This window comes from Streptomyces sp. NA02950, from assembly GCF_013364155.1.
GTDB lineage: Bacteria > Actinomycetota > Actinomycetes > Streptomycetales > Streptomycetaceae > Streptomyces.
Genome location: NZ_CP054916.1, coordinates 5760013 through 5817683, shown reverse-complemented (window position 1 = coordinate 5817683; position 57671 = coordinate 5760013). Strand labels below are relative to the sequence as shown.

The 57671-nt window shown below is 72.3% G+C and carries 41 protein-coding genes, 1 other RNA gene and 3 pseudogenes (1 of these 45 running past the window's edge); 25 read left to right on the top strand and 20 right to left on the bottom strand.

The window, feature by feature from the left end; genetic code table 11:
* On the bottom strand, positions 1-556 hold the 5' end (the start) of the coding sequence (locus tag HUT19_RS25375; RefSeq protein WP_176182670.1) for an NAD-dependent malic enzyme. The gene continues 866 nt to the left of window position 1, outside the view; the window shows 556 of its 1422 coding nt (coding positions 1-556); its start codon is at positions 554-556; the stop codon falls past the left edge of the window.
* 261 nt (positions 557-817) lie between these two features.
* Here HUT19_RS25375 and HUT19_RS25370 point away from each other — a divergent pair, with 261 nt between their 5' ends.
* Positions 818-1021: a cold-shock protein gene (locus HUT19_RS25370; RefSeq protein ID WP_176182669.1), complete on the top strand. Its 204-nt coding sequence runs from the start codon at positions 818-820 to the stop codon at positions 1019-1021.
* Between the two features lie 209 nt (positions 1022-1230).
* Here the strand turns inward: HUT19_RS25370 and HUT19_RS25365 are convergent, their stop codons facing one another.
* The 6 genes from HUT19_RS25365 to HUT19_RS25340 all read right to left on the bottom strand — a co-directional run bounded on the left by HUT19_RS25365 (position 1231) and on the right by HUT19_RS25340 (position 9402).
* Positions 1231-3618, bottom strand: coding sequence for a UvrD-helicase domain-containing protein (locus HUT19_RS25365; protein ID WP_176182668.1), 2388 nt, complete (start codon positions 3616-3618; stop codon positions 1231-1233).
* Between the two features lie 175 nt (positions 3619-3793).
* The gene (locus HUT19_RS25360) at positions 3794-4558 is read right to left on the bottom strand and encodes an anti-sigma factor (RefSeq protein WP_176182667.1); all 765 of its coding nucleotides are present in this window, start codon (positions 4556-4558) and stop codon (positions 3794-3796) included.
* Positions 4555-5076: a sigma-70 family RNA polymerase sigma factor gene (locus HUT19_RS25355; RefSeq protein ID WP_176182666.1), complete on the bottom strand. Its 522-nt coding sequence runs from the start codon at positions 5074-5076 to the stop codon at positions 4555-4557. Before HUT19_RS25355 ends, HUT19_RS25360 begins: the two co-directional genes overlap by 4 nt.
* 300 nt (positions 5077-5376) lie before the next feature.
* The gene (locus HUT19_RS25350; protein ID WP_254885777.1) at positions 5377-6597 is read right to left on the bottom strand and encodes a uroporphyrinogen-III synthase; all 1221 of its coding nucleotides are present in this window, start codon (positions 6595-6597) and stop codon (positions 5377-5379) included.
* 166 nt (positions 6598-6763) lie between these two features.
* Positions 6764-8206 carry a NarK/NasA family nitrate transporter gene (locus HUT19_RS25345; RefSeq protein WP_176182665.1) on the bottom strand — a complete coding sequence of 481 codons (1443 nt, stop codon included), beginning with the start codon at positions 8204-8206 and terminating at the stop codon, positions 6764-6766.
* Positions 8207-8442: 236 nt separating this feature from the next.
* Positions 8443-9402, bottom strand: a complete 960-nt coding sequence (locus HUT19_RS25340) for a LysR family transcriptional regulator (RefSeq protein WP_176182664.1) — start codon at positions 9400-9402, stop codon at positions 8443-8445.
* 84 nt (positions 9403-9486) lie between these two features.
* Between HUT19_RS25340 and HUT19_RS25335 the strand changes: the two genes are divergently transcribed.
* The gene (locus HUT19_RS25335) at positions 9487-10788 is read left to right on the top strand and encodes an MFS transporter (RefSeq protein ID WP_254885776.1); all 1302 of its coding nucleotides are present in this window, start codon (positions 9487-9489) and stop codon (positions 10786-10788) included.
* Positions 10789-11687: 899 nt separating this feature from the next.
* Positions 11688-14651: a glycoside hydrolase family 3 protein gene (locus HUT19_RS25330; RefSeq protein WP_254885775.1), complete on the top strand. Its 2964-nt coding sequence runs from the start codon at positions 11688-11690 to the stop codon at positions 14649-14651.
* A 112-nt stretch (positions 14652-14763) separates the two neighbouring features.
* Here HUT19_RS25330 and dacB read toward each other — a convergent pair whose 3' ends face one another.
* Positions 14764-16359 carry a D-alanyl-D-alanine carboxypeptidase/D-alanyl-D-alanine-endopeptidase gene (gene dacB, locus HUT19_RS25325; RefSeq protein ID WP_176182659.1) on the bottom strand — a complete coding sequence of 532 codons (1596 nt, stop codon included), beginning with the start codon at positions 16357-16359 and terminating at the stop codon, positions 14764-14766.
* 45 nt (positions 16360-16404) lie between these two features.
* On the bottom strand, positions 16405-17010 hold the full coding sequence (locus HUT19_RS25320) for a TetR/AcrR family transcriptional regulator (protein ID WP_176182657.1): 606 nt from the start codon (positions 17008-17010) through the stop codon (positions 16405-16407).
* A gap of 51 nt (positions 17011-17061) precedes the next feature.
* Here HUT19_RS25320 and HUT19_RS25315 point away from each other — a divergent pair, with 51 nt between their 5' ends.
* Entirely contained in the window at positions 17062-17958 is an 897-nt protein-coding gene (locus HUT19_RS25315) for a DUF2867 domain-containing protein (RefSeq protein WP_176182656.1), read from the top strand.
* Positions 17959-18043: 85 nt separating this feature from the next.
* Here the strand turns inward: HUT19_RS25315 and ltrA are convergent, their stop codons facing one another.
* The 6 genes from ltrA to ftsE all read right to left on the bottom strand — a co-directional run bounded on the left by ltrA (position 18044) and on the right by ftsE (position 23803).
* A complete protein-coding gene (gene ltrA / locus HUT19_RS25310; protein ID WP_217712253.1) occupies positions 18044-19294 on the bottom strand; it encodes a group II intron reverse transcriptase/maturase in 1251 nt (416 codons plus the stop codon).
* Between the two features lie 641 nt (positions 19295-19935).
* Positions 19936-20305: a transfer-messenger RNA gene (gene ssrA, locus HUT19_RS25305) on the bottom strand.
* 118 nt (positions 20306-20423) lie between these two features.
* On the bottom strand, positions 20424-20903 hold the full coding sequence (smpB, locus tag HUT19_RS25300; protein ID WP_176182655.1) for an SsrA-binding protein SmpB: 480 nt from the start codon (positions 20901-20903) through the stop codon (positions 20424-20426).
* Between the two features lie 18 nt (positions 20904-20921).
* A complete protein-coding gene (locus HUT19_RS25295) occupies positions 20922-22124 on the bottom strand; it encodes a S41 family peptidase (RefSeq protein WP_176182654.1) in 1203 nt (400 codons plus the stop codon).
* Positions 22125-22192: 68 nt separating this feature from the next.
* The gene (gene ftsX / locus HUT19_RS25290) at positions 22193-23104 is read right to left on the bottom strand and encodes a permease-like cell division protein FtsX (RefSeq protein WP_176182653.1); all 912 of its coding nucleotides are present in this window, start codon (positions 23102-23104) and stop codon (positions 22193-22195) included.
* Positions 23105-23113: 9 nt separating this feature from the next.
* Complete coding sequence (gene ftsE, locus HUT19_RS25285) at positions 23114-23803, bottom strand: cell division ATP-binding protein FtsE (protein WP_176182652.1); 690 nt, start codon at positions 23801-23803, stop codon at positions 23114-23116.
* 329 nt (positions 23804-24132) lie between these two features.
* Here ftsE and HUT19_RS25280 point away from each other — a divergent pair, with 329 nt between their 5' ends.
* Complete coding sequence (locus HUT19_RS25280) at positions 24133-24336, top strand: hypothetical protein (RefSeq protein WP_176182651.1); 204 nt, start codon at positions 24133-24135, stop codon at positions 24334-24336.
* Between the two features lie 126 nt (positions 24337-24462).
* Here the strand turns inward: HUT19_RS25280 and HUT19_RS25275 are convergent, their stop codons facing one another.
* The 4 genes from HUT19_RS25275 to HUT19_RS25260 all read right to left on the bottom strand — a co-directional run bounded on the left by HUT19_RS25275 (position 24463) and on the right by HUT19_RS25260 (position 29791).
* Positions 24463-25143 (bottom strand): LPXTG cell wall anchor domain-containing protein, encoded by a 681-nt coding sequence (locus HUT19_RS25275; protein ID WP_176182650.1) that lies wholly within the window; start codon positions 25141-25143, stop codon positions 24463-24465.
* Between the two features lie 287 nt (positions 25144-25430).
* The gene (prfB, locus tag HUT19_RS25270; protein WP_176182649.1) at positions 25431-26537 is read right to left on the bottom strand and encodes a peptide chain release factor 2; all 1107 of its coding nucleotides are present in this window, start codon (positions 26535-26537) and stop codon (positions 25431-25433) included.
* Positions 26538-26577: 40 nt separating this feature from the next.
* Positions 26578-27894, bottom strand: coding sequence for a serine/threonine-protein kinase (locus tag HUT19_RS25265; RefSeq protein ID WP_176182648.1), 1317 nt, complete (start codon positions 27892-27894; stop codon positions 26578-26580).
* Positions 27895-28138: 244 nt separating this feature from the next.
* On the bottom strand, positions 28139-29791 hold the full coding sequence (locus HUT19_RS25260) for a serine/threonine-protein kinase (protein WP_176182646.1): 1653 nt from the start codon (positions 29789-29791) through the stop codon (positions 28139-28141).
* A gap of 601 nt (positions 29792-30392) precedes the next feature.
* On the opposite strand from HUT19_RS25260, the gene HUT19_RS25255 reads away from it, so the two are divergent.
* From HUT19_RS25255 to HUT19_RS25240, 4 genes are all read left to right on the top strand, one after another.
* On the top strand, positions 30393-34751 hold the full coding sequence (locus HUT19_RS25255) for an FHA domain-containing protein (RefSeq protein ID WP_176182645.1): 4359 nt from the start codon (positions 30393-30395) through the stop codon (positions 34749-34751).
* Positions 34752-35016: 265 nt separating this feature from the next.
* Positions 35017-36375: an ABC transporter substrate-binding protein gene (locus HUT19_RS25250; RefSeq protein ID WP_176182644.1), complete on the top strand. Its 1359-nt coding sequence runs from the start codon at positions 35017-35019 to the stop codon at positions 36373-36375.
* Between the two features lie 24 nt (positions 36376-36399).
* A complete protein-coding gene (locus HUT19_RS25245) occupies positions 36400-37767 on the top strand; it encodes a carbohydrate ABC transporter permease (RefSeq protein ID WP_176182643.1) in 1368 nt (455 codons plus the stop codon).
* Positions 37764-38645, top strand: coding sequence for a carbohydrate ABC transporter permease (locus HUT19_RS25240; RefSeq protein ID WP_176182642.1), 882 nt, complete (start codon positions 37764-37766; stop codon positions 38643-38645). The genes HUT19_RS25245 and HUT19_RS25240 overlap by 4 nt, the downstream gene beginning before the upstream one ends.
* A 69-nt stretch (positions 38646-38714) precedes the next feature.
* Here the strand turns inward: HUT19_RS25240 and HUT19_RS25235 are convergent, their stop codons facing one another.
* Positions 38715-39155: an ATP-binding protein gene (locus HUT19_RS25235; RefSeq protein WP_254886221.1), complete on the bottom strand. Its 441-nt coding sequence runs from the start codon at positions 39153-39155 to the stop codon at positions 38715-38717.
* Between the two features lie 183 nt (positions 39156-39338).
* Here HUT19_RS25235 and HUT19_RS25230 point away from each other — a divergent pair, with 183 nt between their 5' ends.
* The 16 genes and pseudogenes from HUT19_RS25230 (at position 39339) to HUT19_RS25160 (ending at position 57655) form a co-directional block, all read left to right on the top strand.
* Positions 39339-40253, top strand: a complete 915-nt coding sequence (locus HUT19_RS25230) for a helix-turn-helix transcriptional regulator (protein WP_176187284.1) — start codon at positions 39339-39341, stop codon at positions 40251-40253.
* Positions 40210-40344, top strand: coding sequence for a DUF397 domain-containing protein (locus tag HUT19_RS25225; protein ID WP_368661710.1), 135 nt, complete (start codon positions 40210-40212; stop codon positions 40342-40344). Before HUT19_RS25230 ends, HUT19_RS25225 begins: the two co-directional genes overlap by 44 nt.
* 275 nt (positions 40345-40619) lie before the next feature.
* Positions 40620-41508, top strand: a pseudogene (locus tag HUT19_RS25220) (hypothetical protein).
* A 262-nt stretch (positions 41509-41770) separates the two neighbouring features.
* Complete coding sequence (locus HUT19_RS25215; protein ID WP_176187282.1) at positions 41771-42034, top strand: hypothetical protein; 264 nt, start codon at positions 41771-41773, stop codon at positions 42032-42034.
* Positions 42003-42530, top strand: coding sequence for a DUF6879 family protein (locus tag HUT19_RS25210; protein WP_176182640.1), 528 nt, complete (start codon positions 42003-42005; stop codon positions 42528-42530). The genes HUT19_RS25215 and HUT19_RS25210 overlap by 32 nt, the downstream gene beginning before the upstream one ends.
* An 18-nt stretch (positions 42531-42548) precedes the next feature.
* Positions 42549-43397: a helix-turn-helix transcriptional regulator gene (locus HUT19_RS25205; protein WP_176182639.1), complete on the top strand. Its 849-nt coding sequence runs from the start codon at positions 42549-42551 to the stop codon at positions 43395-43397.
* A 131-nt stretch (positions 43398-43528) separates the two neighbouring features.
* Complete coding sequence (gene tgmA, locus HUT19_RS25200) at positions 43529-43789, top strand: putative ATP-grasp-modified RiPP (RefSeq protein ID WP_176182638.1); 261 nt, start codon at positions 43529-43531, stop codon at positions 43787-43789.
* A pseudogene (locus HUT19_RS43220) lies at positions 43789-44141 on the top strand (ATP-grasp ribosomal peptide maturase); the annotation flags it as partial. The gene tgmA and the pseudogene HUT19_RS43220, both read left to right, overlap by 1 nt.
* Positions 44142-44196: 55 nt before the next feature.
* Positions 44197-44352, top strand: a complete 156-nt coding sequence (locus HUT19_RS25195; RefSeq protein ID WP_176182637.1) for a hypothetical protein — start codon at positions 44197-44199, stop codon at positions 44350-44352.
* A 190-nt stretch (positions 44353-44542) separates the two neighbouring features.
* Positions 44543-46839 (top strand): annotated as a pseudogene (locus HUT19_RS25190) (CDP-glycerol glycerophosphotransferase family protein).
* Between the two features lie 35 nt (positions 46840-46874).
* Positions 46875-48725, top strand: coding sequence for a stealth family protein (locus tag HUT19_RS25185; protein ID WP_176182636.1), 1851 nt, complete (start codon positions 46875-46877; stop codon positions 48723-48725).
* Positions 48698-49795: an FkbM family methyltransferase gene (locus HUT19_RS25180; RefSeq protein WP_176187280.1), complete on the top strand. Its 1098-nt coding sequence runs from the start codon at positions 48698-48700 to the stop codon at positions 49793-49795. The genes HUT19_RS25185 and HUT19_RS25180 overlap by 28 nt, the downstream gene beginning before the upstream one ends.
* Before the next feature lie 216 nt (positions 49796-50011).
* Positions 50012-52126 (top strand): CDP-glycerol glycerophosphotransferase family protein, encoded by a 2115-nt coding sequence (locus HUT19_RS25175; protein WP_254885773.1) that lies wholly within the window; start codon positions 50012-50014, stop codon positions 52124-52126.
* Positions 52047-54020 (top strand): glycosyltransferase family 2 protein, encoded by a 1974-nt coding sequence (locus tag HUT19_RS25170; protein ID WP_176182634.1) that lies wholly within the window; start codon positions 52047-52049, stop codon positions 54018-54020. Before HUT19_RS25175 ends, HUT19_RS25170 begins: the two co-directional genes overlap by 80 nt.
* A gap of 156 nt (positions 54021-54176) precedes the next feature.
* Positions 54177-55625 (top strand): bifunctional cytidylyltransferase/SDR family oxidoreductase, encoded by a 1449-nt coding sequence (locus HUT19_RS25165; protein WP_176182633.1) that lies wholly within the window; start codon positions 54177-54179, stop codon positions 55623-55625.
* 29 nt (positions 55626-55654) lie between these two features.
* Positions 55655-57655, top strand: a complete 2001-nt coding sequence (locus HUT19_RS25160; RefSeq protein WP_176182632.1) for a glycosyltransferase family 2 protein — start codon at positions 55655-55657, stop codon at positions 57653-57655.
* Positions 57656-57671 lie beyond the last annotated feature (16 nt).

Below are 57671 nucleotides of genomic sequence, written 5' to 3'. Positions count from 1 at the left end.
GGCAGATCGGCCAGGCGTCGATGCCCGCGAACCGCTTGAACAGGGCCGCCTTGCCCTCCATGACCGGCAGCGCGGCCTTGGGGCCGATGTTGCCCAGGCCGAGCACCGCGGAACCGTCGGTGACGACCGCGACGCTGTTGCGCTTGATGGTCAGCCGCCGGGCGTCCTCGGGGTTGTCCGCGATCGCCTGGCAGACCCGGGCGACACCGGGCGTGTAGACCATGGAGAGGTCGTCACGGTTGCGGATCGGGTGTTTCGACGACATCTCGATCTTGCCGCCGAGGTGCATCAGGAACGTACGGTCGGAGACCTTGCCGAGGGTGACTCCGTCGATGCCCCGCAGCTTCTCGACGATCTCGTCTGCGTGGGCGGTGGAGGTCGCGGCGATGGTGACATCGATACGGAGCTTCTCGTGACCGGAGGCGGTCACGTCGAGGCCGGTGACGGAGCCGCCGGAGGACTCCACGGCCGTGGTCAGCTGGCTGACCGCGGTACCGCTCGCGGGCACCTCCAGCCGGACCGTCATCGAGTACGAGACGCTGGGCGCCGTTGCCATGGCCGTCTTCCTCTGCTTTCCCTTGATTCAGCTCTCCGGCCACGGGGTAGCGGCCGCATCCTCAGATGGTTACACCTACCTTCCGGTACCAGGTAACCCAGCCCGACTTTCGGACATATTGTTCTGACATACGAGAGTGGGGTCAGCGGAGTGGAAAGCCCCACTCCTTCGCGCGAACCCCCCGCGAGGCGGACCGTCCGCCGACCGTGCCGCCCTAGGCTCTGCCGCGCACAGCGTCGAGGGACAACGAGGAGCGCCGGCATGGCTCAGGGCACCGTCAAGTGGTTCAACGCCGAGAAGGGCTACGGATTCATCGCCCAGGAAGGCGGCGGGCCGGACGTCTTCGTCCACTACAGCTCGATCGACGGCAGCGGCTACCGCAGCCTCGCGGACGACCAGCGGGTGGAGTTCCAGATCGTCCAGGGCCGCAAGGGGCCGCAGGCCGAAGAGGTCCGCGTCCTCTAGGACGCGGACCTCTTCGGATGCGTAGGGTGGCACCGGCCCGCCATGCTCGCCTCGCGGCAAGTGGTCGCTCGAAGCGACGAAGGTTGGGCCCGGGGGCTTGGATCGAGCCGGTGCCACAGCAAGGCTAACAAACCATCCCCGGAAGCGATTCCCTCCTCAGGGGTTGATTTCCGGGGCCGTTCCCACGGCCGCCGGCCGGGCCGGACACATCAGTCCCGCAGCAGGTCCGGGACGCCCCGGACATCCGGTTCGTCGCGCGCCCCGGACACCACCGTCAGCCGCTGGGTGGCGCGGGTCAGCGCCACGTACAGCACCCGCAGCCCCGCCGGGGACTCATCGGCGATCTCCGCCGGGGAGACCACGACCGTCGCGTCGTACTCGAGCCCCTTGGCCTCCAGACTGCCCAGCACCACCACCCGGCCGCCGAGTCCGTCCAGCCATCCGCGCGCCTGCTCACGCCGGTTCATGGCGACGACGACACCGACCGTGCCGTCCACCTCCGCCAGCAGCCGGACCGCCTCCGCGCGCGCCGCCGCGCCGAGGTCGCCGTTCTCCCCGGGCGCGAACCGCGGTTCGACACCGGTGGAGCGGACCGCCTCGGGTGACGGGGTGCCCGGCATCGCGAGCGCCAGGACCCTGGCGGCCAGCTCCGCGATCTCCGCCGGATTGCGGTAGTTGACGGTCAGGGTGAAGCGGCGGCGCGGCCGGGTGCCCAGCGCCTCGTCGCGTGCCGCACCGGCCTCGTCCGGGTCGGACCAGGAGCTCTGCGCGGGGTCGCCGACCACCGTCCAGGTGGCGTGGCGGCCGCGCCGTCCCACCATCCGCCACTGCATGGGCGTCAGGTCCTGTGCCTCGTCCACGATGACGTGGGCGTAGTCGGCGCGCTCGCGTTCCAGACGGTCGGCGCGGGTACGGCGCCGGCCGGTCCGGTCGGCGTAGGTGGTCAGTTCGTCCAGACCGGTGAGGTGGTCCAGTGGATCGGCCTCGCGGGGCGCGGCGGGCCGGGCGGGGGCGCCCAGCACCGTCTGGAGCTCGTCCAGCAGCGCCACGTCGTGGACGGAGAGCGGGCCCTGTCCGTCGTCGCCCAGCCGGGTGAGGGAACGGGCCACCAGCCGGGTCTCGCGGGGGTTGAGCACCCGCCGGGACCAGCGTCCGAGCCGCTTCTCGTCGGCCATCGCGGCGAGCACCGAGCGCGGGGTCAGCTCGGGCCACCAGGCGTCCAGGAACTCCTGGAACACGTCCTCGGAGGAGATGTCCTCGTCGAAACCCTCCCGGGCCTCGGCGGCCAGCTCGGGGTCGGTGTAGCGACGTTGGGCGCCGGAGCGCGCCCACAGCGCGTCCAGCAGCAGCCGGCGGGCGCGCGGGCGCAGCAGATTGACCGGGGCGGTGCCGCCCAGCGCGTGCTGCCGGATCCGGCGCAGCTCGTCGGCCTCCAGCTCCACCCGGGCGCCGAAGGCGACCACCCGCAGCCGCTCGGGCGGGCCGTCGGGTCTCTCTCCGGGGCCCGCGCCGGGTCTGCCGCCGCGGGGCAGCTCCAGGGCGCCGCGGGCCGCCTTGCGCAGCACTTTCTGCATCCGCGAGGAGCCCTTGATCCGGGCCACGGCCGGATCGTCGTAGGTGGTGGCCTCGGCGCCGTCCACCAGGGACCCGACGGCGCGGATGGCGACCTGCCCCTCCTCGCCCAGCGAGGGCAGCACGCCCTCGGTGTAGGCGACCAGCAGCGGGGTGGGGCTGACGACCAGGATGCCGCCCGCGTACCGCCGCCGGTCCTGGTAGAGCAGATACGCGGCGCGGTGCAGCGCGACCGCGGTCTTGCCGGTGCCGGGACCGCCCTCGACCTCGGTGACGGAGGCGGCGGGCGCCCGGATCACCAGGTCCTGTTCGGCCTGGATGGAGGCGACGATGTCGCGCATGGTGTGGCCGCGGGCCTGGCCGAGCGCCGCCATCAGCGCCCCGTCCCCGACCACCGGCAGCGCGCCGCCGTCGAGGGTCGCGGTCAGCTCCGGGCGCAGCAGGTCGTCCTCGACGCCGAGCACCCGGCGGCCCTTGCTGCGGATGACCCGGCGGCGGACCACCCGGCCGGGGGCGACCGGGGTGGAGCGGTAGAACGGCGCGGCGGCGGGCGCCCGCCAGTCGATCACCAGCGGGGCGTAGTCGGCGTCCAGGACGCCGATGCGGCCGATGTGCAGGGTCTCGGCGATCTCGGCGCGGTCGCCGTCCTCCGCGGAGCGGATGGCGTCGTCGGCGGGCTCCACGGAGGTGTAGGCACCGTCCGGACCGCGTTCGCCGTCCTTGCCGAGCAGCAGATCGATCCGGCCGAAGAGGAAGTCCTCGAATTCGCTGTTCAGCCGGTTGAGGTGGACCCCGGCGCGGAACACCTGGGCGTCCCGCTCGGCGAGTGCGCCGGGCGTGCCGACCTGGCCGCGCCTGGCGGCGTCGTCCATGAGGAACTCCGCCTCGTGGATCTTCTCCTCGAGGCGGTGGTACACCCGGTCCAGGTGCGCCTGCTCGGTCCGGATCTCGCGGTCCCGGACCCCGTCCCCGCCGTCCCGCGGCGGAGCCGTGCGGCTGTCATGCGTGGCGTTCTGCGCGGCCACCCAAGCCCCCTTCTGTCTCCCTAGGGCAGCCGTCAACCGTACACCCCTTTTGCGCCGTCTCCAGTGTCTCCCGCACGGGTCTCGCGTCCGGTCTCCCGCGCAGGTCGGACAGGTCACCGCCGATCCCGGCGGTGACCTGTGGACAGTGCGGTGACCGATGGACGGCCCGGAGCCCCTAGAGCTCGACCTTGGCCAGCCGCTGGCCGTCGAGGGTGCGGATCTCGAACCGGGCGATGTCCTCCTGGTTCATGGCGGCGCCGCCCTGGGCGTACAGCGGCTCCTTGCTCCAGCGCGAGCCGTCGCCGTCCTTGACGCCGTAGCCCGAGGTGGGCACGGCCCAGGTGGTCACCGTCTCCTCGTGGCCGTCCTTGCCGACGGCGACCAGGTCGCAGGAGCGCGGCCCCTTCACATTGCCCAGCTTGAGGGCGACGGCGGTGCCCCAGCCCTTCTGTTCGAGGGCGACGGAGGCGTCCACCTTGGTGACCGGGTCGACCGCGGTGAACTTCTTCTGTCCCTGCTCGTAGACCTGCTTGGCCGCGGCGGCGACCGGCGGCTTCCCGCCGCCGTCGTCGGAGGCGGCGGTGAGGGCGGCACCCGCGAGCGGGCCGCCGACAATGAGGACGGCGGCCGCGGCGACGAGGTAGAGCCGCCGTCTGCCGGACGCCCGGCGACCGGCCGTGACCTCGGTCAGCAATCGGTCGAGCAGTTCCGGCCCGGGGCGGGCGGTGAGCCCGGCCGGATCCGGGAGCGGCCGTCCGTCGGGGGCGGTGGCGAAGTCGGCCAGCAGCGGCGGGATGCCCATCAGTTCGTCGAGCTCGGCGGCGCACCGGTCGCAGCCGATGAGGTGCTCCTCGAAACGCGCCGCGTCGGCGGGGTCGAGCACGCCGAGCGCGTAGGCGCCGACGGCCGTGTGCTGCTGGTCGTCCGCTGCCGGCATCATGCCGTCACCCCCCGTTCCTGGAGCGAGAGCTTCAGGGAGCGCAGCGCGTAGAAGACCCGGGACCGCACCGTCCCCGGCGGTACACGCAACACCTCGGCCGCCTCACTCACCGTCCGTCCCTTGAAGTATGTCTCCACGAGCGCCTGTCTGTGCGCATCGGTGAGATCGGCGAGGGCGTCGGAGATGGTCATCTGGCGCAGGGCGCGGTCGATGTCGTCCGCGGCGGGCATGACCTCGAGGGGTGAGGCGTCGACTTCGTGGGGGCGGGCTCGGCGCTGCCGGTGGCCGTCGATGACGATGCGGCGGGCCACGGTCACCAGCCAGGGGCGTACCGACCCTCCCGCGCGCTGGAGTTGGTCGGCGTTCCGCCAGGCCCGCAGCAGCGTCTCCTGGACCACGTCCTCGGCGCGGTGCCGGTCGCCGGCCACCAGGCGCAGGACGAAGGCGAGAAGCGGGCCCGCGTGCTCCGCGTAGAGCGCGCGCATCAGCGCGTCGTCCGGTGTCGTCCTCTCGGTCACGAGGGCATCTTTGCGTACGCAAGCCGCCGGGTCGAGGGGGTACGGATGGGAATGGCACGGCGTTCACCGGGATTCCTGTGACGTTTACCGCAATTGCGGACTGAACGCTTCCGGGTGTGCGGCACGTACTGGAGTCCGAGAAGCCGGCACCGGGCGGGTGCCGGTCACCAGGAAGGGCTCCCTCCCCATCTCCGCCCCGCAGGCCCCGGTCCCCCCATCCGGGGCCTGCGTCATGTCTTTTGAGGCCCGGTCTCTTCCCCCCAGCTACCGCTGGGGGGTGCCCCCGGCCGGTGGCTGTGGTCAACCCGCCGCGGTGTCGCCGTACTTGGTGTCCGCGGCCGGGTCCAGCGCCAGCCGGTAGCCGCGTTTGACCACGGTCTGGATGAGCTTCGGGGCGCCCAGCGCGCTGCGCAGCCGGGCCATCGCGGTCTCCACCGCGTGCTCGTCGCGCCCGGCTCCCGGCAGCGCGCGCAGCAGTTCGGCGCGGGAGACCACCCAGCCCGGACGGCGGGCCAGCGCGCGCAGCAGCGCCATGCCCGCGGGCGGCACGGTGCGCAGCTCGCCATCGACCACCGCGGCGTGGCCGCGGATCTCCAGCCGCCGCCCGGCCACCGGCAACGGCCGTACTCGGCCGGGAAGTTCATGGGCCAGCAGCTGTACGAGCGGGCCGAGCCGGAACCGTTCGGGCTGGCTGGTCGGAATGTCGTGGGCCTCCAGCGGCAGCGCGGTCACCGGACCGACGCACGCGGGCAGCACGTCGTGGCGCAGGGCGTCGATCAACTCCGCGCGTATCCCCCGCTGTTCGGCCCGGTCCAGCAGACTCGCGGCGGCGGGCGCGCTGGTGAAGGTGACGGCCTCCAGGGCACGGGCGACGGTGGCGTCCAGCAGCCGGTCGACGGGCGCGATGTCCTCCGGCGGCATCCACCGGTAGACCGGCACCCCGACCACCTCCGCTCCACCGGCGCGCAGCGCCTCCACGAAGCCGGGCAGCGGTTCGCCGTGCAGCTGGACGGCGACCCGACGGCCGTCGACGCCCTCCTCCAGCAGCCGGTCCAGCACCTCGGCCATCGACTCCGAGGCCGGTGACCACTCCTCGGTGAGCCCGGCGGCGCGGATCGCCCCGCGCACCTTGGGCCCGCGGGCCAGCAGCCGGACCCCGCGCAGCCGGTCGAGCAGCGCCTCGCCCAGCCCCCAGCCGTCGGCCGCCTCGACCCAGCCGCGGAAGCCGATGGCGGTGGTCGCCACGACCACGTCGGGGGTGTGGCCGAGCAGCCGCTTGGTGGCCGCGAGCAGCTCGGAGTCGTCGGCGAGCGGCACGATGCGCAGCGCGGGCGCGTGCATCACCTCGGCGCCGCGGCGCCGCAGCAGGGCGCCGAGCTCGTCCGCCCGGCGGGCCGCGGTGACACCCACGGTGAACCCGGCCAGCGGGCCCACGGGAGCGTCCTCGGCGGTCGCGCCGCGGAGCGGCGGACGGCGTACGCCGACCCCGCCCGCCGCCGCGGTGGTCTGGTCTCGGTGCATGGCTCTCGTCCCGATTCACTGTCGTATGGGCCCCTCCGGATTCCGCATCCTGCCCCCGTCCCGTGACGGTCGCGGTTCGCGGAGGTTACCCAGGTGTAACGGGGTGTACGGCCGACGGCTTCCCGCCGGCCGCACACCCCGCGCGCGGGCGGCGGGCCCGCGGCGCTCAGATGTCCGCGTAGACGGGTTGCCGCTGGTCCCGCGGTTCATGCGGCCCGGCCGTCCGCGCACCGTCCCCGGCGGCCGCGGGCGCTGCGCTCCCGCCCCCGGCCGCGGCGGGCACGGCCGCCGTGCGGGCCCTGCGCAGGTATACGGCCCAGGTGACCGCGGAGCAGAGGGCGTAGTAGGCGAGGAAGGAGACGAAGGCGGGGGTGCCCGAGTGGGTGGTCAGGAACGACTGCCGGAAGGCCAGGTTGATGCCGAGACCGCCGAGCGCGCCGACCGCCCCGATGAGCCCCATGGAGGCGCCCGACAGCCGCCGTCCGTAGGCCGCGGCCTGCTCCCCCGCCAGACCGCGGGCGACCGCCTTCGCCTGGAAGATGCCCGGGATCATCTTGTAGGTGGAGCCGTTGCCCAGGCCGCTGAGGACGAACAGGGCGATGAAGCCGGTGAGGAAGACGCCCAGCGACTTATGGGCGGAGGCGTAGACGACCAGAAGCGACGCGGCACCCATGGCGAGGAAGTTCCACAGCGTGATCTTCGCGCCGCCGTAGATGTCGGCGAGGCGGCCGCCGACGGGGCGGATCAGAGAGCCCAGCAGGGGGCCGATGAAGGTGAGCGAGGCGGCCTGGAGCGGAGTGCGGTCGAACTGGTTCTGGAGCACCAGACCGAAGGCGAAGCTGTAGCCGATGAACGAGCCGAAGGTGCCGATGTAGAGGAACGACATGATCCAGGTGTGGGCGTCCCTGGCCGCCTCCTTGGCCGCTCCGGTGTCGTTCCTCACCGGCGCCAGGTTGTCCATGAACACCGCCGCGAGGGCCGCCGCCACCACGACCAGCGGGATGTAGACGGCCAGCAGCAGCCGCGGGTGCCCGGCGCCCGCGGTGCCGATCACCAGCAGAGCGGCCAGCTGGATCACGGCCACGCCGACATTGCCGCCGCCCGCGTTGAGGCCGAGCGCCCAGCCCTTCTTGCGCAGCGGATAGAAGGAGTTGATGTTGGTCATGGAGGAGGCGAAGTTGCCGCCGCCCACTCCGGTGAGCGCCGCCACCACCATGAAGGTGGTGTACGAGGTGCCGGGCTTCATCACCACGGCGGCCGCGATGGTGGGCAGGAGCAGCATCCCGGCGCTGATGACCGTCCAGTTGCGGCCGCCGAAGCGCGCGACCGCGAAGGTGTACGGCACCCGCAGGATCCCGCCGATCAGCGTCGGCACGGCGACCAGGAAGAACTTGCCGGCCGGGTCCACCCCGTACTCGGGCCCCATGAACAGGACCATCACCGACCACAGGCTCCAGACGGAGAAGCCGATGTGTTCGGAGAGGATGGAGAAGACCAGGTTGCGGGTGGCGGTCCGGCGGCCGGTCTCCTTCCAGAAGGTCTCGTCCTCAGGGTCCCACTGCTCGATCCAGCGGCCCCCCTTGCGTGCGGTGGTGGTCGGGGCAGTCATCGCGGCGCCTCCACGGTGCTCGGTGTTGCTGACCGACGCTAGGGACGGCGCATTACCGGGCTGTGGCGGCAGGTGACACCGACGAAACCTTGCTCTCACCTGGCGGGGGGCGGGGCGGTGAGGGTGCGCACCACTTCGAACGTTCCGAGAGCGGCATGATCATGCATCTGGCCTACGACGATGTCACCACTCCGTGCCACGGCCCGGCGCCCTGAGAGGCGCCGTATCGCCGCTGATCAGCACATCTCGTCGGTTCCCCCAGGGAGCCAGGCGTTGTGCGGGCGGTCCAGCCAGCGGTGCCGGGCGCCGAGGTCGTGGGCGGCGGCGAGCAGGGCCGTCAGCCCGGGGTGGCGCAGGCCCTTGCGCCAGACGATGGAGACCGGTGAGAGCGGGACCGGGTCGATGAGCGGGCGCAGCACCATACCGGGCAGATCGATGAACACCTCGGTCGCCAGCACCGACCAGCGCCGCTTGGTCACCACGCGGATGAACTCCGCGTCGCCCTCGATCTCCGGGAACGGTTCGGCCATCGCGATGCCGCGTCCCGCGAACAGCTGCCGGGCCAGGTCCGTCCACTCGGCGGTGGCGGCGTTGCCCGCGGCGGCGTAGAGGGTCTCGCCCGCGAGGGCGGCCAGCGGGATCCGCTCCCGGCGGGCGAGGGGATGGTCCTCGCGCAGCACGACGGCGATCCGCTCGTAGCGCACCGGGCGGTGCTCGAGACCGGCCAGCACGGCCGGTTCCAGGCCCAGGGCGCGGCCGAAGGAGACGTCCAGGCGCCCGGTGAGCAGTTCGGCGGCGGCGCCGGTCAGCCCGCTGTGGTAGCGGGCCACCAGCTCGGTGTCGGCGGCGAGCCGCCGCCGCGCCTCGTCCAGCACCCGGGCGCCGGTGCTGACCGGCGCGCCCACGTCCACCAGCAGCGGACGGCCGGTGCCGCCGCCCACGGCGGCGGCCAGCTCGTCCTGCGCCGCGAGCACCCGTCGTGCGTACGGCAGCAGCCGCTCGCCCTCGGCGGTCAGCGCGACCTGTCGGGTGGTCCGGACGAACAGCTCCGCGCCCAGCTCCCGTTCCAGCCTGCGGATGTCGCGGCTCAGCGCCTGCTGGGCCACGTAGAGGCGGGCGGCGGCACGGGTGAAGTGCAGCTCGTCGGCGACGGCGGCGAAGGCCCGCAGCAGCCGCGGTTCGATGTCCCGGTTCACCCCACCATATTGACAACCCAGATGCGTCAATGGGGCCCGATCAGGTGTTGGACGGGACACGCGGGCGGCCGGGACCGTAAAGGAGTGATCCTTTTCCTTGCCTCCCGGCCCGTCGTCCGCCGTGTCCCGCCGCCCCGCCGCCGGGTGCGCCGCCCCGCCCGTCGCCCGGCCCGCCGCGGCGGGTTCCTCGCCCCGTACCGACGGCTTTTCGCCGCCCCCGGGGCGGCGGCCTTCACGCTGGCGGCGTTCGTCGGACGGCTGCCGGGGGCGATGCTCGGCGTCGCCAACGTGCTCATGATCGCCATCGCACGGGACTCCTACGCGCTGGCGGGTGCCGTCTCGGCGACCGGGGTGGCGGTCACGGCGGTGACCGGGCCGCTGCTCGGGCGGCTGGTGGACCGGCACGGCCAGGCGAGGGTCGCGGTGCCCGCCGTGGCGGTGTTCGCGCTGGGCTCCACCGCGATGGTGCTGTGCGTCCACCACGACGCCCCGGCGTGGGCGCTGTTCCTGTGCGCCGCGGGCTCCTCCGGTGTCCCCAGCCTCGGTTCGATGACCCGCGCCCGCTGGGCCGCGCTGCACCACGACAACGCGGCCGCCCGGCACACGGCCGCCTCGTTCGAGCAGGTCGTGGACGAGGTGTGCTTCATGGTGGGCCCGGCGCTGGCCATGGTGCTGTGCACGACGGTCTTCCCGGAGGCCGGGCTGCTCACGGCGGCGGCGCTGCTGGTGACCGGCACCCTGCTGTTCGCCGCCCAGCGCCGCACCGAGCCGCCGCCGCACCCGCGCCCCGCCGCCGGGGAGCGCGCCGTCCCGCTGACGCGCACCCCGGGGCTGTGGGCGCTGCTGCTCACCTTCCTGGCGACGGGCGCGGTGTTCGGCTCCATGGAGGTCGCGACGGTCGCCACCGTACGGTCCCTCGGCGGCGCCGAGGCGAGCAGCGCCGTCCTCGCCCTCCAGGCGGCCGGATCCTGCGTGGCGGGGCTGGCCTTCGGGGCGCTTCCGCTGCGCGGCGCCCTGCCCACCCGCTTCATGGCGGGGGTGGCCGCCATGGCCGTGGCGGTCCTGCCGCTGCTGGCGGCGGACAGCTTGGCGACGCTGGCCCCGCTGCTCTTCCTCGCGGGCATGGCCACGGCCCCCACGATGATCACCGGGATGTCCCTGGTCCACCGGCTGGTCCCGGCCGCCCGTCTCAACGAGGGGATGACGACGGTCTACACCGGCCTGCTCATCGGCATCTCCGCGGGCGCGGCGGCAGGCGGCTGGACCGCCGACCACCTGGGCCCCACCTCCGCCTACACCACCCCGGCGTCAGCCGCCGCCCTCGCCCTGGCGGCTGCCCTGTCGGGTCGGCGCGCCGCCCACCACCGGGCCCAGGCGGTGACCTGACACCGCATCGGACGGGCGGGACGGTACGCGTGCGGCCACCGGGCCGGAGGCTGAGGCGGTGACCCGCCCACGGGCCGGGGGACCGACACGCACGGCCCGCCCCCGGCCCGCATCACCCGGCCTCGACCGCCACCCTCGCCCTGGCAGGAGCCCTGTCGGGTCGGCGCGCCGCCCACCGCCGGGCCCAGGCGGTGACCTGACACCGCATCGGACGGGCGGGACGGTACGCGTGCGGCCACCGGGCCGGAGGCTGAGGCGGTGACCCGCCCACGGGCCGGGGGACCGACACGCACGGCCCGCCCCCGGCCCGCATCACCCGGCCTCGACCGCCACCCTCGCCCTGGCAGGAGCCCTGTCGGGTCGGCGCGCCGCCCACCACCGGGCCCAGGCGGTGACCTGACACCGCATCGGACGGGCGGGACGGTACGGGTGCGGCCACCGGGCCGGAGGCTGAGGCGGTGACCCGCCCACGGGCCGGGGGACCGACACGCACGGCCCGCCCCCGGCCCGGGACGTACGCCACGGCCCGGCGCATCGCGGGCGGCTCGTCGGCCGGGCCGTCGCGATGGGCTCGGCCATGAGCGGCGGAACCCACGCCATGACGAGGCCGACACACTGCCCACCCCGGTCAGCCCACGGGCATGGCCGACCGCCGGGCCGATCCGGTGTCACGACCGCACCGGCCCGGCCGGGCCAGGACAGGCGCCCCGGGCCGCCTGACGAGGACGCTCGTCCGGCGCCGGGTCTCGCGCCCTCGCCCCCGGCCGGGAGGCCCACCCGCTGGGCCGATGGGGGCAACTCCTGGGTGTGGGGGCGCGGGTGGCGGGCGCGGCGGCGCTACGGTGCGGTTTTCGCGCCCGGACGTCGAACCGCCGCTACCCGAGGGGACGTACGTATTCGTGACTGGCACCGCCGCCCGGCCCCACCGCCGCCGCGCGGCCCTCCGCGCACTCGCCGCATCCGCCCTGGCCGCCGCCCTGTTGACCGGTCTCACGCCGACGGGCCCGACCCCGGCCGGGGCGCACACCGGCCATCCGTTCCGCGATCCGCGGCTTCCGCCGCGCGAGCGCGTGGACGATCTGCTGCACCGGCTCACGCTGGACGAGAAGATCTCCCTGCTCCACCAGTACCAGCCCGCCATCCCCCGCCTCGGCATCCGGTCGTTCAAGACCGGCACCGAGGCCCTGCACGGAGTGGCCTGGCTGGGCGAGGCCACCGTCTTTCCGCAGGCGATCGGGCTCGCCTCGGCCTGGGACCCCGCGCTCGTCAGGCGGGTCGGCTCGGCCGTGGGCGACGAGACCCGCGGCTTCCAGCGGGAGCGTCCGCCCGGCTGGGGGCTCAACGTCTGGGCGCCGGTGGTCAATCTGCTGCGCGATCCGCGCTGGGGCCGCAACGAGGAGGGCTACTCCGAGGACCCGTTCCTCACCGGCGCCATCTCCACCGCCTACGGCAAGGGGCTGGAGGGCGACGACCCCTCCCACCTCAAGACCGCCCCCACCCTGAAGCACTACCTCGCCAACAACAACGAGGTGAACCGCACCACCACCTCCTCCGACCTCCGCCCCCGCGTGAAGCACGAGTACGACGAGGGCGCGTTCAGGCCCGCGATCGCCGCGGATGCCGCGACCGGGGTGATGTCGGCGTACAACCTGGTCAACGGACGCCCCAACACGGTCAATCCGGACCTCGACAACACCGTGCGCCGCTGGACCAAGCGCGATCTGTTCCATGTCACCGACGCCCAGGCGCCGGGCAATCTGCTGCCCGGGGTGCAGAACTACTACGCCACCCCCGCCGAGGCGGACGCCGCCGCGCTGAAGGCGGGCATCGACAGCTTCACCAACGACAACACCGACCCCGGCCCCACCCGGGCCGCGCTCCACAGCGCGCTGGACCAGGGGCTGATCACCGTCGCGGACGTGGACCGGGCCGTCCGGCACACGCTCTCGCTGCGGATCCGGCTGGGCGAGTTCGACCCCGGCGGCGGCCCCTACGGCGAGATCGGCCCGTCGGTCATCAACAGCCCGGCCCACCGCGCGCTGGCGCGGAAGACGGCGGCCAAGGCGATGGTGCTGCTGGAGAACCGGAACAGGACGCTTCCGCTGGATCCCGCGCGCGCCGAGCGGATCGCGGTCGTCGGCCCGCTGGCCGACACCCTCTACACCGACTGGTACTCCGGCACCCTGCCCTACCGGGTCACCCCGAAGAAGGGCATCGCCGAGCGGCTGGCGCGGTCCGGATCCGGCACCGTCACCAGCCGCGAGGGCGTGGACCGCATCGCCCTGCGGAACGCCGCGACCGGCCGCTACATCACCGCGGGCAGCGGCGCCGCCGGGGCCCCGCTCCAGGAGAGCGCCACCTCGGACGGGGAGGCCGAGCAGTTCGACGTCTTCGACTGGGGCGGCGGGGTGGCGGCCCTGCGCGCCGTCGCCAACGGCCGGTACGTCGGGCTGCGCGACGGCGTCTTCGTCAACGACCAGACCGAGCCCAACGGCTGGTTCGTCCAGCAGCAGTTCCGGCTGGAGCGGCAGCCCGACGGCACGTATCTGCTGCGCTACGCGGGCTACGACGCGGAGGAGAGCTGGTTCGGCGACAAGAAGTACCTCACGGCCCGCGACGACGGCACCCTCGCCCTCGTCACCGCCGAGAACGCCACCCACTACACCCGGGAGGTGCGGCGCGACGGGGCGCGGGAGGCCGCCGACGCGGCGCGCGGCGCGGACGCCGCGGTCGTCGTGGTCGGTTCGATGCCGCTCATCAACGGCAAGGAGGACCACGACCGCACCGACATGGGCCTCGCCCGGCAGCAGGAGAAGATGGTCAGGGCGGTCAGGCGGGCCAACCCGCGCACCGTCGTGGTGGTCGAGAACAGCTACCCCACCACCCTGAACTGGGAGCAGGAGCACGCCCCGGCCCTGCTGTGGACCACCCACGCCGGCCAGGAGACCGGCCACGCCCTCGCCGACGTCCTCTTCGGCGGGGTGAACCCGGCCGGACGGCTCACCCAGACCTGGTACCGCTCGCAGCGGGACCTGCCGAGCATCCTCGACTACGACATCATCCGGTCCGACCGCACCTACCAGTACTTCCGCGGCCGTCCGCTCTACCCCTTCGGCCACGGCCTGTCGTACACCGACTTCCGCTACGGCCAGGTGAAGCGGGTGCCGGGCGGGGTCGAGGTCCCGGTCACCAACACCGGCTCCCGGGCGGGCGACGAGGTCGTCCAGCTCTACGCCCATCAGCGGGTCTCCCGGGACGAGCAGCCGCGGCTGCGGCTGCGGGCGTTCCGGCGGGTGTCCCTGGAACCCGGCCGGACGAAGACGGTCCGGCTGCCGCTGCGAGCCGCCGACCTGGCGCACTGGGATGTCACCCGGCGTCGCTGGGTCGTGGAGAGCGGCGTCTACGACCTGATGGTGGGCGCCTCCTCGGCCGACATCCGCACCCGCACGGCGTGGCCGGTACGCGGCGAGACGATCCCGGCCCGCGATCTGTCACGCCGCACGCGGGCGGCGGACTTCGACGACTACGCGGGCACCCGGCTGGCCGACGCCTCCAAGGTGCGCGGTGACGCGGTCGCCGCGGGCCCGGACGGCGGGCGCCTGGTCTTCCGCGACGCGGACCTGGGCAGGGGCGCGACGACGTTCACCGTACGGGCGGCGAAGGAGACCCCGGGCACGTCCACGGTGCAGGTCCGCCTCGACTCCCCGACCGGCCCGCCGGCCGCCACGGCCCGCATCCCGAGCACGGGCTCCCGCTACACCTACCGCACGGTGACCACCCCCCTGACCGCCGCGGCGCGCCGCCGCGACGTCTACCTCCTCCTCGGCAAGGGCCTCCGCCTCACCACGTTCTCGCTCCGCTGACACCAGGGACACCCCCGCCGCGGCCCGCGGGCGGGCCCGGACCCCAGCGGTGCCGGGCCCACGCCGGGCCGAGGGCGCGCCGTCGGGGCTCGGCGGCGCGCCACGCCGCGCCTCAGCAGGGGCTCGGCTTGGACCAGGCGCATTCCAGGTTCTGGGGGCCGGCCGAGCGGGCCGGGCGGCGGGGGCGGGTCGGCTCCGCGCCGTCCTTGCCGGACCTCGCCAGCGTGACCACGATCGCGTCCTCCAGGCTCTTCACCGACGGCGCGAGGTAGTTGTTGAGCACGACGCTGTAGACCAGCTCCCGGCCGTCCGCGTCGGTGACGTACCCGGAGAGCGCGGAGGCCCCGGTCAGGGTGCCGGTCTTGCCTCGCGCGTTGCCCGCGGCCGGGGTGCCGCACATCCGGGTGCGCAGGGTGCCGCCCACGAAGCGGTCGGGGTCGCAGGCCACCGGCAGCGAGGCGTACCAGTCGGCGTACCAGGGCTGGTGCCGTACCGACAGCAGCAGATCGCTGAAGTGCCCGGCCGCGACGTTGTCCATCCGGGACAGCCCCGAGCCGTCGACCTGGCGCAGCGAGCCGACGTCCACACCCTGTTTCTTCAGCCAGTCGGAGATACCGGTCAGACCGGCGGTCCAGGTGCCGCGCCCCGCCGTCTGGTATCCGATGGCCTTGGTGAGCACCTCGGCGTGGATGTTGTTGGACAGCTTCATGAACGGGATCAGCAGCCGCTTCAGCGGCATGGAGCGGTGGGCGGCGAGCGGCCGGGCGTCGTCCGGGGCGGCCCGGCCCAGCCGGGTGTCACCGGCGACGCGCACCCCGTGCCGTTCCAGCGCGTCGGCGAAGACGGCGGCGGCGTAGCCGGTGGGCTCCCAGACGCTGACCCACTCCTTGGCGGCGGCCGCCCCGGCGGGGACGCTCCCGCTGAGGATGATGGTGTTGGAGCCGTGGCCGCGCTCCACGGTGAGGGTGCTGCCGCTGTCCGCGGCGCCGGTGGTGGCGCGGTTCTCGATGCGCACGTACGAGGTCTTCGGGGTGAGCGTGACCGTCGGCCGGGCACCGGGCCGGTCGCCCGGAGCGGTTTCGACGATGACGCTGCCCGCGTCGTAGTCCGTGTCCGGCGCCACGCTCAGCGCCGAGATCTGGGCCGCGTAGTAGGACGACTCGTCGTCGGCGGCCCAGGAGCGGCCGACCCGCTGGGCGTCGAACCGGGTGTCGTCGGCGATCAGCCGCCCGGTCACCCGGCGGATCCCGGCGTCGGCGACCGACGTGGCCAGCCGCTCGTAGTCGGCGGCGAGCAACGTCGGATCACCGGTACCGCGGAGGTACAGATCGCCGCGGAGCACCCGGCCGTGGCGGGTGCCGTCGGTCAGCACATCGGTGCGGAAGCGGTGGTCGGGGCCGAGCACCCCCATGGCGGCGGCGGAGGTGAGCAGCTTGGTGTTGGAGGCGGGCATCAGCCGGTCGTCGGGCCGGTGCCGGTAGAGCACGGCGCCGCTCCCGGCGTCGGCGACCACCACCCCGGCGGCGCCGCCCTTCATCAGCGGGTCGTCGAGGATGGTGTCGATGGCCCCGCCGAGCCCGGGGCGGGAGGTGTCCGCACCGGCCGGGGAGCTCCAGCTGAGCGTGCAGGCCAACCCGATGACCATGGGGACAACGGGCCAGATCCAGGCGCGCGTACGGCGGTTCACGCGACTCTCAGGTCTCCTCATGCCACCGGAGCATCCCGCACCGGGGGCCCGGGCGACAGGGCGCGGTCAGTCCCGGCGCAGCAGCGTGGCGATGACCGAGTCCAGATAGCCGGGCCGCTCCGCGTCGGCCGGAAGTGTCCGCGGCACCGCGTGGACCAGCTGGGTGTGGCCGAGATAGGCGGTGTACGCCAGCAGGCCGCGGCGGCGGGCGTCGTCCGGCGGGAAGCCCAGCTCGGTGAAGAGCTGCGCCAGATAGCCGATCCTGCGCTCGCTCACCCGCCCCAGCGCCGCGGGGACCTGCGGATGGGCGGCGGTGGCCAGCAGGGACACCTCGAGCGGGTCGTCCGCGGCGGCCGCGGTCGCCTCCGCGAAGAGCCTGCGCAGCCGCCGCTCGGGATCCGGTTCGTGCTCCAGCTCGGTGATGATCGCCTCGGTGGAGATCTCCTCCCACCGTGCGAGCGCGGCCTCGATCAGCGCCTCCCGATGGGGGAAGTGCCAGTAGAAGCTGCCTTTGGTGGCTCCCAGACGGGTGGCCAGCGGTTCGACCGCGACCGCCGCGAGCCCGCCTTCGCCGATGACGGTGAGCGCCGCGTCCGCCCAGTCCCGCGCGCTCAGCCGCCGCTTCGCGCCGTCCTCCCGGGGGGCCCTCGCTCGCCGCTGCACCATGACCATACGGTACCGTACGGTAAAACATACGGCAGCGTATGGAGGTGCACAGTACGCATGCGTACGGTCCGCAACATCCACGAACGCACCATCGAGGCCCCGGCCGAAGCGGTCGGGGCCCTGCTCGACCAGCTCTCCTCGGAGTACGATCCGATCTGGCCGAGCCCGGCCTGGCCACCGATGCGCTTCGACCGCCCGCTCGGCGTCGGCGCCGAGGGCGGCCATGGCTTCGTCCGCTACACGGTCAGCGCCTACGAGCCGGGCCGACGGGTCCGGTTCGACTTCGCGCCGGGGGACAACGGCTTCCACGAACTGGTCGTCGAACCGCTGGAACCCGGCCGCTGCCGGGTCCGCCACGTACTGGAACAGCGGCAGCGCGGCGCGCACCTGCTGGTGTGGGCCCTGGCCATCCGCTGGGCGCATGACACCGTGGTCGAGGAGATCTTCGACAACATCGAGCGGGTGGCGGCCGGGACGCACCGGGCTCCCCTCCTCTGGTCGCCATGGGTCCGGCTGCTCAACCGGGTGCTGTGGGCCAGGCCGGTCGCGGCACCGATACCGGCCGCCGCCCGGCTGGCCCGCGCGGCCTTCGAGCGGACCGACTTCTCCGACGCCTGGTGCATGGAACTCGCCCCGGGGATGCCGCGGGACCCGGAGTCATGGCGGGGCGTGCTGCGCGGCGCCCCCTTCCCCGTCGTGGGCCGCGCGGACGGCGAAGTGCTGCTGGGCGAGGACGCCGGACACCTGGACTTCCGGGCGTCCATCCTCGTCGAGTCCGGCCAGGTCACCCTCAGCACGGTCGTACGGACGCACAACGCACGCGGCCGCCTCTACTTCGGCGTGGTCAGACGCATACACCCGGTGATGGCCCGGCTGATGCTCCGCCGAACCCACCGCCGACTGGCGCTGGCCGCGCCGAGCGCGGGCGAACGGGCGCTACGGGCAGGTCGGTGAAGCCGGTGCGACAATCGAGTAGGAGGGACGGGTCGCCCGTCCCTCCTCTCACACCACCGGACATGCGGGCCACGCATCCGGCGGTTCATCCAGCTGATCTCAACCGTTGCCAGGTCGGCTTGAGCGTGCGCAGACCAAGATCGTCCCAGTAGGCATTGGGCAGTGCCCGCGCAAGGACGGGAGACCCCGCGACCCGCCAGTAGCCCTTGCTGGTGCCTCCCCATTCACGGGAGAGCCGCTCGCTGATGCCGAGCTTTCGCAGCATGGCCTGGCGCGTCCTGGGACGCTTCCATTCCTTCCAGCGGATCTGCCGCATCCTGCGGCGGAACCACTCGTCCAGGTCCCGGAACGCCCTGGAGGCATCCGAGATCCGGAAGTAGCCCATCCACCCGGTCATGAACCGGTCGATCTTCGCGATCCGTTCGTCCATCGCGATGCTCCACCGGCGTGAGGTCAGCTCCCGGATCTTCGCCTTCCAGCGCGCCAGCGCCTTCGGGTCAATCCGGATCCTGACCCCGTTCCGGGTGAAGTAGAAGCCGAACCCCAGCAGCATGGCGGCGGACGCTCGGACAACTCTTGACTTCTCCCGGTTGACCTTCAGTTTCAACCGCTGCTCGACCACAGCCGTGACCGAGGCAAGCACCCTGTGGGCGGCCCGTTCGCTCCGCACGAAGACGCGCACATCGTCGGCGTAACGCACGAACCGGTGACCGCGCCTGAACAGCTCCCGGTCCAGGTCGTCGAGCATGACGTTCGACAAGACGGGCGAAAGCGGCGACCCCTGCGGGGTTCCCTCCGCACTCGGCATCTTCACGCCGTCCACCATGATCCCGGCTTCCAGGTACCTGCGGATCAACTTCAAGACCCTGCGGTCACTGACTTTCCGCGCGACCCGCGCCATCAGGACATCGTGCTGAACCCGGTCGAAGAACCGGTCCAGATCAAGGTCCACGACCCACCGGTGGCCGTCCTCGATCGCCCGCCTCGCGACCCTGACCGCCTGATGAGCGGACCGGCCGGGACGGAACCCGAAGGACGACCCCGAAAACTGCGGGTCGAAAACGGGCACGAGCACTTGCGCGATAGCCTGCTGGATCAAGCGGTCCAGCACCCGCGGCACCCCCAGCATCCGCTCACCGCCGCCAGGCTTCGGGATGATCACCTGACGGACCGGCGCCGGCCGGTAAGTGCCCGCATCGAGCTCAGCCCGGACAACGGGCCAGTGCACCAGCAACCACGGACGAAGCTCCGCCGTGGTCATCCCGTCCACCCCGGGAGCCCCCCGGTTCGCTTCGACGCGGTTGAGCGCCGCGAGCAGGTTCTCCTTCGAGAGCATCAACTCCCACAAGGCGGGTTCCTGTTCGCGGTGAACGTCTTCCGTGAGACGCGCCGACCGGACACTACGCTCCGCCAGGACATCGCCGGAATGCACCGGTCCCTCCCCGGACGGCACCACTGACGCGGACTTGCTGCGGTCATCGTGCCCGGCACGAGCAGACATCACATCACCCGTTCCACTCGATGTTCGGCCCTTCCCAGCCCGCCGCACTCACGGCCACCCCGGCTGGTACTACGACCTCTGCTGACTTCTGCCCGGTCAGCCCGCACCTTCCAGTGCGGACCGTCGGCGCGGCGGCACCTCAGCACAACCGACACCCGGACAGACCTCCCCGGATAAGAACGATCACTGTCCCTGGACCGCTGCCGCGTTTACGCACTGGCCTTCTTGGCAGTGACGGGCTTCACCCTCGTCGGCGGGCTCACCCGACCAGCACGCCTCATACACGGTTCGTGTTCCTCAGTGCCCAGGTCTCGCCTCGGGCTTCCTCCCGACCCCACCTCACGATGACGCCGTTGCCTCCGGCTCGGGGTTAGCACCACCTCTTCCCCCAGGGGACTTCCACCCCCAAGCAATCGCCCATGCCGGGCATACCGACGAAGGCCCCGCCTTCCGGCGGGGCCTTCGTCGCATGGGATGAGTGGAGATGGCGGGAATCGAACCCGCGTCCACCGGTGCGGAAACAGGGCTTCTCCGAGCGCAGTCCGCTGTGCTTTTCTCGGCCCCGGAGATCACACGGACAAGTCTCCGACGGGCTCAGTCACTGTTTGTTTTCCCGCTAACCCCCGTGACCGGGGCTAACGGTGGAGTTCCCTAGCTGATGCCAGGATCCGGGTCGGGAACATCCCCGGGCTGACACTTCGCATGTCGCTACTTAGGCAGCGAGGGCGAAGGAATCGCGCTTGGTGTTGGCGATTATTGGTTTCGGCATATGGTTTACGAGATCATTGCCGCTTCCTCGGCTCGCTTCCCCTGCTTCGACAGCCGCTGTCGAAACCGATCATCCCCATGTGGTGTTTTCAAGGTGACACCCACCCCGCAGGGGGTGTGCGTGCAGCCATCATAGGTGAACAACGCGCGACGCTGCCACATCATTCCCGCTGTGGCAGCAGCCAGGCAGCACAGGTCAGGCCCGCTGGCGGCGGCGGGCGGCGGAGATCGCGCGCTCGGCGTCCCGGCGGTCCTGCTTCTCGCGGAGGGTCTGCCGCTTGTCGTAGTCCTTCTTGCCCTTGGCGAGGGCGATCTCGACCTTGGCCCGGCCGTCCTTGAAGTACAGGGCCAGCGGGACGAGCGTATGCCCGGTCTCCTGGGTCTTGCCGAGCAGCTTGTCGATCTCCGCCCGGTGCAGCAGCAGCTTCCGCCTGCGCCGCGCGGAGTGGTTGGTCCAGGTCCCCTGGCTGTACTCGGGGATGTGCACGTTGTGCAGCCACGCCTCGCCGCCGTCGAGCTGGGCGAAGCCGTCCGCGAGCGAGGCCCGCCCCTGGCGCAGCGACTTCACCTCGGTCCCGGTGAGCACCAGACCGCACTCGTACGTGTCCAGGATGTGGTAGTCGTGCCGCGCCTTCTTGTTCTGCGCGATCAGCTTGCGACCCGTCTCTTTAGCCATAGCGCTGACATTCTCGCACTAGGACCCGCCCCCGAGGCCACTCAATACCGTGCGCGCCCGGGCCTCGGCGCTGGGTCCGTCGTCGCCCTTGACCGCCAGGTCCGGGGAAATGCCCTCCCCGTCCACATTGCGGCCGGCCGGAGTGCGGTAGTGACCGACGGTGAGCTCGGCGACCGAGCCGTCGGGCAGCTCGCTGGGCATCTGCACCGAGCCCTTGCCGAAGGTCCGGGAGCCGACGACCACGGCGCGGCCGCGGTCCTGGAGGGCGCCGGTGAGCAGCTCGGCGGCGCTCATGGTGCCGCCGTCGACCAGGACCACCAGCGGGCTGTCGATGTCCCCGCCCGGTTCGGCGTCGAGAACGCGCTGCTCACCGCGGACGTCATAGGTGGCGACCAGACCGCCGTCGAGGAAGGAGGAGGCGGTGGTCACGGCCTCGGTGACCAGTCCGCCGGAGTTGCCGCGGAGGTCGAGCAGGATGCCCTCGCCCCGCGGGATGTGCCGTACGGCGCGCCGGACCTGGTCGCCCGAGCCCCGGGTGAAGGAGTCGACCTTGATCCGTACGGGGCCGGCGTCCGGGCCGCCGAGACGGTCCACGGTCACCGGTTCGGTGGCCAGCCGGGCCCGGTGCAGGGTCTCCCGGCGGCTGTGTCCGTCGCGCCGCAGTGCGAGGGTCACCGGGGTGCCTTCGGCCCGCTCACCATGGCCGCGCAGCCGGGCGACAACATCGGTGACGGGGCGCCCGGTGACCCGGACGCCGTCGACGGCCAGCAGCCGGTCACCGGCGCGGATCCCGGCCTCGCGGGCGGGGCTGCCGGGCTGGACCCGGTCCACCTCGATGCGGCCGTCGCGGCCCTGGCGGGCGGAGATCCCGGTGCCCACGTAGGCACCGTCGAGCTTCTGCCGGAATCCTTCGTACTCACGGGCGCTGTAGACGGCGCCCCACCGGTCCCCGCTGCGGCTCACCACCTCGCGGGCGGCCTGGGAGCCGGACTTGCCGTCCTGCTGGGCGGCGGCCGCGGCCGCCTTCACCTCGTCGCTCTCCACGGAGCCCACGACCGCGTGCGCCGGTATCCGGTCCGCCGCGGGGCCGTGTCCGTTCTCCGCCTCGGCGTCCCAGGAGCCGACGGCCGCGCCGGTGGCCAGCACACTCACGAAGATCAATGTCAGGGCGGCCCCGCGGCGAACGCGGCGGGGCTGGACGAACAAACACGGGCCCGACATGCCGGTGAGTGTAGGGCACCAACGGGCGCCGTACGGCGGCTTGTCCGCTACGGCGCCCTAGGCGAATGTCACACCTTGAGGTACTTGCGGAGCGCGAAGAAGGCCGCGAGAGCGGGCATCAGCAGCCCGATCGCCAACACCAGCGGCAACTTGGCGAGCACCGCGTCCCAGCCGATGAAGTTGATCACGTCGATCTTGTCCACCAGCCAGTTGTTGACCAGGAAGTACTGACCACCGACCAGCAGTACGCAGGCGAAGCCCGCGCCCAGGAGCCCCGCGATGGCGGCCTCCATGATGAACGGCATCTGGATATAGAAACTGGAGGCGCCCACGAGCCGCATGATCCCGGTCTCCCGGCGGCGGCTGAACGCCGACACCCGCACGGTATTGACGATCAGCATCAACGCGACCACCAGCATCAGTGTCATCACACCGAGCGCCGCGAAGTTCATGCCGTTGAGCAGGTTGAAGAGGTCGTCGACCAACGCCTTTTGGTCCTGGACCTCCTGCACCCCCGGGCGGGCCGCGAACGCGGTGGAGATCACGTCATAGCGCTCGGGGTCCTTCAGCTTGATGCGGTAGGACTCCTGCATCTGGTCCGGGGTCAGCGAGTCGGCGAGCGGCGAGTCCCCGAACTGCTCCTTGTAGTGCTTGTACGCCTCCTCACTGGTCTCGAAGTGCACCGACTCCACGATGTTCATCTGCTCGAGCTCGGAGTTGATCTCCTTCTTCTGGGCCTCGGTGACGGCCCCCTTGGCACAGTTGGCCGAGGTCTCCTTGTCGTTCTTGTTGCAGAGGAAGATCGAGACGTTGACCTTGTCGTACCAATAGCCCTTCATCGTGCTCACCTGCTCGCGCATGAGCAGGGACCCGCCGAACAGGGCGAGCGAGAGGGCGACGGAGACGATCACCGCGAAGGTCATCGTGAGATTGCGGCGGAGACCGACGCCGATCTCCGACAGGACGAACTGGGCGCGCATGGCGTCCTTTCAGTGCTGGTAGCCGTAGACGCCGCGGGACTGGTCCCGGACGAGACGGCCCTTCTCAAGTTCGATCACGCGCTTGCGCATCTGGTCCACGATCTGCTGGTCGTGCGTGGCCATGACGACGGTGGTGCCGGTCCGGTTGATCCGGTCCAGCAGCTTCATGATCCCGACGGAGGTCTGCGGGTCCAGGTTGCCGGTCGGCTCGTCGGCGATCAGCAGCATCGGACGGTTGACGAACGCGCGCGCGATGGCCACGCGCTGCTGCTCACCGCCGGAGAGCTCGCCGGGCATCCGGTCGTCCTTGCCCCCCAGACCCACCAGGTCGAGCACCTCCGGCACGGTCTTGCGGATGGCGGCACGCGGCTTGCCGATCACCTCGAGCGCGAAGGCCACGTTCTCGCCGACCGTCTTGTTGGGGAGCAGCCGGAAATCCTGGAAGACCGTCCCCAGCTGGCGGCGCATATGCGGCACCTTCCAGTTGGACAGCCGCGCGAGATCCTTGCCCAGCACATGGACCGCGCCATGGCTGGCCCGCTCCTCTCGGAGGAGGAGTCGCAGAAAGGTGGACTTTCCCGACCCCGAGGAGCCCACCAGGAAGACGAACTCGCCCTTCTCGATCTCGAGCGAGACGTCCCGGAGTGCGGGACGGGTCTGCTTGGGGTAGGTCTTGGATACGTTGTCGAATCGGATCACTGAAGCACCACGGTCGACCTGGGTAGGGGTACGGGCAGCAGCCTGGGCGGCTCCCGTCGGTGAGCGTGACCATACGCGAACCGTGTGCGGGCGCGCAGCGCCGATCCGCCTTGATGCGTTTATTCACGGCACTATTGGGGGCAAACGGTTGACAAACTGACCGCTGAGCCATCCGATGTGGCCACGGAAACCGGTACGGATACGGCATGGAATCGTGCGGGGCGCGCCGAACCGGGCGGAAGCTGGCACAGTGGAAGGGGAACCAACAGATTTCCCTGAGCGTTGGCCCCGTGTCTACTGCGGCACCGCCGCGCGGGAGGAGAAAGCGCATGACGTACGACAGGCTCGTCTGCGCCAACTGCGCGAGCCCCGTCAGCGAGGGCCGCTGCCCGGTCTGCCGGGCGAGCAGGGAGCGCCTCCAGCAGCAGGACGGCCTTTTCGGCGGACTGACGCCGGCCGCCCTGATAGCGCTGCTGGTGGCGCTGATCGCGGTGGCCCTGCTCGCTCATGAGATGGCCGGCGCCACGGCGTGACGTCCGGTCGCCGACCGCGCACCAGACATACGGCGACATACCGAGGGGCCCGGAGCTCTGCAGCGCTCCGGGCCCCTCGTCGTGCCCAGCCCGTAGTGATCAGGCCATCGTGGCTACGTTCTGTGATCAGGCCACGTTGTTGCGGTTGACCAGACGCGGCACAAAGCGGAAGCCGATACCGCCCGCGATCATCGTCGCGGCACCGAGCAGCAGGAACGTGGTCTCACCCGCGCCGGTCTCGGCCAGCTGCTCCTTGGCCTTGCCCTGCTCGACCGGCTTGGAGCCGACGTTGTCGGTGCCGGTGTTGTCGTCGCAGTTGGTGCTGTCGAGATCCACCGTGCAGGTGTTGGAGTCGTCGCCGCCGTCGTGGCTCCCGCCGCCACCGCCCGGGGCGGGCGAGCTGGGCCCATCGGTGGGCTCATCGGTCGGCGGGTCGGTGGGCTCGCTCGTGGGCGGGTCCGTGGGCTCGCCGGTCGGCGGGTCGGTGGGCTCGTCCGTGGGCGGGTCCGTCGGCTCGCCGGTCGGCGGGTCCGTCGGGTCGGTCGGCGGGTCCGTCGGGATGTCGGTCGGGTCGTCGGTCGGCGGGTCCGTGGGGATCCCGGTCGGGTCGTCGGTCGGGTCGGGCTTGCCGACTCCGACACCGACGTCCACACCCTTGTCGTCGGCGTTGACCGAGGCTTCGACGCCCCCGATGCCGACGTCCACACCCACGGCCGATGCGGCGCCGGCGGCGGTGAGCGACGCACCGGCGGCGATCACCGCGCCGGCGGCTATGCGCGCAATCCGCAGCCGCGTCTTCTTCGTCATCTGCCTGCTACCCCCAGTAGCTGTACTCGTCGTTGGAGCAGCTATGCACGGGGCCACGGCCGCCGGGGTGTCATATTCCGCGGTCACCGCCGCGAGTGGCGGTCCGCAGGTCCCCGTTCACACGCGCCCCAGACATACGCATGCCGCGCGTCAGCCTTCCCCGTTCTGAAATCACCGTCAAGGTCATTCCGCACGAGATGTCCGCTATGCATTTCCTTGAGTGATGCATGGGTACAGGACTGTGACCAAAAAGGCCATGGGCGCGGTCACTTGGGGACCGTTCGGTGTTACTTCTCCTGCTGCTTGCGCCAGCGGATCCCGGCCTCCAGGAAGCCGTCCAGCTCACCGTCGAGCACCGCCTGCGGATTGCCGACCTCGAACTCGGTCCGCAGGTCCTTGACCATCTGGTACGGGTGCAGGACGTAGGAACGCATCTGGTTGCCCCAGGAGTTGCCGCCGTCGCCCTTGAGCGCGTCCATCTTGGCCTGCTCCTCCTGGCGGCGCCGCTCGAGCAGCTTCGCCTGGAGGACGTTCATCGCGGTGGCCTTGTTCTGGATCTGCGAGCGCTCGTTCTGGCAGGAGACCACGATGCCGGTGGGGATATGGGTCAACCGCACCGCGGAGTCGGTGGTGTTGACCCCCTGGCCGCCGGGGCCGGAGGAGCGGTAGACATCGACCCGCAGCTCGGACTCGTCGATCTCGATGTGGTCGGTCTGCTCGACCACCGGCAGCACCTCGACACCCGCGAACGACGTCTGGCGACGGCCCTGGTTGTCGAACGGCGAGATCCGCACCAGCCGGTGGGTGCCCTGCTCGACCGAGAGGGTGCCGTAGGCGTACGGGGTCTGGACGGCGAAGGTGGTCGACTTGATACCGGCCTCCTCCGCGTACGAGGTCTCGTAGACCTCGGTCTTGTAGCCGTGGCGCTCGGCCCAGCGCAGATACATCCGCTGGAGCTGCTCGGCGAAGTCGGCGGCGTCGACACCGCCCGCCTCGGCGCGGATGTTGACGACCGCCTCCCGGGCGTCGTACTCGCCGGACAGGAGGGTGCGCACCTCCATCTCGTCGACGGCCTTGCGCACCGCGTCCAGCTCGGTCTCGGCCTCGGCGCGGGCGTCATCGTCGCCCTCGTCCGCGGCGAGCTCGAAGAGCACCTCGAGATCGTCGATACGGCCGCGCAGCTCCTCGGTCCGGCGCAGCTGCCCCTGGAGATAGGAGAGCTTGCTGGTGATCTTCTGCGCGTTCTCCGGGTCGTCCCACAGGGACGGGGCCGCCGCCTGCTCCTCGAGCACGGCGATGTCGGCCCTCATCTTCTCGAGGTCCAGGACGGCCTCGATCGACCCCATGGTCGAGGAGAGGGACTTCAGCTCTTCGGATACATCGACGACTGCCACGGCACCAGCGTAACCGCTACGGAAGACTGACCGGCCCGGGTCAGGGAGTCCCGGCGTCCTGGGAGCTGGAGTGCTCCCCTCCCTTGGGCGGATCGCCCCCGTCGTCGCCGCCGGTGGCCAGCCATCCGCCGACCGCGATCACGATCAGCGCCGCCACCGAGACCACCGCGGCCTTCACCCGGCGGCGGCGCACCGCCTCCGAGGGACGGTTGCGGGCCGAGCCCGCCCGGCGCTGGCCGTGCATCCGGGGGGCGCGGGCGGTGCCGTGGGCGCCGCCCGCGAGCTCGTCGGCGCTGGGCACCCGCATGCTGGTGTGGGTGTCCCGGCTGGAGTCGGGTACGGCGCCGGGGACCAGCGGCACCGCGCCGCGCCGGCGGGGCGGCTGCCCGGCGGCCGGGGCCCGGTGGACGGGTTCCTCGTAACCGCCCTCGCGCTCCTCCTCCGCCTGCTCATCGGGCTCGTCGATGTCCAGCGGCGGATATCCGGCCAGGCTCGGCAGCAGCTCGCGCAGCCGCGTCGCCAGCTCGGAGGCGCGCAGCCGGGAGGCGGGCGCCTTGGCCAGGCACTGGAGCAGCAGCTGCCACAGCTCGTCGGGGACCCCGGGCAGCGGCGCCACGGTCTCGGTCACATGGCGGCGCAGGATCGCGCCGGGGTGGCCGCCGCCGAACGGGGTGAACCCGGCCAGCAGCTCGTACAGCACGGTGGCCAGGGCGTACACATCGACGCTCGCGCGCGGCGGCAGCCCCTCGATGATCTCGGGGGCCAGATAGTCCGGGGTGCCGATGACGCTGCGCGGGTTCGGCGAGCGGCCCTGGCCCTGCTGCTGGCCGCGGGCGGGCTGCCGGTCGCGGATCCGGCTGGGGGCGTCGACCAGGCGCGCGATACCGAAGTCGGTGAGCAGGGCCGGATGCGAGCCGCCCGGGCCCAGCGGGCCCTGCATGTCCAGCAGCACGTTCTCCGGCTTGACGTCGCGGTGCACCACCCCGGCGGCGTGCGCCGCGGCCAGCGCGTCGGCCACGTCCGCGGCGATGGCGACCGCCGCCTCCGGGGCGAGCCGCCGCTCGCGGTCCAGCCGGGTGCGCAGATCCGTACCGCGGATCAGGTCCATGACGAGCGCCAGGTCGTTGCCGTCGACCACCAGGTCGCGCACCCCGACCACCCGCGGGTGGTCGAGGCCGAGCAGCGCGGTGCGCTCCTGTACGAAACGGCCGACCAGCTCCTGGTCGGAGGAGAGGTCCTCGCGCAGGAGCTTGATGGCGACGGGGCCCTCGGGCCCCTCGCCCAGCCACACCGTGCCGGCGCTGCCGCGTCCCAGGACCTGATGCGCGGTGTACCGGCTGCCGATCTTCCGTGACAAGACAGCTCCGAATCCTCCGACAGGGGGCACGTTGGCGACAAAGCTACGCGGCTACTGGCGCGTTGGGTGCGCCAGACCACGCCAACTGTCACTTCTGCGGCGGAAAACACCCTTCGGATGTCGACAAATCACCGAAGCGGCGGTAGGGGAGCGGAAACGGGGACGGTTCCGGACGGCCCGTCAGCCGGTCAGCCCGTCAGCCCGTCAGCCGGTCGGCCCGTCAGTGGGACAACTCCCCAGCCCGTCACGGTCCGTCCAGCTTGGAGATCCACTTCTTGACGTCGGAGACCCCGTCGCTGATGGCGTCCCAGTAGCCCTTGCCCTCGGCGACCCAGTCCTTGAGCGGGGTCAGCTCCCAGACCAGCCAGGAGCCCACCACCAGGACCACGATCACGAACAGACAGCCCTTGAGGCACCCCAGGCCCGGGATCTTCATCCGGTTGGGGTTGGAGCCGCGCTGCCGGGGCTGGCGCGGTTCGGGCTGCTGCGGCGGCGGGGCGTAGCGCTGCGGCTGCGGCTGCTGCGGGTGGTGCGGCGCCGGGGCGTAGTTCTGGGGCTGCTGGTACGGCGGCGGCTGCTGGCGGCGCTGCTGATGCCGCGGCGGCTGCTGGGGCTGCTGGGGCTGCTGGTACGGCTGTTGAGGTGCCGGGCGGCGCTGGGGGCGGCGGCGCAGCGGGTCCTCGCTCGGATCGAGGTACTGGACCTGCGTCTGATCGTTGCGGTCGCGGGCCGCGCGGAGCTGGTTCTGCCAGGGGTGATCGTCCCCGCCCGGTGCGCCGGGCGGCATGGGCGGCATCGCGCGCGTCGGGTCGGCGTCCCCGGAACCGGTGGGCGACATCACCTGGGTGGGGTCGGCGTCCGGTCCGGTGGTGGGCAGCACATTGGTGGCCGCGGCCGGGTCGTACGAGGGCGCGTTGGTCGGCAGCGCCTGGGTGGGGTCGGCCGAGCCGGCGGGTGCGGTGTCCGGCACCGGCGCGGGCGCCGGATCCGGTGCGAGCAGACCGGCGACGCCGAGCGCCGCCTCCGCCTGCGCGGCCGAGGCGTGCACCCCGATACCCGACGCGACCACACGCAGGCCGCGGGCCAGGCTCTCGGCGCTGGGGCGCTCATCGGGGTTCTTGCGCAGACAGCGCTCTATCACCGTCCACAGCGGTTCGGGCACGGTGGTGGGGCGGCGCGGCTCCTCGCTCAGATGCCGGTGCAGCACCTCCAGGGCCGTGTTGCCCGCGAACGGCGGACGGCCGGTCACCAACTCGTACAGCAGGATGCCCGCGCCGTAGATGTCGACGGCGGAGGTCTGCGGACGGCCCTCGGCGGACTCCGGCGCCACATAGGCCGGGGTGCCGACGAACTCCTGGGTGCGGGTGAGACCGGGCGAGTCCGCCAGGCGCGCGATGCCGAAGTCGGTCAGCATCGGGTGCATCTCCTGGCCCTCACCGGTGCCCGCGAGCAGCACGTTGGCGGGCTTGAGGTCCCGGTGCACCACGCCGTCGGCGTGGCTGGCGGCGAGCGCGTCGGCGATCTGGGCGGTGAGGAGGGCCGCGGCGACGGGGGTGAACGGGCCGTTGCGGCGCAGGTAGTGGTGGAGGTCGGGACCGTCGATCAGATCCATGACCAGGGCGAGCAGATCGCCCTCCACCACCAGGTCGCGGGTGCGCACGATATTGGGGTGGGTGAGCCGGAGCAGCACGGATCGCTCGCGGAGAAAGCGCATGACGATCTCCGCGTCGTTCGCGAGCTCCTCCTTGAGGACCTTGATCGCGACGGTCTCGCCGGGCTGCCCGGCCACGGCGGCCTCGGCCCCCGCCGTCTCCCGCTGGCGGGCTCGCCAGACGGTGCCCGTGGCTCCGCGTCCGAGCGGCTCCTCGAGCAGGTACTTGCTGCCTACCGGCCGCACGTCATGCGCTCCCTGATCGTGGTCTTCATCGCTTGCGTCGTTACATCGCCTGCGTCGTACATCGCTTGCGTCGTACGCGGCACGATGTGTCGCACCGCTTGTACTGCTCAGTGGTACTCGTCCGCCCCACTGTAATGGGGACGCGTGAGCGTCCGTACTGATCACCACACGAGTGGAGTGGACGGGAGTCGTCTCCCCCGTACCCCTCCTGTTCTCTCCTGTCACCTCCTCGTCCCCTGGGGACACCTCACTCGCGGGGCACCTCGCGGGGCTCGGGGGGAAGACGCGCGATCCGGACAGTTGGTTGCCACGGGCGGTACGTCTTGTACCGCGGCCCGTCTCGACCACGGCCGATCCGGTCGCAATCAACCACTTTCGGCCGACCAGCCGACCAATCAAGATCATGTAATGCCGGGCGGCGGGCGAAGTGTCAGCGGCAGGTGCGAGGATGCACGCAGCACGGAAGCGCCGAGCGGCGGGGGGCTCACGCTCCGTGACCCGTACGACCCCGTACGGACCTGTACGTGCCGAAGGGCCTGGGGGCGGAGGTGGGGCTTGGCACCCCTGCCCGGCCCCCCGGACAGAAGGGACCGTTGACGGTATGCAGATTCGGCTGACCGTCCTCGGGCCGCGCAGCGCCCACCCGGGCCGTTCCGGCCATCCGACCGCCGCGCACGCGCCGGTGTGCGCCGTGGACGTGCTGGTGACCGCCCCGGTCGGCACGGCCCTCGCCTCGGTGGCGAGCGGTCTGGCCACGGCGGTGGCCGCGGCCGGGAGCGAGGCGGGCGCGGGCGGGGGTGGTGCGGGCGGCGGGACTGTCGTGCTGTACGCCGGGACCGAGCGGCTGGACCCGCAGCGCTGCGCGCTCGGCGAGCCGCCACTGGTGGACGGCGCGGTGCTCTCCCTGCACGCCCCGGCCGACCCCGACCGCTCCCCGGCGTACGCGGGCTCCCCCGGGCTGCCCGAGGCGGCCGTCGCCGAGGCCGCGGTCCATCTGGACGTGGTCGCCGGACCCGACGCGGGCGGGGTCCATCTGCTCCACGGCGGCCAGGTCCGCGTCGGCCGCTCCGCTGACGCGGACGTCCCGCTCGACGACCCCGACGTCTCCCGGCTGCACTGCGCGGTGACGGTCGCCGAGGACGGCCGGGTGACCGTCGCCGACCTCGGCTCGACCAACGGCACGGCGGCCGACGGCGCCCCCGTCGGCACCCATCCGGTGCCGCTGACGCCGGGGGCGCTGCTGCGCATCGGGGAGTCCGCGCTGCGGCTGCGGACGCCCGGCGCGGCCCCCTCGGCCCCGCCCCGGCTCCCCGCCCACCCGGACGGCGAGGGCCATCTGCGGATCGCGCCGCGGCCGGACACCGGGGCGCTCGGCCACGCGGAGGGACCCTGGACCGGCGTTCCGTACGGCGGCGCCACCCACTCCGCCGAGGGCTCATGGACGCCCCCCACTCGCCACCCCGGCATGGGGTGGGTCCCGGTCACGGACGGTGACGGCGGCGGGCGCGGCGGAGAGCATGACGTCCGCCACACCACCCATGAACCGGGCCCCCCCGCCCGACGTGACGAACGCCACGCGCACCCCGGCGAGCCGGGGTGGGGCTCCGGTGCCCCCGCGGGCGGCTCCGGCCGATCGGCCGACGGCCCCTCACCCGGTGCCCACCGGGGGCACGGCAGCGCGACATATGACGGCCCCACAGCGCGCGACGGCGCGTCGTACGGCGCCTCCCACGGCAGCGCGTCGTACGACGAAACCGGCTCGCGCCCCGGCCGCGACGGGCGGTCGGAAGCCGAGGCGGGCCGCGCGGGCGGGTCCGGGTCCGGCCGGGAGGGCGGGGGTTCCCGGCCGGCCGGCGGCCGGCTGGACGGGACGCATGCGCATCCGCGCGCGTACACCTTCGACGTTCCCGGGGCGCAGCCCCGGCGGCGCGGAATAGGAGCCTGGGTACGGCAGTTCGCCGCCGGGAAGGGTGAGCGGGCCGAAGAGCGTGACGACGGTGACGCGCGCGGCGCGGCGGAGCGGGCGGCGGCCGAGGCGGAAGCGCTGCAGCTGCGGTGGCCGGATCCCGCCGCCGTGCTGATGACCGCGCTCGGCCCCGGACCGCGGCTGTGGGAGCGCGGCCCGGACCATCCGGACGCGCTCACCGTGCGGCTCGGCTCGGCCGACCGGCTGACGGCCGAGGGCGGGCTGCTGCCCGCCGCCCCCGTCACCATCCCGCTGCGGCAGGCCGGTTCGCTGGGCCTGGCCGGGCCGCGCGCCCGGCTGGCCGGGCTCGCCCGGTCGGTGGTGGCGCAGCTCGCGGCGCTGCACTCGCCCTCCGCGCTGGAGATCGTCCTGATCAGTACGGACCGCGCCCGTACCGTCGAGCAGCGGCTCGCCGAGTGGTCATGGCTGGGCTGGCTGCCGCAGGTGCGCCCGCTGCGCGGGCAGGACTGCCGGTTGCTGCTGGCCTACGACACCGAGCAGGCGGCGGCGCGCGCGGCCGAGTTGGCGCGGCGGCTGGAGGACGGGCCGCTCGGCCCGTCGTGGGCCACCGCTCCCCCCGCCGCCGTGGCCTCGGCCGCGGCCCGCCACTCCGGGCCGTACACGGTGGTGCTCGTGGACGGCGACCCCGGACCGGCCTCGCTGCGCGAGACGCTCGCGAACCTGGCCACCGGTGGCCAGGCCGCCGGAATCCATCTGGTGTGTCTGGCCGAGGCCCCGGCCGCCTCGCCGGCGTCCCCGCTGCCGCGGAGCTACGAGACCGCGCGCTCGACGTCCACGGCCTTCGCGGCCTGCGGAGTGGCCGCGCTGCTGAGCGGTGATGTGGCCACGGGACTGCAGATCGTGCACCGCGACGACATCCACCAGCCCATCGGCGGCGACCCGTTCGGCACCCGCGGGCCGACGGGCTCGGCCGGGTCCACCACGGCCGTGACCGTGGACGCGGTATCGGGGGCGTGGGCCGAGCGGTTCGCGCGGGCGCTCGCTCCACTGCGCCTGGCCGCCTCCGCACAGGGCGGTACGGACGGTCCCGGGCGACTGCCGACCACCCCGCTGCCGGACAAGGCCCGGCTGCTGGACGAGTTGGGGCTCGCCCGGGCCACGCCCGCGTCGCTGCTGGCGCGCTGGGCCGCGGCGGCCGACGAGGTCCCGGCGGGCGGCCGGGCGCAGGCGGTGCTCGGCGCCGGGCCGCACGGCCCGCTGGCGGTCGATCTGGCCGCCGACGGCCCGCATCTGGCGGTCGACGGCGCGGCGGGCACCGGCAAGACGGAACTGCTGCGGTCGCTGGCCGCCTCGCTCGCGGCCGCCGAGCGGCCTGACCGGCTGGAGCTGGTGCTGGTCGACGGCGCGGGCGCCGGGTCCGGGGGCGGTGGAGGCACCGGGGGCGGCGGCGAGGGGCTGCGGGTGTGCACGGACCTGCCGCACGTCTCGACGTATCTGGCGGCGTCCGACCCGGTGCGGATGCGGGAGTTCGCGCAGGCGCTCAGCTCGGAGCTCAAGCGCCGCGCCGAACTGCTGGGCCCCCAGGACTTCACCACCTGGCACACCGACCGCCCCGGGGGCCCCGACGGCCTGGCGGAAGGCGGCGGTCCGGGGGCGGGCGGCACGCAGCCCACAGGCCGATCGGTCTCCGGCGGCCCGGTCATCGGCGCGCAGGCCACCGGCAGTGGCTCCACTGGCCGGTCCGCCACGGGTGCGCACACTCCGGGCAGGCCCGCGACCGGCGGTACGGAATCGGGTGGGCGCACCACCGGTGCGCAGCCCATAGGTGGCCAGCCCAGCGGCCGGTCGGACTCCGGCGGCCACACCACCGGCCAATCCGCAACCGGCCGGCCGAACACCCAGCGCCCGGCCACCGGCGGCCACACCACCGGCGGGTCGAACACCGGCGGCCACACCACCGGCAGGCCCGCGGTCGGCGGCACCGAATCCGACGGGCGCAACCCCGGCCACCCGAACACCGAGCGCCCGGCCACCGGCGGTCGCGCCACCGGCGGCCACACCACCGGCACGGAATCCGGCGGACGCACCACCGGCCAGCCGAACACCGAGAACCAAGCGACCGGCGGTCACGCCACCGGCGGGCCCGGCCCCGGCGGTCACGCCACCCACCGGTCCGGCACCGACCCGCACACCCCCGCCCGCTCGGCCACCGGTGGTCCGGGCCGGGGCGGGGGCTCCGGCTCGTACGCGGCCTCCGGCGACCGGGGGGCCCGGGTGGTGGCGCCCCGCGCGCCCGGGGATGTCGATCCGCCGTCCGGCGACACCTCGCGCACCCTCAATCTGCGCGCCCAGCGCGAGCAGTACGGACCGCACGGGCAGCGGCAGGCGGCCCCCGGCGCCCTCGCCGGGTATCGCCCGCTGCCGCGGCTCGTCGTGCTCGTCGACGACTACGACGCGCTGGTCGCCCCCGCGCTCGGCAGCCCCGGGCGACCGGCCGCCGGGTCGGTGGTCCGGGCGTTGGAGGCCGTCGCACGGGACGGGGCCCGGCTCGGGGTGCATCTGGTGGCGGCCTCGGGGCGGCCGGAGCGTACGGCGGAGACGGCGGTGGTCGAGCGCGCCGGGCTGCGGGTCTCCCTGGAGTCCCTGCCCCTCGCCCTGGACGCCGCGGAACCACCCGACGCGTCCGGCACCCCCTCCGGCCCCACCGCCCCAGCAACACCCACCGTGACGACAGCCGCCTCCGCCACCGCCGCCTCGCCGGGCGAGCACACCCCCGGCCGGGGCCGGCTGTTCGGCCCCGGGGGCGGGCTGGCGACCCCGTTCCAGGCGGGGCGGGTGACCGGACGGATACCGCGGACCGCGACCCAGCGGCCCACCGTGGTGCCGCTCGAATGGGAGCGGATGGGTGATCCGCCGACCCGGCGGCCGCTGCGCGAACTGGGCAACGGACCAACGGACTTGGCGCTGCTGGCCAGTGCGCTCCAACGCGCCGCCCAGTCGGCGGACGCGTCCACCGCGCCCGCGCTGATCTGACCGTTCCCGACCCGTTCCCGACCGTTCCCGACCGGCTTTCCGCTCCTGACCGGCTTTCCGAGTCGATCTTCCCATCCTCCCCTCTGACCCCCCTGCCCCGTTCCCTCCCGACTCCTGTCTGACTATTCATCACATCGTGGTCACGATCGATGAGTTGACGCGAGTTGACGCCGAAAGCGGTATTGCGACGTTCGGTTACGGGGCGTAGGACTGACGCACGGGACACGGCCGCACGGGGGCGGTCGGCATCGGAGGGAACACGGGGATGCACGAATCGCTTCGGACGAAGCGTTTGACACGGGCCGCGGTGGCCCTGCTGTCGGTGGGAGCGCTCACACTCACCGCCGCGGGCTGCGGCGGCGACGACGGGGACACGGCAGGCGGCAGTCCGCCGCCGGTCACGGTGAAGCTGCCCAGCCTGAAGGGCCAGAAGCTCCAGGTCACCGCGGTGTGGACGGGTACCGAACAGGAGAATTTCACCAAGGTTCTGAAGGAGTTCGAGAAGCGCACCGGGGCCAAGGTGTCCTTCGTGCCCAGCGGCGACGACATGTCGGCCTTCGTCGGCTCGAAGGTCGCCGGTGGCGCACCGCCCGATGTGGCGATGGTCGGACAGGTCGGGGTGCTCCGCGAGTTCGCGAAGAAGGGCTGGGCCAAGCCGGTCGACGCGGCCACCGAGGCGCAGCTGAAGAAGAACTTCGCGAAGGGCTGGCGCGATCTGGGCGCCTGGAAGGGCACCCAGTACGGGGTGTACTTCAAGGCCAGCAACAAGTCCCTGGTCTGGTACAACACCTCGGCGTTCGACTACGCGGGCGCGAAGGAGCCGAAGACCTGGAAGGACTTCCTCGCACAGGCCCAGCTGGTGTCCGACTCCGGCACCGACGCGATCTCCGTCGGCGGTCAGGACGGCTGGACGCTCACCGACTGGTTCGAGAACGTCTATCTCTCCCAGGCGGGTCCGGAGAAGTACGACCAGCTCGCCCAGCACAAGATCAAGTGGACCGATCCGTCCGTCACCGAGGCGCTGACCACGCTGGCCGAGCTGTGGGGCACCAAGGGGCTGCTCGCGGGCGGCAGGGACGGCGCGCTGCACACCGCGTTCCCGGACTCGGTCACCAAGACCTTCGGCAACGCCGCCGAGCCGGACGCGGGCATGGTCTTCGAAGGCGACTTCGTCGCGGCCAACGTGGCCGACGCGGGTGCGGAGCTCGACGGCGACGCCAAGGTGTTCCCGTTCCCCGCGGTGGGCGAGAAGCCTCCGGTGGTCACCGGTGGCGACGCGGCCGTGGCGCTGAAGCGGAGCAAGGCGTCGCAGGCGCTGCTGACCTTTCTGGCCTCGCCCGACGCGGCCCATATCTGGGCGAGTTCCGGCGGCTTCATCTCGGCGAACAAGTCCCTCGACCTCAGCGCCTACCCCAACGCGCCACTGCGCGACATCGCCAAGGCGCTGGTCTCGGCGGGCAACGACTTCCGGTTCGACATGTCCGACCAGGCTCCGGCCTCCTTCGGCGGAAAGCCGGCCCAGGGCGAGTGGAAAGCGCTCCAGGACTTCCTCAAGAACCCGAGGAACGTCAAAGGCATCCAGCGCCAGCTGGAGGCCGACGCGGCCAAGGCGTACCAGAACTGACGACCCGACCGGGAGATCCACATCATGTCGACCGCGACAGCGGACGGCGCGGCCACGCCTGGCCGGGCACCGTCCGTACCACCGGCTGAAGCCGGGAAAAGGAAGAAGAGCGTCCTGGGCACCCGGCCGTGGCTGGCCGCGGTGTTCCTGCTGCCCGCGCTGGCCCTGCTCGGCGCGCTCGTCGTCTATCCGATCGGCTACTCCGTCTACCGCAGCTTCTTCGACGCGAGCGGCAACGGCTTCGTCGGCCTGGACAACTACCAGGAGATGTTCTCCGACGACGCGACCAAGACGGCGATCAAGAACAACGTCATCTGGCTCATCTTGGCCCCCACCGTCTCCACCGCCCTCGGCCTGATCTTCGCCGTGCTCACCGAACGGGTGCGCTGGGCCACCGCCTTCAAGCTGATCGTCTTCATGCCGATGGCGATCTCGATGCTGGCGGCGGGCATCATCTTCCGGCTGGTCTACGAGCAGGACCCGGACAAGGGCGTGGCCAATGCCATGTGGGTGAGCGTGCACGACTCGTTCACCGAGTCGCCGCCGTTCCCCGGCGCCCACCCCCGTCCGGACGCCGGGCTGACCGAGTCCTCCGGCGGGGCGTACACCACCGGGGCGACCGCGAAGCTCGGCTCCCCGGCCTCGATTCCGCTGGTGGCCGCCAAACGGGACGACATCAGTGGCGCCCAGCCGGCCAAGGCGGCCGAGCCCGAGGCCCGGAAGGTCACCGGCACGGTCTGGTTCGACTTCACCCGGGGCGGCCGGGGTGAGCAGGGCGTCATCGACAAGGGCGAGAAGGCGATGGCCGACCTCAGGATCGAGGCGGTCAAGGACGGCAAGGTGGTGGCGAAGACGACCACCGCTGCGGACGGGACGTACTCCCTTCCGGCCAAGGCCGAGGGGGCCCGACTGCGGCTGCCCGCCTGGAACTTCTCCGAGCCGTACAACGGGGTGGACTGGCTGGGCCCGTCCTTCGTCACCCCGGCCATCATCGGTTCCTACGTCTGGATCTGGGCGGGCTTCGCGATGGTGCTGATCGCGGCGGGTCTCGCCGGGGTGCCGCGTGAGCTGATGGAGGCCGCGCGGATGGACGGTGCGAGCGAATGGCAGGTGTTCCGGCGGGTCACGGTGCCGCTGCTGGCACCGGTGCTCTCGGTCGTGGTCGTCACGCTGATGATCAACGTGATGAAGATCTTCGACCTGGTCTACATCATCGCCCCGGGTCCCTCGCAGGACGACGCCAACGTACTGGCGCTCCAGCTGTTCCAGTCGTCCTTCGGAACCGATGTCAACCAGGGCCTCGGCAGTGCCATCGCGGTGCTTCTGCTGCTGCTGGTACTCCCCGTCATGATCATCAACATCCGCCGCATCCGAAGGGAGAGCCGCCGATGACCAGCGCGGACACGGTCGTAAGTGCGAAGCAGCCCCTCATCGCGCGGATCGCGGCGCGGGCCGGTGGCGGGGTGATGCGGGTCGCCCTGGTGCTGATCGGCCTGTTCTGGCTGATGCCCACCGCGGGACTGCTGCTGTCCTCCCTGCGGGATCCGGCGGACGTGGACATCTCCGGATGGTGGAAGGTCTTCTCCGATCCCGGGCAGCTCACCTTCTCCGGCTACGACAAGCTGCTGAGCAATCAGCAGATCACCGATTCGCTGTGGACCACCCTGGCGATCACCGTTCCCGCCACGCTGCTGGTGGTGGTGATCGGGGCGCTGGCGGGCTATGCCTTCGCCTGGATGGACTTCCCCGGCCGCGACTGGTGGTTCCTGCTGGTGGTCGGCCTGCTGGTGGTTCCGGTGCAGGTCGCCCTGATCCCGGTCGCCAAGCTCTTCGGCGAGGTCGGCATCTTCCAGACCACCACGGGTGTGGTGCTCTTCCACACCGCCTTCGGCCTCCCGTTCGCCATCTTCCTGCTGCGCAACTTCTTCGCGGAGATCCCCCGGGAGCTGCTGGAGGCGGCGCGGCTGGACGGCGCCGGTGAGCTGCGGCTGTTCCTGCGGGTCGTGATGCCGCTGGGCGGCCCGGCCATCGCCTCGCTCGGCATCTTCCAGTTCCTGTGGGTGTGGAACGACATGCTGGTGGCGCTGATCTTCGCGGACAGCGGCAACCCGCCGATCACGGTGGCGCTCCAGCAGCAGGTGCGGCAGTTCGGCAACAACATCGACATCCTCGGCCCCGGCGCCTTTGTGTCGATGGTGATCCCGCTCGCGGTGTTCTTCGCCTTCCAGCGGCAGTTCGTGGCCGGTGTGATGGCGGGCGCGGTGAAGTAGCCCATCACCTCAGCCACGGCAGCGGTCCGGCGCCCCTCACAGGGGGCACCGGGCCGCCCCTTTTCCGGATCACGTCACCGCGCACTCCGCCCACACGGTCTTACCGACCGGGCTACGAGGGGTCGCGCCCCAGCGGGTGGCCAGCAGCTCCACGATGAGCAGGCCACGGCCCGACTCGTCATCGGCCGTCACCGTCGGCGGAATGACCGGGAGGCGGTCTTCGCGGGCGTCCGAGACCTCGATCCGGAGCGTCCGCGTCGAGGGTTCGCAGACGATGCGGAGACGGAAATCCCGTCCGGGTAAGCGGCCGTGGCGCACGGCGTTGGAGGTCAGCTCCGCCACCAGCAGGGCCACCGTGCAGGATGCGTCCGACGCGGGCGGGTAGCCCCACTCCTCCATACGCCGCACGGCGAGCCGTCGAGCGAGGCACGCTCCGCGCCGCGTGGCGGGGAACTGCGCGGTGAGTTCCCGGAGTTCGGGCTCGGGCTCCGGCGCCGTGGTCGTCTTCAGCACGGTGTTGTCCACTTCCGTCCGATCGCTCTTCCGTACGATTCGCACCGTGTGCGCATCGTGACGTTCCGTGCCCAAGAATCGTGTCGCGGGCCTACGCTCGAAAGGCCATGACGCCTTACCTTTCAGGCCGTAAGGAACGGAAGTGATGTTATGGCCAGAGAAGTTGATCCCCACTCGTCGATGGCGGCGCTGTTCGGGTCGCGGGTCCGCAGACTCCGGACGGCCGCCGGTCTGACCCAGGCCGAGCTGGGCGCGAGGGCGCATGTGGTCAGCACCCGGATCACGCAGATCGAGCGGGCGTCCGGGGCGAAGCCGACGTTTGAGCTGGCGCAGACGCTCGACAGCGTCCTCGGGGCGGACAGCCTGCTCATCGACATGTGGCCGTACGTCTACCGGGAGGCGTTCCCGGACTGGTCGCGGGCCTTCATGGCCCACGCGGAGCGAGCGGTGTCCATCAGACAGTACGCGGCGCACGTCGTGCCCGGCCTGTTGCAGACCGAGGACTACGCGCGGGTAGTACTGAGCCTCGACCCCCAGCTCAGCGGCGAGCAGCAGTTGGAGGAGCGCGTCAGCGCTCGTCTCGGACGGCAGGAACGGCTCCGTTCACCGGACCGACCCGAGCTATGGGTCGTCCTGGACGAGGCGGTGTTACGGCGCCCGATCGGTAGCCACACCGTGATGCGGTCCCAGTTGGGCCGGTTGCTGGAGGCGGCCGCCGAACCGCACATCACCGTGCAGGTGCTGCCGTTCGATCAGGGCGGGCATGGGGCGATGGGCGGGTCCCTCACCGTGCTGACGCTGCCGGACGACGACGAAGTCGCCTACGAAGAGGCTGCTGACTTCGGTCAACTCGTCGAGGAACCAGCGGATGTGAAGCGCTACGCGGTGACCTACGATCGGCTGCGGGCGGCGTCTCTGCCCCCGCTCATGTCGCTCGACATGATCCGATCCGCGATGGAGGGCAACTACCGTGGAGCGAGTGTCCCGTCCCGATCTGAACGGCGCCGCGTGGCGCAAGAGCAGCTACAGCAATCAGGCGGGTGGCGACTGCGTGGAGGTGGCCGACGGCATGCCCGGCGTCGTCCCCGTCCGTGACAGCAAGTACCCCGATGGGATGGTGCTGGTCTTCGCGGCGGCGTCCTGGGCAACTTTCATCGGCGAGTTGAAGACCGGCCACCATCCCTGAGTCGGCCGGGAACCGCTCGGTGTCGCCGTTCCGGGCCCGCCGGATCCCCGTACGCGGGGGCCCGGCGGGCCACGAACTCCCCCTGAGAAACGGGATAAAGAACTCCCGCCCACCCGCCCTTCCCCCAGGTCACCCGTATGGGTGACCGGCTTGCGGGCCACGCACACCGGTCGTTACGTTCACCGCAACACAACAACCGCAAACAGACGACGGCCCCCGGCCGGGACTGGCATCCCGATCGAGGGCCTGACCGATCAGGAAGAGACGACTTCCCGATGGCTGAGCCGCAGTCTAACGCGCGCCTGCGCGCCGACGCCGGAGCTCCGACCTCCGGCGTGATCCACGTCCGCACCCGCCTCACCGCCGACTTTCACCGTGATCGCCAACGCCCTCGCACAGCGGCGCGGAAGCGCGGTCACGATCGGCGTCGCGGCGTACATCTCCTCACTCCCCGACGGTGCGCCCGTGAGCATCGCCGCATTGTGCGAGCACTTCACCGAGGGCGAGATACTGATCTCGCGCGCTTTACGGGAGTTGGAGTCCGCCGGCTACCTGGAGCGACGGCGGGAACGCGGCCCCGGGGGCATCATCCGTACCCGGACCTACTTCTACGACGTACCGGGCGGTGGCGCGCCCACCCCGCCGCGTCCCCGCACACCCCGTCCAAGCCCGGTGCGGGAAGCACCCGCCGCGCGCACGGCACCGCAGGGCTCCGAGCCGGAAGCCGCAGCCGAGACCGGCGACCCCGCTCCCTCACTCGCCCAGGCCGACGAGCGGGCTGTCACCATCCTGGCCTCACTGCGCATCGCCGACCCCCGGCTCATCCTGTCCCGCCGGGACATCGCCCAACTCGCACCCGCCGTTGCCCAATGGCTCTCCGCCGGGGTGGGACCCGCGCAGATCACCCATGCGCTCACCGCAGGACTCCCCGGCCGCCTGCTGACCCGCCCAGCCCGCATCCTCGCCTACCGCCTCAGCGAGCCTCCGCTCCCCGTACCCGCCGTCCCCGTCGCCCCGCCCAGTGCACCACCCGCCCTCCCCTTGCGGACCTGCGACGGGTGCGACCGGGTCTTCCGCTCTGCGAAGGGCGGGCGCTGCCGCGACTGCCGAGCGGCATACGAGGCGCCCACGGCCTCCGGTCAGGCCCTGCGCACGGCCTGCTGAGCGGATCGCACTCCGCTGGGGGCACGATCGTGCGACCACATCAGCGCATCGAACCAACGCTGTGAGAACTCGGCGCCGACCGCGAGCTGCCGACGATCCCCGAAGCCGCCGGGTGCAGAACGAGTACTTCGTTCGATGGACTGCCACGTCGCCTGATCAGGCCAATGGGAGGCGAAGACCGCCGCCCGCCCCTGACGCAGATCAAGCTCCCGGGGAGCGTCGCGTGCAAGAACGCGCAACCGGCTTGTTAGGGGAGGGCACCGTGGATCTAGTCTTCGTAGGGATCGACCCGGAGACCACCGGTGGGGGCTCGCCAACCGTGTGGGTCAGTGACGACGCCGATCTGATTCTTCAGGGCGAGGAAGCCGACGCGCTGCTGAAGGCCCGGATCGGCAAGACCGAGTGGGTGCCCGGCCACGACACGGGTATCCCGGGGCACGAGACCGTAAATCGCATTCCGGCCCGCATGGTGCCGATTCTGAGGGAGGCGTGTGATGTCGCAGAACGGCGTGCCGGACTTCGCTGAGCTGCTCAAGTCCGCACGGCACACCGCCGTACACCTGGAGATGCGCGACATCTACAGCGTCGGTGACGAGACCGAGACCTTCGAACGATTCTTGCGGACGGGCGAAGCCGATCTCGACCCCGACTCGGCACTCTGGCAGGGCTGGACGCCGCTGGTACGTGAGGCTGTGGGGCGGGGAGTGGTCATACGTCGCGCCCGGATCGTCTCCGAGCCGGTAACCGACTACATCCGGTACGAGCACGCCCTGACACCGGTCAACATCGCTGTCGGGGAGCAGGTTCGTTGGCTCCCGCGCCCTCAGGCGTCGGAGATCGCCCTGCCCGGCAACGACCTCTGGCTGACCGATGACCGTCTGGCCCTCTTCCACTTCTTCGCCGGAGACGGCGACTGGGCCGGGCATGAGTACAGCGACGATCCCGCCGTGGTAAGACTCTGTGCCTCGGCGTTCGAAGCCGTGTGGGAGCGCGGTGTCGATCACGAGAAGTTCACCGTCTGATCTCGCTCGTACGGCCTCATGCCCTCGTCCCCGTCCTCCAGTGCTCAGGCCGCCCGTGACGCACTCGCCGTACGCCTGACGCACCTACGCAAAGATGCCGGCCTCTCCGGGAAGGAGCTTTCCGCCCGGTGCGGCTGGCATCCCGCGAAGACAACCCGGATCCAGAAGGGTGAGGCAGCACCCGCCGACGCGGACATTCGCGCGTGGTGCGCGGCCTGCGGAGCCGATGACCAGACGGAGGACCTGATCGCCACCGCGCGGGCGGTCGACTCCATGTACATGGAATGGCGCCGTCTGCACCGCAACGGCATGCGCAAGGTCCAAGAGGACTTCTCCGCACTGCACGAGAACGCCACAGTCTGCCGGGTGTACGCCTCCAATGGCGTCCCCGGCTTCTTCCAGACCCCCGGCTACGCCACGGCGCTGATGCGAAGGATCACCGACTTCCAGGGGACACCCGACGATGTCGCCGACGCGGTCGCCGCCCGGATAGCACGAAGCCGCTTCCTGTATGAGGGCGATCACCGTTTCGTGGTGCTGCTGGAGGAGTGGGTGTTGCGGTCACGGATCGGCGACGCCGAGGTGATGGCCGACCAGCTCGCCCACCTTCTCTCCGTGATGCCGCTGGCCAGCGTTTCGCTGGGCGTGATCCCTCTCATCGCGCCGCGCGCCATCTGGCCGCTGGAGGCGTTCTACTTGTTCGACGACCGGCACGTGGTGGTCGAGACGTTGACCGCCGAGATCAACATCAGGCAACCCCGGGAGATCGCCGACTACGCCATGGCGTCTCGGGAGTTGGGCCGGATGGCGGTTTACGGTTCCGGAGCGCGGCACTTGATCGAAGCCGCGATCACCGCCTTTGGGTGAACTTGCGCAATTGCTCGCAACTTCGTTGCTTAGAGGTCGCTTTCATCGGCACGGTTGTCACACCGCCCGAGCGCACTCACTGGTACGGGATCCCTCCATCAGTTCACTCGAATCGACTCCGAGGAGCTTTCGTGACCACTCGCGATACGCAGTTCACCCCGGCCCGTCCTTGGGGCGTCGGCCGACTCGCGCCGTATCCGACCACCGTTCGCCGCCCGCACGCCACGGTCACCATCGACCCCGGGACGCAGACCGGCGTGTACCGCGACCGTCTCGGCCAGTTGGTCGAGATGGGCAAGCACGGCACCAGTTCCGGCACCGAGACCTCCACGGCCACGAATCCCGACTCCGCGCCCGACCAGGGCCTCGACCAGGACAGCCAGCAGGACTGATGGACTCGACCGAGAAGGGGCCGGTCCTGGTGGCCACCGAGGCGGACGACATCACTGCCGACATGGTGATCACCGAACCCAACCTGCGCAGTGTGCCGGTGGTGAGGTTCAATCCCGCCGACATCGGTGCGGACCTGACGGTCTCGGCCCGGTTCGGTACCTGCCCGGCCCCAGCGGGCAGGTCCGTACCCCGTCGAGAACCACCGACCTGGCCCGATTACGGGCGGTGTACTGGCGCCGCCCCATCTGGCCTGCCTTCCAGCACCTGGACGACGACGCGCGCTTCGCGGCCGCGCAGGTCCGCTACGGGCTCGGGGGCACCCTCTACGCCCTCCACGGTCCGCTGTGGGTCCTTCGCCGAATTCACCTCTCACGGCGAAGACTGGGCCGTCCGGCAGGGCGGCCCCGTGGCCCTGTGGGACGCCATCGAGCAGTCGCTCACCGCATGGCAGAACGCTGGGAGCCCCGACATCACCGCCGTACAGCTCCACATCACCGCCGAGGCCCACACCTACTGGGTCGGCGACAACCCGGCACTGCGCTGGCAGCATCCCTTGCGGTAGGTGCGGGACACCCGTACGCGGCACATGCGCCGGTCCGACGCCCCGGATCCACCGCTGAGCGGCGACCGACGGCGTTGGGCCGAACGAGGGGCTTTTCGGGGCGCCCCGCAACGTCATCGCCTCATCCGATAGGCGTTCAGAAGATGGTGTGAGGAACACATTCACGCCGCGTCGACCGATGGGATGCCCCGTGCCCCGGTTCAGCGTCATCGTGCCCGCATACCAGGTGCAGGCCTACCTGCACGACTGTCTGCGCTCCATCCTGGACCAGGACTTCGCGGACCTCGAGCTGATCGCGGTCGACGACCACTCCCCCGACGCGTGCGGGGCCATCATCGACGAGGCCGCGGCCCGCGACCGCCGGGTGCGTCCGGTGCACCTCGGCGAGAACGCCGGTCTCGGCCGCGCCCGCAACGCCGGGATCCGCCGGGCCACCGGCGACTACCTGATCTTCCTCGACGGCGATGACACCCTCGCCCCCGGCGCCCTGCGCGCCATCGCCGACCGGCTGGCCCGTACCGGCGATCCCCAGGTGCTGGTCTACGACTACACCCGGGTGGACTGGACCGGCCGGGCCGCCCGGAGCGTCCGCGCCGAGCTGCTGCGCCAGACCGACCCCCAGGTCTTCACGCTGGACCAGCGGCCCGAGCTGCTGCGGCTGCCGATGGTGGCGTGCAACAAGGCGTACCGCCGGGACTTCGTCCGTGCCGAGTGCTTCGCGTTCCCGTCCGGCTTCTACGAGGACACGTCCTGGACCTTCCCGGTCCTGCTGTCCGCGGAGTCCATCGCCGTACTGGACCGGGTGTGCGTGCGCTCCCGGCAGCGGCGGAGCGGCGGGATCCTGCGCACCGCCGGCCGCCGCCACCTCGATGTGTTCGACCAGTACGACCGGGTGTTCCGGTTCCTGGACGGACGGCCCGAACTGGCCCACTGGCGTCCGGCGCTGTTCCAGCGGATGGTGGAGCACCTGGCGGCGGTCTTCACCGCTCCGGGGCGGCTTCCGGCCGCGGCCCGCGCCGAGTTCTTCCGGCGGGCGGGCGCGCACCACCGTCGCTACCGGCCCGGCGACGCCACCACCCCGCCCGGCCGCGCCGGGTGGCGCTGTCTGCTGCTGCGGCTGGGCGCCCGGCGGGCGTTCCAGTTCCTGCGCGGCGCCGACCGGATCCGGCAGCGCGCCGTGGCGCTGGCCCCGGGGGCGTACGCACGGCTGCGCGCCGCCGCGCTGTGGCTGCACTACCAGGTGCAGCTGCGCCGCCCCGTCGACGCCCGGCTCGCGGTGTTCGCCGCGTACTGGCACCGGGGTTACGCCTGCAACCCGGCGGCGATCGAGGCGAAGGTGCGCGAGCTGGCGCCGACGGTGCGCACCGCCTGGATCACCACCCCCGAGTACGCGCACACCCTGCCGCCCGGGGTGCGCCGGATCCAGCCCGGCTCGCTCGCGTACTGGACGGCGCTGGCGCGGGCCCGGTTCCTGGTCAACAACGTCAACTTCACCCCGCGGCTGCGCAAACGGCCCGGCCAGATCCATCTCCAGACTCATCACGGCACCCCGCTCAAGCACATGGGTCTTGACCTGCTGGACCGTCCGGCCGCCGCGCGCGGCATGGACGTTGGCGAGCTGCTGGAGCGGGTGGACCGCTGGGACTTCAGCCTCTCGGCCAACCGCCACACCACCCTGACCTGGGAGCGGGTCTACCCCTCCGGTTACACCACCCTCGCCTACGGCTCCCCGCGCAACGACGTCTTCCAGCGCGCCACCGCCGACGACGTGGCCCGGCTGCGGGAGCGGCTCGGCATCCCGGCCGACAGCACCACCGTGCTGTACGCGCCCACCCACCGTGACTACCAGCGCGGCTTCGTACCGCGTCTGGACCTGGAGCGGGTGGCCCGCGCGCTGGGCCCCGGCTTCATCTTCCTGGTCCGGCCGCACTACTTCTACCGCCAGGGTCCCCGTCCGCGCGGCACCGGGCGGGTCATTGACGTCTCGGCGCACACCAGCGTCGAGGAGCTGTGTCTGGCCGCCGACGCGCTGATCACCGACTACTCGTCGATCATGTTCGACTACGCCAACCTCGACCGCCCGATCGTCATCCACGCCGACGACTGGGACACCTACCGCGCCACCCGCGGCACCTACTTCGACATCACCGCCTATCCGCCCGGTCCGGTCTCCCGCTCCGAGGACGAGCTGATCTCCCTGTTCACCACGGACGCCTGGTACGGCGCGCGGGCCTCCGCGCTGCGCGCCGCCTTCCGGGACCGCTTCTGCCCGTACGACGACGGACGGGCGGCCGAACGCGTGGTGCGCCGGGTGTTCCTGGGGCAGCCCGCCGAACTCCTGCCGCCCGTGGTGCCGCTGGCAGCCGCCCCGCCCCGGCCGCCCGGGGCTCCACCACGTTGGTCGCCGGACCGTCCCCTGCGGACGTCTCCCCGGCGGGTGCGTCCGCGGCGGCCGCCGTACCGCCCCACCGGAGTCGCCCCCACTAGCACCGCACCCCAGGCCGCCCGACCCAGGACGCACGATGCCCCTCACCGCACCCCCCGCCCGTCCCCGCCCCTGGCTCGCCGAACCGCCGCCCCTGGTGCGCGGCTACCGGCGCGCGGTCCCGCTGCCGGTCCGCCACGCGGTCGTCGCCATGACCGGCGCCGGACTGCGCCGCGCGGCCGAGCGGGGCCTGGCCGGTGCGTCGGCGGTTTCCGGAGCGCTGCGACTGCGCCGGGCGCGGCACCGGCTGCGCCGCGCGGGGCTGCTGGGCGCCGCCGAACGGACCCTGATCGCCGACCGGCGGAGCGCCCGGGTGGCGACCGTGGCGCCCACGCCCACCCCGCTGTTCGCCCGCGCCGAGAACCTGCGGCTGGTGTGCGAGGCCCTGGACCGCGCCGAGCTGGACCACTTCGTCGTCCGCTGCCACAGCAACCTCGCCTCGGCCGTGGGGGTACGGGCCGATCAGCGGGCCGAGGTGATCGCGGCGCTCACCGCGCTGTGCGCGCGGGAGGCGGGTTACGTCTCCCGGCCCCCGCGCGCCAAGCGCCCGGCGACCTCCCCGCGGCTGGGCGCCTCCGCCGGTGCCTGGCGGCGGCTGAAGGACGCCTCCGTGATCCGCTTCACCCGCTACCACACCGGGGCCGGACGGTCCGGGGAGCGGCTGGTGCTGGGCCCCGCGCACGGCTGCGACATCGAGTTCTGGGAGCCGTCCGAACAGAGCGGCCGGCCGCTGCTGCTCGCCCCGCGCTTCAACCGCACCACCGCCTCGGTGCCCGCGGTCGGCGAACCGGTCCGGGCGCCCGGGCACCTGTTCACCCGGATCGCCCCGGCCGACGGCTGGCGGCCGGGGCCGCTGGTGCGCACCCGGCCGGAGTTCCTCATCCGGCTGCCGGACGAGGTGCGCTTCCCCATCGACGTCGTCTACACCTGGGTCGACGGCTCGGACCCACTGTGGCAGCGGCGCCGCGCCGCCGCCGCGGGCGAGGGCTACCACGCGCAGGCCGCCAACGCCGCCCGCTACGCCAACCGCGACGAGCTGCGCTACTCACTGCGCTCGCTCTATCTCTACGCCCCCTGGGTGCGCCACATCTACATCGTGACGGACCGGCAGGTCCCGGACTGGCTCGCGCTCTCCCACCCGGGCATCACCGTCATCGACCACCAGGACATCTTCGACGACCCGGGCGCGCTGCCGACGTTCAACTCCCATGCCATCGAGACCCGGCTGCACCACATCGACGGCCTGGCCGAGCACTTCCTCTACTTCAACGACGACGTCTTCCTCGGCTCCCCCGTCACCCCGCAGGACTTCTTCCTGGCCAACGGGGTGTCCAAGTTCTTCCCCTCGCGCGCGCTGATCCCGCTGGCTCCCCCGGACGCCGACGACGTCCCCGTGTCGGCGGCGGGGAAGAACAACCGGGCGCTGCTGGAGAGCCGGTTCGGCGCGACCATCACCCAGAAGATGAAGCACACCCCGCACGCGGTGCGGCGCAGTGTGCTCGCCGAGATCGAGCGGGAGTTCCCCGAGGAGGTCCGGGCCACCATGGCCAACCGGGTCCGCTCGGCCTCGGACGTCTCCGTACCGTCCTCGCTCCACCACTACTACGCGTTCCTGACCGGCCGCGCGGTCCCCTCCTCACTGCGCTACGACTATTTCGACCTCGCCCAGCCCGCCATCCGCTCGCGGCTGGCCAGACTGCTGCGGTCCCGCCGCTGCCAGGCGTTCTGCCTCAACGACACGGTCTCCTCCGAGCACGACCTCGCGGACCAGCTGGCCGTCCTCGGCCCCTTCCTCGACGCCTACTTCCCCGTCCCCAGCCCGCTGGAGCGGGCTCCCTCCCGACAGGAGACGCGGCAGCCATGCCCCTCGCCATCACTCTCCCGCTGAACCCGGAGGTCCTTCAGACCGGCGGCCCCTATCCGCGCGCGCTCAATGTGCTCAGCCGCAAACAGACCGCGGTGCAGCGGCAGTTGCGGCGCGCCGGTCTCGCGGGCTACGAGCCGACCACCCAGGCCACCCTGCTGACGCTGGCCCAGCACACGCCCCCGGGCGGCGCGGTGTACGACATCGGCGCCCATATCGGGCTGTACTCGGCCCTGATCAGCGCGGTGTACGGGAAGGGCGGACCGCGGACCGTCGCGTTCGAGCCGACCCCGGAGACCGCGGCGCTGTGCCGCCGGATCCGGGAGTGCAACGGGCTGGGGTTCGAGGTGCAGCAGACCGCGCTCTCCCGGGAACCGGGCACCGCCGAGCTGTACTTCTCGCAGAAGTCGGAGTCGTCCAACTCGCTCAACCCGGCGCACCGCAAGCACAGCGCGTCGGTGTCGGTGCCGGTCACCACGGTCGACGCGTTCACCGAGGAGCGCGGTCTCACCCCGCATCTGATCAAGATCGATGTGGAGACCTTCGAGGCGGCGGTGCTGGAGGGCGCGCTGTCGACCGTCCGCCGCCACCGGCCGTGGATCGTGTGCGAACTGCTGCCGAGCGCGGACCACACGGCGCTGCGCACGGCGCTGGCGCCGCTGACCGCCATGGACTACGGGCTCCACCCGATCACCCCGGACGCACCCTGGCACCGCTACGACGAGACCAGCTACCGGCCCGCGGTGAGCGCCCAGTGCCGCGACTGGCTGCTGGCCCCGCGTCCGCTGACCCCCGCCTTCCACCGGGCCGTACGGCAGTGGCTGATCGCGATCCTCGCCTGCGACGAGACCACCAATCTGCTCACGCCCGACAAGGCGTCCTTCCCGTACGGCTGGAACGCTCCCTACCGCCCGCGGGCCCCTCGTTCCGGGCTGCTGCCGGGCCTGCCCGGCGGCTACCCCGGCCGGTTGTGGCTGGCGGGTGCGGCCGCCTTCGCCCGGCGGGCGCTCGGCCCGGCCACCGCGACCGGCCGCCCGGGGTCCACTGTGCCGGGCCACCGCCGTAGTGCGGAGGTGCCGGCCTCGACCCGTTGACCGAACGCCGGGTGACCGGACTCCACCCGATGGCCCACTTCCGCCCGGCAGGGGCGGCGGAGGGCCGTCCGGGTGACATCGAGGCCCGGGGACAGGGCGCCCGGGCCCGCCGAGCGCTGACCGAGCAGTGCTCCCGATTCATGACAAAAGGCGCGAATAGGAACCTTCACTTACAGTCCAACCAGTACGACTCATTCGCCGTGAAGGGCACGCGTCATGAACCGCCTCGGTATCAAGAGTCCCCGCGGCCTGGTGGCCTTCGCCGCGTTGGCCGGGTGCCTGGTGACGGCGGCGGTGGCCGCCATCACCGGGGCCGGAGGGCTTTTCGCGGCGGCCGGACTGCTCGGCTGCGGCTGCGACCTGCTGCTGCACCGCACCGAACCCGGGCTGATGACCCGTCTGGGGCGGCTGCACATCGGTGAGACCCTGCGCTTCGAACTGCGCTGTGTGCTGCTGCTCCTGCTGCTCGGCCGACTGCATCTGACCGGTCCGATCGGGCTGGCCGCGGCCATGACGCTGGTGCTGTGCCTGCTGGGCGGCCAGGCCCTGCACGCCGCGATACGCACCCTGATCCGGCGCCGCCGCAGACTCGCGGTCGTCACCCGCAACATCGACCTGCGCAGGCTGGGCATCAGCGACCGGCCGCCCCGGCGGCTCACCGAATGGCCCGGTCAGCGGATGCTCACCTACGAGCTGGTGGCCCTGCTGGGTCTGACGGTCTCGCTGGGCACCGAAGACGCCCGCTGGGTGGTGGCCGGGCTGGCGCTGGCCGCCGGAGGCTGTCTGGTGACGGTGCTCGCGCTCGTCCCGTACCTCGTCCGGGCCATCCGGATGCCCGGCCCCGCACAGGTGCTGGCCGAGGTCGACGCCTGGCTGATCCGCCACCGGCCGGAGACGGTCCTGTACTTCTCCGGCTCCCGCGACTCCGCGTACCAGGTCAACATGTGGCTGGAGACGCTGGCCGCGCTGCCCACCCCGTCCCTGGTCCTGCTGCGCGAACGCCATCTGGTGGAGGAGCTGGCACCGACTCCGCTGCCGGTGCTGTGCGTCCCCAGCGCGGTGCATCTGATGAACCTGGACCTCAGCAGTGTGCGGGTCGCGCTCTACCCGGCCAACGTCGGCAAGAACATCCACCTGCTGCGGGTCCCCACCATGCAGCACATCTTCCTCGGCCACGGCGACAGCGACAAGATCGCCAGCGTCAACCCCTACAGCAAGGTCTACGACCAGGTGTGGGTCGCGGGCGAGGCGGGGCGGCGGCGCTACGCCGAGGCCGCCGTCGGGGTCCGGGACGCCGATATCGTCGAGGTCGGCCGCCCCCAGCTGGACGGTGTCCGGGTGGCCGACGGCGACCGCGCCCCGGCGCCCATCCCCACCGTGCTGTACGCCCCCACCTGGGAGGGGTGGACCGACGAACCGGGGAACACCTCGCTCACGTCGGCGGGCGAACACCTCGTACGGCAGCTGCTGGAGAGCGAACGCCCGGTCCGCGTGCTGTACAAGCCGCATCCGTTCACCGGCAGCCGCTCCCCCGCGGCCCTCGCCGCCCACGAGCGCGTCGTCGCCCTGATCGGCGCGGCCAACGAGCGCCGTGCCGCCGGACCGCTCGCCCAGGAGCCGGAGGACCGCACCGCCGCCCGCGCCGAAGCCGCCCGCGAACTGGCCGAACTGAACCGCCGTATCGCCGCCCTGGAGGCCCGGCTGCACCGGGCCGACGCCGACGAGGCGATGCTCACCCGGGACAGTGCCGAACCCGACCCGGCCGTCCAGGCCGAGGCCGAGGAGCTGCGGCAGCAGTGGCACCGCGCCCACTGGGCCGCCGCGCCGCCCTGGCTCCACCAGGTGGTCCAAGGCCCCGCACCCACCCTCTACCAGTGCTTCGACCAGGCCGATCTGCTGATCGGCGACATCTCCAGTGTGGTGTCCGACTTCATCGCCAGCCTCAAGCCGTACGCCCTCACCGACACCGCGGGGCTCGGCGAGGCGGAGTTCCGGCGGCAGTTCACCGCGGCCCGCGCCGCCTATCTGCTCGACCCGGACGCCTCCGGTACGGACCACCTGCTGCGGCCGCTCTTCGACCCGGCCCACGACGAGCTGCGCACCGCCCGCCACGAGCTGAGGGAGTTTCTGCTCGGTCCCGCCCACCCGCCCTCCGTCCAGCGCTTCGCCGAGGCGGTGGCGTCCGCCGCCGCCCGGGGCGAGGAGGTCAACCGGCTGCGGGAACTCCAGACGATCCGCGAGGGAGAACTCGATGAGCATCAAGGTCAGCGTCGTCGTCCCGGTGCACAACACGGGGAAGACGGTCATGGACGGGTTGGCCTCCTTCCGTGAACAGACCCTCCCGCGCCGGGACTTCGAGGTCATCTGGGTCGACGACGGCTCCACCGACGACACCCCCGATCTGATCGCCTCCGAGATCGCGGCCGAGGAGAACTTCCATCTGCTGCGCACCGAGCACTCCGGTTGGCCCGGCCGTCCCCGCAACATCGGGATGGACACCGCCCGGGGCGCCTATGTGCACTTCGTGGACGACGACGACCGGCTGGCCCCCGAGGCCCTGGAGCGGCTGTACGCACGGGCCGAGGAGACCGGCGCCGACATCGTCTGCGGGCGGATGGCCGGACACGGCCGCACCGTCGCCCGGGTGCTCTACACCAAGCCGATGACGGCGGGGAACCTGCGCCGGGACACCGTGCTGCTGTCCAGCATGACCGTGCACAAGCTGTTCCGCCGGGACTTCCTCACCGCGCACGGCATCCGCTTCCCCGAGGGCCGGGTGCGGCTGGAGGACCACCTGTTCATGCTGCGCGCCTACCTCCTGGCCGAGAAGGTCGCCACCGTCCACGACTACACCTGCTACCACTGGATGCGGCGCGACGACGGCAACCACATCAGCTTCGGCCGGATCGACCCCGAGGAGTACCTCGGCAGCGTCCGGAAGATCATCCGGATGGTCCGCGACCACGTCGAACCCGGTCCACTGCGCAACAAGCTGATCTCCCACTGGTACGCGGGCAAGGTGCTGGGCCAGGTGCAGGGCAAGAAGTACCTCTCCCAGCCGCCCGGTTACCGGGAGGAGCTGTTCGAGGCCGTGCACTCACTGGTCGCCGACTGTGTCCCGCCCGAGGTCGACGCCAAGCTCCCGGCCAAGCAGCGGGTGGTCTCCGCCCTCGTCCGGCACGGGCGGCGGGGCCCGCTGGAGACCTACGCGGCCCTGGAGGCGGGCACCACCCACGAACCCCGGCTGGAGGGGCTCCAGTGGCGCGGCGGCACGCTGGTGGCGCGGATCAGCACCCGGCTGGTGCACACCGGCTCCCGCGGCCGTACCACCCCGGTGCTCTTCTCCCGGGCGGGCGACCGCTACCGCTGGCAGCTGCCGCCGTCGATCGCCGGGCTCCCGGGGGTCGCCGAGGCCGCCGACTTCACCGACGAGATGCGCCGGGCCAGCGTCACCGGCCAGCTGAAACACCGGGACGAGGCCACCGAGCTGCTGCTGCCCACCACCCAGCGGGCCGCCGACTTCCCGGCCGGGGACGGCGACCGGCCCCGGCCGTCCCTGCTGGACCGGCTGCTGCGTCGGCGCCCCCGGGGCGCCGACGCCCCGGATGCCGTCCCGTCCGGCGAACAGCTCTACGGGGTGGGCTTCGAGGCCGAGTTCACCATCGACCCGGCCACCGCCGATCCGGGCCGCCCGCTCAGCGGCGTCTGGGACGCCTACGTCCGGCTGGACTGCTGCGGCTGGACCACCGCCCGGCGGCTGGGCGCCCTGCGCGCCAGCGGGGTGGACCGGGAGCGGATGCCCGCCTTCACCGGCCGCGGCCCCTCCTTCGTCAACCCCTACTGGACCAAGGACCACGGCAATCTGAGCCTGTCCGTGGACGGCTCCTTCGACCCGCTCAACCGCGCCGTACGGGATGTCTCCCGGATCACCGTCACCCCCGAGGGGGACGAGCTGGCCGTCGGCGTCCCGCTGACCATCGCCCCGCTGGACACCCGGGTGCCGGTCACCGTGCGGCTGGAGCGGGACGGCGGCGACCCGCTGTTCCTGGACGGCGAGATCGTGCCGCCCGACGGCCCCGGAATCCCCGCGCTCACCTTCCGCGTCCCCGCGCACGAGGCGGACGGACCCTGCGAACTGCACCTGGAGCGCGGCGACCGGTCCGGGCGGCTGGGCCTGCGGCTGGCCCGGCTGCCGGGCACCGGACGCTGGTGCGTCACCCGCTAGCAGCCCGCCCCACATCCGGCCCTCACCCCCGGTCCCCACCATGACCCCCACCGACGGAACCTGACCCTCCGACCAGCCGTCGCACCACCACCCACCGGAGCAGCCGACACCCACCGGGAATCCCGCCGGGAGTCCCACCAGGAGTCAGGAGCGACCATGGGCGAACAGCGCAGACAGCGCATCACCGCCGTTGTCCTCGCGGGCGGCACCGGCCAGCGAGTCGGCCTCACCCTGCCCAAACAGCTGCTGAAGATCGCCGGAAAGCCGATCATCGAACACACGCTCCAGATCTTCGAGGACGCCGCTGCCGTCGACGACGTCCTGGTGATGATGACGCCGGACTTCGTCTCCGAGGTCGAGAAGATCGCCGCCGAGGCGCGGTTCACCAAGGTCCGCGCGGTGCTCCCCGGCGGCGCCACCCGCAACGAGACCACCCGCGCGGCCATCGCCGCCCTCGACGCGAGGCTGGCCGACGGCGAGGACCCCGGCGTGCTGTTCCACGACGCCGTACGCCCTCTGCTGTCCACCCGCATCATCGACGACTGCGTCCGGGCCCTCACCCGCTACGACGCGGTGGACGTGGCCATCCCCTCCGCCGACACCATCGTGGTCACCCGCACCCACGGCGACGACGGCGAGTTCATCACCGACGTCCCCGACCGCTCCCGGCTGCGCCGCGGCCAGACCCCGCAGGGCTTCCGGCTCTCGGTGCTGCGCCGCGCCTACCAACTGGCCGCCGAGGACCCGCTGTTCCGCGCCACCGACGACTGCTCGGTGGTGCTGCGCTATCTGCCCGACATCCCCATCCACGTGGTCACCGGCGACGAGCACAACATGAAGGTGACCGAGCCCGTCGACATCTTCATCGCCGACAAGCTCTTCCAGCTCGCCTCCCAGACCGCCCCCGCCCAGGCCGACGAGGCGGCCTACCGGCGGCTGCTCACCGGCAAGTCGCTGGTCGTCTTCGGCGCCAGCTACGGCATCGGCGCCGATGTCGCCGCCCTCGCCCGCGGCTACGGCGCCACCGTCTTCCCCTTCAGCCGCTCCGGCAGCGGCACCCATGTCGAAGTGGCCGCCGAGGTCGAGGAGGCGCTGCGGCGCGCCCACACCGCCGCCGGGCGCATCGACTACGTCGTCAACACCGCCGGAATCCTGCGCGTGGGCGAACTCGCCCGCGCCGACGCCCGCACCATCGAACTGTCCACCCTGGTCAACTATCTGGCCCCGGTGCACATCGCGCGCTGCGCCTACCCCTATCTCGCCGAGACCCAGGGCCAGCTGCTGCTCTACACCTCCAGCAGCTACACCCGCGGCCGCGCCCGCTACAGCCTCTACTCCTCCGCCAAGGCGGCCACCGTCAACCTCACCCAGGCGCTGGCCGACGAATGGGCCGCCGACCGCATCCGCGTCAACTGCGTCAACCCCGAACGCACCCGCACCCCCATGCGCCGCCGGGCCTTCGGCGACGAACCCCCCGACTCGCTGCTCTCCGCCGAGGCGGTCGCCCGCACCTCGATCGACGTCCTGCTGTCCCCCCTCACCGGCCACGTCATCGACGTACGCCGGCAGGATCCCCCGCCCGCGGCCACCGGCGACGCCGCCTGAGCCCCCCACCGCACCCCCGGAGCCCGCACATGTCGCGCACCCCCCGCCCCGGCCCGCGCCCCCGCGTGAGCGTGATCGTCCCCGCCTACAACGCCATGCCCGAGCTCACCCGCGCCATCGACTCCGCGCGGAACCAGACCATCGGAATCGGCCGACTCGAGATCATCGCGGTCGACGACGGCTCCACCGACGGCACCGCCGCGGAACTGGACCGCCTCGCCGCCGAATGCCCCGCCCTGAAGGTCGTCCACCAGCCCAACAGCGGTGGCGCCGGCGGCCCCCGCAACACCGGCCTGGACCTGGCCCGCGGCGACTACGTCTTCTTCCTCGACGCCGATGACCACCTGGGCCCCGACGCCCTGCGCCGCATGGTCGCCATGGCCGACCAGAACGGCACCGACGTGGTCCTGGGCAAGATGGTGTCCGAGCGCGGACGCGGCGTCCCCCGCGCGGTCTTCCAGCACACCCAGCTGCGCACCGACGTCTACAGCTCCCACGCCTACTCCACCCTCGGCCCCTGCAAGCTGTTCCGCCGCTCCCTGATCGAGCGGCTCCGGCTGCGCTTCCCGCCGTGCCGCAACGGCGAGGACAAACCCTTCACCGCCGCCGCCTACCTCAACGCCTCGGGCATCTCCGTCGTCGCCGACTACGACTGCTACCACGTCGACTACCGCGAGAACGGCCAGAACCTCACCCGCACCGCCGTCGGACTCGCCGACCGCATCGACGGTATGCGCGCGCTGTTCGAGACCGCCGCCCGCTACACCCGGCCCGGCACCCGCCGCGACAAGGTCATGCGGCGCCACATCCAGTGGGAGCTGTGCGGCGCCCTGCGCGCCCTGCCGCGCGAGGACCGGGCCGAGGCCCGCGGGCGCTACTTCCCCGAACTGCGCACCTGGGCCCTGGCGCACTGCTCGGACGCGCTGTTCCGCATCCTCACCGCCCCCGAACGGCTGCTGGTCCATCTGCTGCGCGCCGACCGCTTCGACGACCTGATGGCCGTCCTGGGCACCGCCGACGAGGACACCGAGCGCGGCCTCCTCGTCGACAAGGGCCGCGTCTACTGGCTGCACCCGTACTTCCGCGACCCCGAGGCCGCCGTGCCCGACGCCTGCTTCGACGTCACCGACCACCTGCCGGTCCGCCACCACCTGGCCGGGGCGGGCTGGCACGGCGGCAGCACCCTGCGGGTACGCGGCAGCGCGGCCGTCGAAGGACTCGACCGGGACCCCGAGGACCGTACCGAACTGGTGCTGCGCCGCCGCGAGTCCACCGACGAACTGCGCCTCCCCGTCACCACGGGCGACGGCGCGGAGTTCGCGGCCGACGTCGACATCGCCACCGCCGACGCGGGCGCCCCGCTGCGCCCCGGCGTCTGGGACCTCTACCTCGACGTCCGGGCCCAGGGCATCAGCCGCACCGTACGGTTCGGCAGCCGCCACGACGACGGGCTCGACATCAACACCGCACGCCGGGTCGTGGCCGCGGGCCCCGGACTGCGCGCCCGGGTCAGCCCGTACTTCACCACCCCGTACGGCAATCTCTCGCTCGACATCGGCCCCGCCCCGCAAGGAGCGCCCTGCGAGGTGACCGAGGCCGTGTGGCATCCGTCGGAGAAGGGCACGCTGGTCGTCGCCGGACGGCTGCTGCCGCCCGGCAGCCCGGCCCGGGACCGGGTGCTGCGGCTGCGCGCCGAGCACGCCGACGGCCGGGTCCTGGACCATCCGGTGCGGTTCGCCGCGGGCCACCCCGCGGGCGCGTTCACCGCCCGGCTGTCGGTGCGCGACCTCAGCCGCGGCCGGTGGACGGTGACACTGGCCCTGGTCGGCCCCGGCGGGACTCGCGGTGACGGCCCCTCGCACGCCGCGCCCGTACCGCCGCCCCCGCGGCTGCCCGGCGCCCGCTGGCTGCGCCGGGGCCGCCCGTACTACGCCAAACCGCTCACCGGCAACGGCCAGCTCACCCTGGAACTGCGGGTGGCCCCGGTGCGGCTGGCGGCGGCGCTGCGCAACCGGCTGCGGCGGCGCTGAACAACAGCGCCGCAGC

Coding starts and splice junctions, on each gene's coding strand:
- HUT19_RS25360 (WP_176182667.1), bottom strand. CDS start 4,558: ATGATGCCGGCAGCGGACGACCAGCAGCACACGGCCGTCGGCGCCTAC.
- HUT19_RS25250 (WP_176182644.1), top strand. CDS start 35,017: ATGCACGAATCGCTTCGGACGAAGCGTTTGACACGGGCCGCGGTGGCC.
- HUT19_RS25175 (WP_254885773.1), top strand. CDS start 50,012: ATGAACCGCCTCGGTATCAAGAGTCCCCGCGGCCTGGTGGCCTTCGCC.
- HUT19_RS25165 (WP_176182633.1), top strand. CDS start 54,177: ATGGGCGAACAGCGCAGACAGCGCATCACCGCCGTTGTCCTCGCGGGC.
- HUT19_RS25210 (WP_176182640.1), top strand. CDS start 42,003: ATGTCGCAGAACGGCGTGCCGGACTTCGCTGAGCTGCTCAAGTCCGCA.
- HUT19_RS25230 (WP_176187284.1), top strand. CDS start 39,339: ATGGCGGCGCTGTTCGGGTCGCGGGTCCGCAGACTCCGGACGGCCGCC.
- HUT19_RS25320 (WP_176182657.1), bottom strand. CDS start 17,010: ATGGTCATGGTGCAGCGGCGAGCGAGGGCCCCCCGGGAGGACGGCGCG.
- HUT19_RS25275 (WP_176182650.1), bottom strand. CDS start 25,143: ATGACGAAGAAGACGCGGCTGCGGATTGCGCGCATAGCCGCCGGCGCG.
- HUT19_RS25245 (WP_176182643.1), top strand. CDS start 36,400: ATGTCGACCGCGACAGCGGACGGCGCGGCCACGCCTGGCCGGGCACCG.
- HUT19_RS25255 (WP_176182645.1), top strand. CDS start 30,393: ATGCAGATTCGGCTGACCGTCCTCGGGCCGCGCAGCGCCCACCCGGGC.
- HUT19_RS25295 (WP_176182654.1), bottom strand. CDS start 22,124: ATGTCGGGCCCGTGTTTGTTCGTCCAGCCCCGCCGCGTTCGCCGCGGG.
- HUT19_RS25170 (WP_176182634.1), top strand. CDS start 52,047: ATGAGCATCAAGGTCAGCGTCGTCGTCCCGGTGCACAACACGGGGAAG.
- ftsX (WP_176182653.1), bottom strand. CDS start 23,104: ATGCGCGCCCAGTTCGTCCTGTCGGAGATCGGCGTCGGTCTCCGCCGC.
- HUT19_RS25280 (WP_176182651.1), top strand. CDS start 24,133: ATGACGTACGACAGGCTCGTCTGCGCCAACTGCGCGAGCCCCGTCAGC.
- dacB (WP_176182659.1), bottom strand. CDS start 16,359: ATGAGGAGACCTGAGAGTCGCGTGAACCGCCGTACGCGCGCCTGGATC.
- smpB (WP_176182655.1), bottom strand. CDS start 20,903: ATGGCTAAAGAGACGGGTCGCAAGCTGATCGCGCAGAACAAGAAGGCG.
- HUT19_RS25350 (WP_254885777.1), bottom strand. CDS start 6,597: ATGCACCGAGACCAGACCACCGCGGCGGCGGGCGGGGTCGGCGTACGC.
- ltrA (WP_217712253.1), bottom strand. CDS start 19,294: ATGCTCTCGAAGGAGAACCTGCTCGCGGCGCTCAACCGCGTCGAAGCG.
- HUT19_RS25180 (WP_176187280.1), top strand. CDS start 48,698: ATGCCCCTCGCCATCACTCTCCCGCTGAACCCGGAGGTCCTTCAGACC.
- HUT19_RS25315 (WP_176182656.1), top strand. CDS start 17,062: ATGCGTACGGTCCGCAACATCCACGAACGCACCATCGAGGCCCCGGCC.
- HUT19_RS25160 (WP_176182632.1), top strand. CDS start 55,655: ATGTCGCGCACCCCCCGCCCCGGCCCGCGCCCCCGCGTGAGCGTGATC.
- HUT19_RS25345 (WP_176182665.1), bottom strand. CDS start 8,206: ATGACTGCCCCGACCACCACCGCACGCAAGGGGGGCCGCTGGATCGAG.
- HUT19_RS25240 (WP_176182642.1), top strand. CDS start 37,764: ATGACCAGCGCGGACACGGTCGTAAGTGCGAAGCAGCCCCTCATCGCG.
- HUT19_RS25205 (WP_176182639.1), top strand. CDS start 42,549: ATGCCCTCGTCCCCGTCCTCCAGTGCTCAGGCCGCCCGTGACGCACTC.
- HUT19_RS25185 (WP_176182636.1), top strand. CDS start 46,875: ATGCCCCTCACCGCACCCCCCGCCCGTCCCCGCCCCTGGCTCGCCGAA.
- HUT19_RS25370 (WP_176182669.1), top strand. CDS start 818: ATGGCTCAGGGCACCGTCAAGTGGTTCAACGCCGAGAAGGGCTACGGA.